General features: G+C 40.3%; 49 protein-coding genes (1 of these 49 running past the window's edge). 30 read left to right on the top strand and 19 right to left on the bottom strand.

Annotation, left to right across the window (positions count from 1 at the left end; translation table 11 throughout):
* On the bottom strand, nucleotides 1-204 hold the start of the coding sequence (locus KCG35_RS12545) for an efflux RND transporter permease subunit (RefSeq protein ID WP_230409170.1). The gene continues 2,895 nt to the left of window position 1, outside the view; the window shows 204 of its 3,099 coding nt (coding positions 1-204); it begins with the start codon at nucleotides 202-204; the stop codon falls past the left edge of the window.
* 8 nt (nucleotides 205-212) lie between these two features.
* Nucleotides 213-1,307 carry an efflux RND transporter periplasmic adaptor subunit gene (locus KCG35_RS12540; protein WP_215820042.1) on the bottom strand — a complete coding sequence of 365 codons (1,095 nt, stop codon included), beginning with the start codon at nucleotides 1,305-1,307 and terminating at the stop codon, nucleotides 213-215.
* 319 nt (nucleotides 1,308-1,626) lie between these two features.
* On the opposite strand from KCG35_RS12540, the gene hslO reads away from it, so the two are divergent.
* The 5 genes from hslO to gshA all read left to right on the top strand — a co-directional run bounded on the left by hslO (nucleotide 1,627) and on the right by gshA (nucleotide 11,100).
* Nucleotides 1,627-2,511, top strand: a complete 885-nt coding sequence (hslO, locus tag KCG35_RS12535; RefSeq protein WP_215820041.1) for an Hsp33 family molecular chaperone HslO — start codon at nucleotides 1,627-1,629, stop codon at nucleotides 2,509-2,511.
* Nucleotides 2,512-3,138: 627 nt separating this feature from the next.
* On the top strand, nucleotides 3,139-4,098 hold the full coding sequence (locus KCG35_RS12530) for a hypothetical protein (protein ID WP_215820040.1): 960 nt from the start codon (nucleotides 3,139-3,141) through the stop codon (nucleotides 4,096-4,098).
* Nucleotides 4,099-4,886: 788 nt separating this feature from the next.
* Complete coding sequence (locus KCG35_RS12525) at nucleotides 4,887-6,446, top strand: phosphoenolpyruvate carboxykinase (RefSeq protein WP_215820039.1); 1,560 nt, start codon at nucleotides 4,887-4,889, stop codon at nucleotides 6,444-6,446.
* Between the two features lie 454 nt (nucleotides 6,447-6,900).
* On the top strand, nucleotides 6,901-9,225 hold the full coding sequence (locus tag KCG35_RS12520; protein WP_215820038.1) for a Tex family protein: 2,325 nt from the start codon (nucleotides 6,901-6,903) through the stop codon (nucleotides 9,223-9,225).
* 306 nt (nucleotides 9,226-9,531) lie between these two features.
* The gene (gene gshA, locus KCG35_RS12515; RefSeq protein WP_215820037.1) at nucleotides 9,532-11,100 is read left to right on the top strand and encodes a glutamate--cysteine ligase; all 1,569 of its coding nucleotides are present in this window, start codon (nucleotides 9,532-9,534) and stop codon (nucleotides 11,098-11,100) included.
* Nucleotides 11,101-11,185: 85 nt separating this feature from the next.
* On the opposite strand, the gene KCG35_RS12510 is transcribed toward gshA, so the two are convergent.
* On the bottom strand, nucleotides 11,186-11,611 hold the full coding sequence (locus KCG35_RS12510; protein ID WP_215820036.1) for a flagellar basal body-associated FliL family protein: 426 nt from the start codon (nucleotides 11,609-11,611) through the stop codon (nucleotides 11,186-11,188).
* 457 nt (nucleotides 11,612-12,068) lie between these two features.
* Between KCG35_RS12510 and KCG35_RS12505 the strand changes: the two genes are divergently transcribed.
* The 5 genes from KCG35_RS12505 to KCG35_RS12485 all read left to right on the top strand — a co-directional run bounded on the left by KCG35_RS12505 (nucleotide 12,069) and on the right by KCG35_RS12485 (nucleotide 16,581).
* Entirely contained in the window at nucleotides 12,069-12,578 is a 510-nt protein-coding gene (locus KCG35_RS12505; RefSeq protein ID WP_215820035.1) for a disulfide bond formation protein B, read from the top strand.
* A 683-nt stretch (nucleotides 12,579-13,261) separates the two neighbouring features.
* Nucleotides 13,262-13,744, top strand: a complete 483-nt coding sequence (gene rsd / locus KCG35_RS12500; protein ID WP_215820034.1) for a sigma D regulator — start codon at nucleotides 13,262-13,264, stop codon at nucleotides 13,742-13,744.
* Nucleotides 13,745-13,919: 175 nt separating this feature from the next.
* On the top strand, nucleotides 13,920-14,342 hold the full coding sequence (locus tag KCG35_RS12495; protein WP_215820033.1) for a heavy metal-responsive transcriptional regulator: 423 nt from the start codon (nucleotides 13,920-13,922) through the stop codon (nucleotides 14,340-14,342).
* Complete coding sequence (locus tag KCG35_RS12490; protein ID WP_215820032.1) at nucleotides 14,339-15,352, top strand: SO_0444 family Cu/Zn efflux transporter; 1,014 nt, start codon at nucleotides 14,339-14,341, stop codon at nucleotides 15,350-15,352. Before KCG35_RS12495 ends, KCG35_RS12490 begins: the two co-directional genes overlap by 4 nt.
* 281 nt (nucleotides 15,353-15,633) lie before the next feature.
* Complete coding sequence (locus tag KCG35_RS12485) at nucleotides 15,634-16,581, top strand: WD40 repeat domain-containing protein (RefSeq protein ID WP_215820031.1); 948 nt, start codon at nucleotides 15,634-15,636, stop codon at nucleotides 16,579-16,581.
* Between the two features lie 141 nt (nucleotides 16,582-16,722).
* On the opposite strand, the gene bamJ is transcribed toward KCG35_RS12485, so the two are convergent.
* Entirely contained in the window at nucleotides 16,723-17,478 is a 756-nt protein-coding gene (gene bamJ / locus KCG35_RS12480) for a BamJ family beta-barrel-assembly machinery protein (protein ID WP_215820030.1), read from the bottom strand.
* Between the two features lie 307 nt (nucleotides 17,479-17,785).
* A complete protein-coding gene (locus KCG35_RS12475; RefSeq protein WP_215820029.1) occupies nucleotides 17,786-18,550 on the bottom strand; it encodes a ParA family protein in 765 nt (254 codons plus the stop codon).
* A 339-nt stretch (nucleotides 18,551-18,889) separates the two neighbouring features.
* Here KCG35_RS12475 and KCG35_RS12470 point away from each other — a divergent pair, with 339 nt between their 5' ends.
* Entirely contained in the window at nucleotides 18,890-20,011 is a 1,122-nt protein-coding gene (locus KCG35_RS12470; protein ID WP_215820028.1) for a coiled-coil domain-containing protein, read from the top strand.
* Nucleotides 20,012-20,084: 73 nt separating this feature from the next.
* On the opposite strand, the gene KCG35_RS12465 is transcribed toward KCG35_RS12470, so the two are convergent.
* The gene (locus KCG35_RS12465; RefSeq protein WP_215820027.1) at nucleotides 20,085-20,588 is read right to left on the bottom strand and encodes a TIGR02444 family protein; all 504 of its coding nucleotides are present in this window, start codon (nucleotides 20,586-20,588) and stop codon (nucleotides 20,085-20,087) included.
* Nucleotides 20,589-20,751: 163 nt separating this feature from the next.
* On the opposite strand from KCG35_RS12465, the gene KCG35_RS12460 reads away from it, so the two are divergent.
* On the top strand, nucleotides 20,752-22,665 hold the full coding sequence (locus KCG35_RS12460) for an ATP-binding cassette domain-containing protein (protein ID WP_215820026.1): 1,914 nt from the start codon (nucleotides 20,752-20,754) through the stop codon (nucleotides 22,663-22,665).
* Nucleotides 22,666-22,809: 144 nt separating this feature from the next.
* Here the strand turns inward: KCG35_RS12460 and KCG35_RS12455 are convergent, their stop codons facing one another.
* Both KCG35_RS12455 and KCG35_RS12450 read right to left on the bottom strand, forming a co-directional pair.
* Nucleotides 22,810-23,445: a TetR/AcrR family transcriptional regulator gene (locus KCG35_RS12455; protein ID WP_215820025.1), complete on the bottom strand. Its 636-nt coding sequence runs from the start codon at nucleotides 23,443-23,445 to the stop codon at nucleotides 22,810-22,812.
* A gap of 333 nt (nucleotides 23,446-23,778) precedes the next feature.
* On the bottom strand, nucleotides 23,779-25,155 hold the full coding sequence (locus KCG35_RS12450) for a phospholipase effector Tle1 domain-containing protein (RefSeq protein ID WP_215820024.1): 1,377 nt from the start codon (nucleotides 25,153-25,155) through the stop codon (nucleotides 23,779-23,781).
* Between the two features lie 390 nt (nucleotides 25,156-25,545).
* Here KCG35_RS12450 and KCG35_RS12445 point away from each other — a divergent pair, with 390 nt between their 5' ends.
* Genes KCG35_RS12445 through KCG35_RS12415 form a run of 7 tightly spaced genes read left to right on the top strand, consistent with a single transcriptional unit; the run spans nucleotide 25,546 to nucleotide 32,729 of the window.
* The gene (locus tag KCG35_RS12445) at nucleotides 25,546-26,025 is read left to right on the top strand and encodes a GspH/FimT family pseudopilin (RefSeq protein ID WP_215820053.1); all 480 of its coding nucleotides are present in this window, start codon (nucleotides 25,546-25,548) and stop codon (nucleotides 26,023-26,025) included.
* Nucleotides 26,022-26,528, top strand: coding sequence for a type IV pilus modification protein PilV (pilV, locus tag KCG35_RS12440; RefSeq protein ID WP_215820023.1), 507 nt, complete (start codon nucleotides 26,022-26,024; stop codon nucleotides 26,526-26,528). The genes KCG35_RS12445 and pilV overlap by 4 nt, the downstream gene beginning before the upstream one ends.
* Nucleotides 26,525-27,523 (top strand): PilW family protein, encoded by a 999-nt coding sequence (locus tag KCG35_RS12435; RefSeq protein WP_215820052.1) that lies wholly within the window; start codon nucleotides 26,525-26,527, stop codon nucleotides 27,521-27,523. Before pilV ends, KCG35_RS12435 begins: the two co-directional genes overlap by 4 nt.
* Before the next feature lie 6 nt (nucleotides 27,524-27,529).
* Nucleotides 27,530-28,162, top strand: coding sequence for a pilus assembly PilX family protein (locus tag KCG35_RS12430; protein WP_215820022.1), 633 nt, complete (start codon nucleotides 27,530-27,532; stop codon nucleotides 28,160-28,162).
* 29 nt (nucleotides 28,163-28,191) lie between these two features.
* Entirely contained in the window at nucleotides 28,192-31,827 is a 3,636-nt protein-coding gene (locus KCG35_RS12425) for a pilus assembly protein (RefSeq protein WP_215820021.1), read from the top strand.
* Nucleotides 31,828-31,838: 11 nt separating this feature from the next.
* Nucleotides 31,839-32,228: a hypothetical protein gene (locus KCG35_RS12420; RefSeq protein WP_215820020.1), complete on the top strand. Its 390-nt coding sequence runs from the start codon at nucleotides 31,839-31,841 to the stop codon at nucleotides 32,226-32,228.
* 45 nt (nucleotides 32,229-32,273) lie between these two features.
* Nucleotides 32,274-32,729: a type IV pilin protein gene (locus tag KCG35_RS12415; protein ID WP_215820019.1), complete on the top strand. Its 456-nt coding sequence runs from the start codon at nucleotides 32,274-32,276 to the stop codon at nucleotides 32,727-32,729.
* A 33-nt stretch (nucleotides 32,730-32,762) separates the two neighbouring features.
* Here KCG35_RS12415 and KCG35_RS12410 read toward each other — a convergent pair whose 3' ends face one another.
* On the bottom strand, nucleotides 32,763-33,626 hold the full coding sequence (locus KCG35_RS12410; RefSeq protein WP_215820018.1) for a fructosamine kinase family protein: 864 nt from the start codon (nucleotides 33,624-33,626) through the stop codon (nucleotides 32,763-32,765).
* Between the two features lie 199 nt (nucleotides 33,627-33,825).
* Between KCG35_RS12410 and KCG35_RS12405 the strand changes: the two genes are divergently transcribed.
* Nucleotides 33,826-34,755, top strand: a complete 930-nt coding sequence (locus KCG35_RS12405) for a radical SAM protein (protein WP_215820017.1) — start codon at nucleotides 33,826-33,828, stop codon at nucleotides 34,753-34,755.
* Between the two features lie 53 nt (nucleotides 34,756-34,808).
* Here KCG35_RS12405 and KCG35_RS12400 read toward each other — a convergent pair whose 3' ends face one another.
* Together KCG35_RS12400 and elbB are read right to left on the bottom strand one after the other, a co-directional pair.
* The gene (locus tag KCG35_RS12400; RefSeq protein ID WP_309227368.1) at nucleotides 34,809-35,288 is read right to left on the bottom strand and encodes a thioesterase family protein; all 480 of its coding nucleotides are present in this window, start codon (nucleotides 35,286-35,288) and stop codon (nucleotides 34,809-34,811) included.
* Nucleotides 35,289-35,453: 165 nt separating this feature from the next.
* Entirely contained in the window at nucleotides 35,454-36,107 is a 654-nt protein-coding gene (gene elbB / locus KCG35_RS12395) for an isoprenoid biosynthesis glyoxalase ElbB (protein ID WP_215820016.1), read from the bottom strand.
* Nucleotides 36,108-37,165: 1,058 nt separating this feature from the next.
* Between elbB and KCG35_RS12390 the strand changes: the two genes are divergently transcribed.
* Nucleotides 37,166-37,921 (top strand): outer membrane protein OmpK, encoded by a 756-nt coding sequence (locus tag KCG35_RS12390; protein WP_230409169.1) that lies wholly within the window; start codon nucleotides 37,166-37,168, stop codon nucleotides 37,919-37,921.
* A 159-nt stretch (nucleotides 37,922-38,080) separates the two neighbouring features.
* On the opposite strand, the gene KCG35_RS12385 is transcribed toward KCG35_RS12390, so the two are convergent.
* Both KCG35_RS12385 and KCG35_RS12380 read right to left on the bottom strand, forming a co-directional pair.
* Complete coding sequence (locus KCG35_RS12385) at nucleotides 38,081-38,992, bottom strand: chemotaxis protein (RefSeq protein WP_215820015.1); 912 nt, start codon at nucleotides 38,990-38,992, stop codon at nucleotides 38,081-38,083.
* A gap of 299 nt (nucleotides 38,993-39,291) precedes the next feature.
* Nucleotides 39,292-40,260, bottom strand: coding sequence for an alpha/beta hydrolase (locus tag KCG35_RS12380; protein WP_215820014.1), 969 nt, complete (start codon nucleotides 40,258-40,260; stop codon nucleotides 39,292-39,294).
* 302 nt (nucleotides 40,261-40,562) lie between these two features.
* Between KCG35_RS12380 and KCG35_RS12375 the strand changes: the two genes are divergently transcribed.
* Complete coding sequence (locus KCG35_RS12375) at nucleotides 40,563-41,615, top strand: alkane 1-monooxygenase (RefSeq protein ID WP_215820013.1); 1,053 nt, start codon at nucleotides 40,563-40,565, stop codon at nucleotides 41,613-41,615.
* 171 nt (nucleotides 41,616-41,786) lie between these two features.
* Here KCG35_RS12375 and KCG35_RS12370 read toward each other — a convergent pair whose 3' ends face one another.
* A complete protein-coding gene (locus KCG35_RS12370) occupies nucleotides 41,787-42,116 on the bottom strand; it encodes a c-type cytochrome (protein WP_215820012.1) in 330 nt (109 codons plus the stop codon).
* 422 nt (nucleotides 42,117-42,538) lie between these two features.
* Here KCG35_RS12370 and hemB point away from each other — a divergent pair, with 422 nt between their 5' ends.
* Together hemB and ppk1 are read left to right on the top strand one after the other, a co-directional pair.
* Nucleotides 42,539-43,552, top strand: coding sequence for a porphobilinogen synthase (gene hemB / locus KCG35_RS12365; RefSeq protein ID WP_215820011.1), 1,014 nt, complete (start codon nucleotides 42,539-42,541; stop codon nucleotides 43,550-43,552).
* 302 nt (nucleotides 43,553-43,854) lie between these two features.
* Nucleotides 43,855-45,984 carry a polyphosphate kinase 1 gene (gene ppk1, locus KCG35_RS12360; RefSeq protein ID WP_215820010.1) on the top strand — a complete coding sequence of 710 codons (2,130 nt, stop codon included), beginning with the start codon at nucleotides 43,855-43,857 and terminating at the stop codon, nucleotides 45,982-45,984.
* 263 nt (nucleotides 45,985-46,247) lie between these two features.
* Here the strand turns inward: ppk1 and KCG35_RS12355 are convergent, their stop codons facing one another.
* Complete coding sequence (locus tag KCG35_RS12355; RefSeq protein WP_215820009.1) at nucleotides 46,248-47,768, bottom strand: Ppx/GppA phosphatase family protein; 1,521 nt, start codon at nucleotides 47,766-47,768, stop codon at nucleotides 46,248-46,250.
* A gap of 217 nt (nucleotides 47,769-47,985) precedes the next feature.
* On the opposite strand from KCG35_RS12355, the gene trxA reads away from it, so the two are divergent.
* From trxA to KCG35_RS12325, 6 genes are all read left to right on the top strand, one after another.
* Nucleotides 47,986-48,312: a thioredoxin TrxA gene (gene trxA / locus KCG35_RS12350; RefSeq protein WP_027707567.1), complete on the top strand. Its 327-nt coding sequence runs from the start codon at nucleotides 47,986-47,988 to the stop codon at nucleotides 48,310-48,312.
* A 662-nt stretch (nucleotides 48,313-48,974) separates the two neighbouring features.
* A complete protein-coding gene (gene rho / locus KCG35_RS12345) occupies nucleotides 48,975-50,234 on the top strand; it encodes a transcription termination factor Rho (protein WP_215820008.1) in 1,260 nt (419 codons plus the stop codon).
* Nucleotides 50,235-50,484: 250 nt separating this feature from the next.
* Entirely contained in the window at nucleotides 50,485-51,951 is a 1,467-nt protein-coding gene (gene ubiD, locus KCG35_RS12340) for a 4-hydroxy-3-polyprenylbenzoate decarboxylase (RefSeq protein WP_215820049.1), read from the top strand.
* A 168-nt stretch (nucleotides 51,952-52,119) separates the two neighbouring features.
* Entirely contained in the window at nucleotides 52,120-52,854 is a 735-nt protein-coding gene (locus KCG35_RS26950; RefSeq protein ID WP_215820007.1) for an NAD(P)H-flavin reductase, read from the top strand.
* A gap of 524 nt (nucleotides 52,855-53,378) precedes the next feature.
* The gene (locus KCG35_RS12330; RefSeq protein WP_215820006.1) at nucleotides 53,379-55,076 is read left to right on the top strand and encodes a family 8 glycosyl hydrolase; all 1,698 of its coding nucleotides are present in this window, start codon (nucleotides 53,379-53,381) and stop codon (nucleotides 55,074-55,076) included.
* Nucleotides 55,076-55,453 (top strand): polysaccharide lyase, encoded by a 378-nt coding sequence (locus KCG35_RS12325; RefSeq protein WP_215820005.1) that lies wholly within the window; start codon nucleotides 55,076-55,078, stop codon nucleotides 55,451-55,453. Before KCG35_RS12330 ends, KCG35_RS12325 begins: the two co-directional genes overlap by 1 nt.
* A 68-nt stretch (nucleotides 55,454-55,521) precedes the next feature.
* On the opposite strand, the gene KCG35_RS12320 is transcribed toward KCG35_RS12325, so the two are convergent.
* The 4 genes from KCG35_RS12320 to KCG35_RS12305 form a co-directional block, all read right to left on the bottom strand.
* Nucleotides 55,522-56,541, bottom strand: coding sequence for a phage late control D family protein (locus KCG35_RS12320; RefSeq protein ID WP_215820004.1), 1,020 nt, complete (start codon nucleotides 56,539-56,541; stop codon nucleotides 55,522-55,524).
* Complete coding sequence (locus tag KCG35_RS12315) at nucleotides 56,532-56,774, bottom strand: tail protein X (protein WP_215820003.1); 243 nt, start codon at nucleotides 56,772-56,774, stop codon at nucleotides 56,532-56,534. Before KCG35_RS12315 ends, KCG35_RS12320 begins: the two co-directional genes overlap by 10 nt.
* Nucleotides 56,771-57,283 carry a phage tail protein gene (locus KCG35_RS12310; RefSeq protein ID WP_215820002.1) on the bottom strand — a complete coding sequence of 171 codons (513 nt, stop codon included), beginning with the start codon at nucleotides 57,281-57,283 and terminating at the stop codon, nucleotides 56,771-56,773. The genes KCG35_RS12315 and KCG35_RS12310 overlap by 4 nt, the downstream gene beginning before the upstream one ends.
* The coding region (locus KCG35_RS12305; protein ID WP_215820001.1) for a hypothetical protein at nucleotides 57,270-57,671 on the bottom strand (402 nt) is incomplete at its 5' end. The genes KCG35_RS12305 and KCG35_RS12310, both read right to left, overlap by 14 nt.

Below are 57,671 nucleotides of genomic sequence, written 5' to 3'. Positions count from 1 at the left end.
CAACTGCTCCATATCAAGCGGAGCTGTTCCAGGGTAAACAGCGATGATTGTGGATATAGGTAAGGTAATTTGTGGATCCTCAGAGCGTGGCATCGTCATCAGCGATACAGCACCTAATATCACCAGCAGCAATAAAACCATTAACGTAAACTGGTAATTAACAACGGCAAACTGCGGTAACTTCATGCCTCCATTTACTTTCATACCACTACCTACTCCCCAGCAAGACGCACATGCATCCCATTTTCTAAATACTTAGCGCCTAAGGTTACAACCTGTTGTACGCCATCCAGCCCTTTTTTTATCGCCAACTCCCCCCCCAACATGGCAGAGATATCCACCCAGTGTTGTTGAACTTGATGTGTTTGCTCATCAAAGGCATAAACCATTGCTTTATTTTTTTTGGCGGTGACCATTGCTGCGACAGGGATAAACGCAAGGGGCTTGGTGGTATGGGGAAAAATATCCATTCGACCAATAAGTCCAGACTTAAGTGCCACGGGTGGTTTATCTAACTCAACCTTGATATTGAATGTCCCAGACTTAGGATCAGCCACTGCAGCAATTTGATTAACACGCCCTTGGAACACTTTTTCTGGATAAGCATCAAAATGAACTGTGGCTTTATCACCAATAGTCACACGAACAACATCTCGATCAGCCAGACCCACTTCCATAACCCACTGATCTTTGCCCAGTGCCACAAAAAAGGCTGGCGTACCCGCACTAATTAATTCGTGTGGTTCCAATAATCGCTGTAAAACCCGCCCAGGTTGGGTCGCTTTGATAACGGAATGGCGTTGATTAAACTGGGCAATACGAAGCTCTGCCTCAGTCAATCGTACTGCTGTTTGAGCGTCCTGCAGCTGTTGTAACGAAATCGCTTTTTTTTGATAGAGGCGGTTTAGACGTTGCAAGTCCCTTTTAGCCTTAATTACATTAGACTCTACTGAACTGACTTGAGCATTGACTTCTTCCTTATCTAACGTAGCCAGCAAGTCTCCTGTATTAAAGTTATCGCCTTCATCAGCATACACCGCCTTAACGAGACCACTGGTTTTAAAAGCCAGTCGCGTTTCTGCGGAGTAACTTAGACGTCCTGCAGTATGAATAGGTAATTGGCGGAGTTCACGCTTCACATCAGCGGTTGCGACAACTCGAACAGGCTGTTGGGTATCATTTGCGCTAACCTCTTGAGAGTTGCTATCGGCATGAGCCTGACTCCAGGCACAGCCTAACAGCCCAATCCATAACACACTGCCCAACTTTGTAATATGTTGTGACAGCTGGAATTTTGAACGTTTCATATCGAAGCCTGTTGAGTTGTCGAGACTAAAAACAAATGTTGCAGTAGGCAGTACTCAAGGTCGTACTGAATAAAACAATGTTGACACTGCTAACATATAACTCAAGAATGTTTTCACTGTCAACATTGATTTTTTTATATGTTGACCTGTACTGACAGTCATCCACAGACTTTCTAAACTTAACGTTGCTAGTCTTTTTAAACATCACATAAAAAATGATACTTAGTTCTTCCTGTAACTTTTCCCACTCACCCCATGACTTCAAGTATCAGGATGCCTATAATTCGCCCCCTCACTAAACGAGTTGAGCAATACTGTTATGAGTGAACATGATCAAATTCAGCGCTTTCTTTTTGAGCAGACAGACATTCGTGGCGAGATAGTTTCTCTTGAAAAGAGTTATCAACAGGCCTTAGCAGCCCATGACTATCCTGAGCCCATCAGACAATTACTTGGTGAGCTAATCTCGGCAGCCATTTTATTGAGTACAACATTAAAATTCGCTGGTGTTATGACCTTGCAAGCCAAAAGCAGTGGTCCTATCCGCTTATTAATGGTCGACTGTAATGAGAAGCATGAATTTAGAGCATTAGCTCGCTGGGAAGGTGATATTCGACAAATGGATCTACGCAGCTTGTTACCTGCGGGTCATTTAGTCATTACGATTGACCCAGAACAAGGTAAGCGTTACCAAGGCATCGTACCTCTTAATGGGGACACATTAGGTGAGTGTTTCAGTAGCTACTTTGTTCAGTCAGAACAGTTACCCACCCAAATGTGGTTGTTTGCTGACCATGAGCATGCAACAGGCTTATTACTTCAGGCACTTCCTGCTTCCCAAGAAACGGATCCTCAACAAAGAGAGCTTAAGTGGGAACACATAACAACCCTGGCTAAAACAGTAAAGCCAGAAGAACTGTTAACACTGGACCCACTTGTGGTACTTCACCGGTTATTTCATGAAGAGACAGTCCGTGTTTTTCCTGCAGAGCCAGTTGCATTCCATTGTAACTGCTCTAGAGAAAAGACATCAGTAGCACTGCACTCAATTGGCCGTGAAGAAGCAGAAAGTGTATTGGAAGAGCAAGGGGAGCTGGTTCTTCACTGTCAATTTTGTAACCATGCTTACCACTACAATGCAATAGATATCGCCCAGCTCTTTGATGACAATGAAAATACGTCATCATCAACTTCTCTTCACTAGTTGTCTCCCCATGATGCAGGCTAATGCCCGCATCATGGGTTTCCCTCCAACTAAGGGGACGGTTGCAAAAGGTCAGGAGTGAAGAAGACACTCTTATTTAAAGTTGCATTTGAACGTTAATCTGTTTATATTTTCGCCACCATTAAGTTTGATCAAATTCTTAGCAACAATTCGCTATTATTTATTAATAACGTTATTGGCGTTTTAGTTGCCTGATTAATGTAACGTTGATCCAACCTATCTTAATCCACTTACCTACAAAATAAAGGAGGCCCACAATGATAAAGACTCATGCGTTCATTCACACAACGGGTTTCCTTGCTAAGTACGCTTTCAGTTAATAACCAGCTTTCATCGCTGGCTTATAGCATTACCAACTTTATTCACACTTTCCTTATTAAGTACCAGCTTACCAGGAAGTTGTGTTTTGCTGCTTGGCATTGAGCCCCCCCTAATGTTTTGCTGTCTCTTGTTATATCCATAGTGATAACAAGAGAAAACAATCAATTTTTGTATTTAAAGAATGCAATTTAGGAGTGCTCATTATGTTTTTTTACATAAGTCAGCCCTATTTAGGAGCCACCTGTCGTATGCATATTTTTACATTGACCGTAATGACGCTAGATTATGAAACAAAAAGATATAAAAGAGATTATTACCTGCTTAGGTGAAGAACGTCGCTTGTTTTATTATCACAAAGATCGCTACTGCTTTGATCTTCTGCGCTATGAAATGGATAAAAACAAACGCCAAACCTGCAAGTTAAATCAACTCAAACAAAGTCAGTTTGGTCATTTTTTTACGAAAAAAACTGTCAAAGAAGCCTTATCGCCTTATGGACAAGGTGAAATCAGTCAGGAACAACTCAATAGTTACTGGCAGGAAAAACCATTCATTTTTGCATTAACCTTAGGATGTTGGGGTAATGGAGAAAGAGGTTGGGACCAAACATCCAGAAACCAGTCTAATTTAGTCTTACAAATCAACTTTACTGGAGAGCATTTAGCTAAATACTATTCACTGATAAAGCCAGGCAGACAAGATGAAGGTCCCTTTGAGTCTGATATACATCCTATCAATACCAAAGGTCGACACACGATGGCCTGGGTCAGGTTAGATTTCGACCTGGATACCAATGAAGCATTAATAGAAGAAGTTCAGAACGACTGGCTACGAGATGCATATAGTGCATATCAACGTTTGAAAGCAAAGCGCAAAAATAACCCTAGCCTTAAACCATGTGATGTATGGTATGACATTGGAGGAGGTTATGAGGATCTCTCCTGCTATGTAGAAACCTGTTTACAACCCTACCAACAAATTTGGGCTGAAGCATCACTGGCTGCTGCAATACAGTTCATTAGAGAGGAAATAGGAATTACTCAAATCTACTACCACACCTACGAGACAGGAAAAAAAATAAAAGACATTGCGCATAATCCTCCTCGATCCGTTTATACAAAACTACCCAAGCAGTTTGGATTTAAGCTTACCACTGAGGTGCCAACGTTTTTATACAACGATAAAGTCGCTCGACGTTATATCAAGGCCATTCCTCAACCTCGCTGGTTTGTCATGCGGCTTTAATAGAAGCAGTATACCCTGCTATACCCTGCAACTGACATGTAACCTCAGTTATACCCAGAGCACAAATAGGTCGTCTTGAGCTATTTGTGCAATAGAGTTAAAAAACTTTATTGTGAAGCACTTATTAACCCAAGGTTAATGGATAAAATAATCAATAAATAGCACACAGAAGGAGCTCAAAACCTAGAGTCATTACGCCATATTAAGGAAATACAAACATCATACAGCCATTAATGTAGTAAAAACCCTTTTTTTTGATATAAAGCTTCTTAATTCATTGCTAATTGCCTTAACGCAAACTATGTTTTTTTGGCATAATGCTAGCGCTTACAGTATGCCCTGAGTGATCGTTTTTTTGAGGTGATATCATGAGACTTGGTTTAACTCATACAAAAACTGAGTTTTATTGCTTATCAGCATATGTATGTACTCAATAATTAATCACAAAGTGTATAACCACATGGTGTAATCGAAGGCATAACAAGGTAAAGCTAAATTGATTTTTTCCTACTCTACACTCACCCTGAAGCATCCCATTTATTATGGAATTAGTTTCACCTATAAAACTACGCCACTTAATACCAAGCTGAAATATGCTCAAAGCAATGGTAAGAAGTCATTTGGTTAATAGGAAAACAAGTTCGCTAATATGATTTGCGTAGAGGGTAACACTAAACCTTTGTCGACTTAGCATGAAACCACTATGCTGAAAACAACATGTCGTCATGTAAGCCACAGGACTTAAGAATTAACTAAAACGGTATTAAAAGCCGGCGAGGTAATTGATAATGACTGATAGCAAAGAGGGTCCTCAGGTTTTTGAAGATCTCCATGCAGCTCAGCTGGTGGAGCAGGCAGTAATACGCAATGAAGGCCGTTTAGCATCAAATGGTGCATTAGTCGTTGAAACCGGAGCAAGAACCGGTCGCTCTCCCAAAGACCGCTATATTGTCGATGAACCGAGCACGTCAGATGCCATTGATTGGGGGTCCATTAATCGGCCATTCCCTGCCGATAAGTTTGACATTCTCTGGGATGAAGTTGAACAAAGTTTAGCTGGACAAACTCGCTTTATACAACATTTACATGTTGGTGCAGACCCAGAGCACTACTTACCTGTACAAATGACGACGGAAACAGCATGGCACAATTTATTTGGCCGAAATTTATTCGTTCGTCCGTCAACATACAACCCCCAAGGCAAAGAAGCATGGCAAATTCTTAATGCCCCTCACTTCACTTGTGAACCGGCTAAACATGGAACCAACTCTGATGGCGTCGTTATCATTAACTTTGCCAAACGCAAAGTACTCTTAGCAGGTATGCGTTATGCCGGAGAAATGAAAAAAGCCATGTTCTCCGTGCAAAATTTCCTCTTACCTGAAAAAGATGTTCTCCCCATGCACTGTTCCGCTAATGTGGACGAAAACGGTGAAACAACGCTTTTCTTTGGCTTATCAGGCACAGGCAAAACAACACTCTCTGCAGATGAGCAATGCTACTTAATTGGTGATGATGAACATGGCTGGGCTAAAGGTAGTGTCTTCAACTTTGAAGGAGGCTGTTATGCTAAATGTATTAACCTCAGCCATGAAACAGAGCCTGTCATTTGGAATGCCATTCGTTTTGGCTCCATTGTGGAAAATGTAGTTATTCATCACCACACCAATGAGCCAGATTATGCCGATATTTCCATGACCGAAAACAGCCGTTGTGCATATCCGCTTGAGCATATCCACAAGCGTGTACACGAAAACCGTGCAGATGAGCCAACTGCTATTATCTTTCTTACCTGTGATATGACAGGTGTCCTGCCACCAGTATCTATATTATCCAAAGAAGCGGCTGCGTATCATTTCTTAAGTGGTTATACCGCGCTGGTAGGTTCTACTGAAATGGGCAGTGAAGCAGGGTTAAAATCCACTTTTTCAACATGCTTTGGTGCCCCCTTTTTCCCAAGACCTGCACGTGTGTATGCCGAACTTCTCATTAAGCGGATTGAAGAGTTTGGCAGTAAAGTCTTTCTAGTGAATACTGGTTGGACAGGTGGGGCTTATGGCAAAGGCGGTAAACGCTTTAGTATTCCAACCACACGTTCAGTTATTCACGCCATTCAAAATGGTGAACTTGCTGAAGCATCCACTAAACACTTACCCACCATAAATGTTGATGTACCAACACAAGTGTCTGGCGTCGATACCAATTTATTGAGTCCTCGTGATACCTGGAAAGATAAGCAGGCTTATGATGATGCAGCCAAAGACTTAGCACAGCAGTTTATTAACAACTTTAAAAAGTTTGATGTATCCGAAGATATCATTCAAGCAGGCCCACATATTGGTAGCTAATAACTGCTTTATGTAACTGTTCTTTAGTCATCAACACCCAAAGCGTATTCCAACTATTGTGCAGTTGGAATACGTGTCGATCTGGAAGGCCATAATTTTATTCTCCAGTACACTCAACTTTTGGCTAAGTGAACTGACGTTATCCCCCTCATCACTTGCTCAAATAGACAAACGCTATCTACTACACTTGCCTTATTGATAATTCTTTTGAGTATTTACCTAATGAACATCGTCCAACCAGGCTTAATACTATACCTTTCATTAAGGGTATTTATGTCTTAACAATAACTGACTTTCTGCTTTATGCAGCTTAGTAGAGCTAAATACCGTAGCTTATCGCATAGCTGAGATTTATATGATAAGCAGTTTGTATAGTGTGTGCGGAGTAAGACACTTTCCGTTTGAGTGTGTCATAATCTGGATTGTTTTTTATTAATTGAGAGAAAGGTAATTCATGGAAACTATCTTTCAGCGTATTGCGGAAGAACTCGATGTTCGTCAAGTGCAAGTTGCTGCAGCGGTAGAGTTACTTGATGGTGGCGCTACTGTTCCTTTTATAGCCCGTTACCGGAAAGAAGTAACAGGTGGTCTTTCAGATACCGACTTACGTACCTTGGAAGAGCGGCTGCGCTACCTCAGGGAGCTGGAAGAACGGCGTGACACAATACTTAACAGTATTAAAGAACAAGAAAAGCTCACCCCCGAGCTGGAACAAGCCATTAACCAAGCAGATACCAAAACACGGCTTGAAGATTTATATCTACCTTATAAACCTAAACGTCGAACCAAAGCACAAATTGCTCGAGAAGCAGGGTTAGAACCACTTGCAGACTTGCTTTTCAACCAACCTGAAACCTTACCAGAACAAGCTGCTGAATCCTTTATTAATGCAGATCAAGGTGTCGCTGATACTAAAGCAGCGCTTGATGGCGCCAAATTTATCCTGATGGAACGTTTTAGCGAAAATGCTGAACTGTTAGGCAAACTCAGAGAGTTTTTATGGCAAGAAGGCGATCTATCTTCAACAGTAGTGGCAGGAAAAGAGGCTGAAGGTGCCAAGTTCCAAGACTACTTTGCCCATCGTGAACCCATTAAAAAAGTACCTTCTCACCGTGCGTTGGCTATTTTTAGAGGCCGGAATGAAGGTATCTTGCAAGCAGTTATTGCTGTAGGAGAAGAACAAGAGCGCGGAGCATCTCACCCCTGTGAGCATATGGTTGCTGAGTTTTGGGGAATCGCTGATGAACAACGCCCTGCTGATAAGTGGTTACAAGAAGTCGTGCGCTGGACCTGGCGTGTTAAGCTCCTCAGCCAGCTTGAAAGTGAACTACTCACTCGCTTACGCGAAGCCTCAGAAGAAGATGCCATTGCCGTTTTTGCTCACAACTTGAAAGACCTATTGCTGGCGGCCCCTGCCGGACAACGCTCTACAATTGGCCTTGACCCTGGCTTACGGACTGGTGTCAAAGTGGCGGTGGTTGATAACACTGGTAAACTCGTTGAGCACACTACCATTTTCCCCCATGCCCCAAAAAATAACTGGGATAAATCAGTTGCAGTACTCGCGGCCCTCTGTCAAAAGTACAATGTTGAACTGATCAGCATTGGTAATGGCACAGCCTCAAGAGAAACAGACAAGCTAGCGGGTGAAGTCATTAAAAAATACCCCTCGCTTAAAGTAACGAAAATTATGGTCAGTGAAGCAGGAGCCTCTGTTTATTCTGCTTCTGAGCTGGCCGCAAAAGAGTTTCCTGATCTCGATGTTTCGTTTCGTGGTGCCGTTTCTATTGCCAGAAGACTGCAAGATCCACTGGCAGAGTTGGTAAAAATAGAGCCAAAATCCATTGGCGTGGGCCAATATCAGCATGATGTGAGTCAAACACGCTTAGCGCGATCACTGGATGCAGTGGTTGAAGACTGTGTAAACGCGGTGGGCGTTGATGTGAATATGGCATCATCTCAGTTATTACAGCGTATATCAGGACTCAATCAAACTATTGCCAACAATATTGTCACCTTTAGAGATGAGTTTGGTGCGTTCAAAAATAGAAAAGACCTGAAAAAAGTACCTCGCCTGGGTGAAAAAACATTTGAGCAGGCCGCTGGATTCTTGCGCATTATGAATGGCAATAACCCATTAGATGCTTCCAGCGTACATCCTGAAGCTTACCCTGTCGTAACATCAATTGCTGAAGTGAACCAGCGTGACATACGCAATATCATTGGTGATAGTACTTTTTTGAAAACGTTGGATCCTGCCAAGTTTACGGATGAGCATTTTGGTATCCCTACCATCACCGACATCATCAAAGAACTTGAAAAGCCAGGACGAGATCCTCGCCCTGAATTTAAAATGGCCACATTTAAAGAAGGTGTCGAAACGCTAGCCGACCTTAAACCCAACATGACATTGGAAGGTGTTGTTACCAATGTCACTAATTTTGGTGCATTCGTTGATATTGGTGTTCACCAGGATGGGCTGGTACATATCTCTGCCTTGTCAGACACATTCGTTAAAGACCCACGCGATGTGGTGAAAGCTGGAGATATAGTTAAAGTCAAAGTACTGGAAGTTGATATTCCACGTAAGCGCATTGGTCTAACAATGCGTATGACAGATACTGCGGAAGACTTTAAAGCCCAAAAAGATCAACCTCGTGCAGAACGAAAATCTGCAGGAAGTGATAAAAAAAGACGAACAGCCAATACCTCCAACAAACCAACGGGTGGGACCTTCGCCGACCTTTTTGCTAATGCAAAAAGCCTTAAAAAGAAATAATCACGCTTCTGGCCTCTGGAAATATCCAGAGGTCACGCTTATACCCTTCGCAATTAGTTCCTTCTTCAGCAACAACGTGATTATAATTCCCTCTACTGCGACAATATCTCATTGTTATGCTTTCTATAAAGAGTATCCATATTATTTATATGGATTTAACCTTAACCAACAAGATAAAAATGCTGATAACGTTCGCACATAACACTATATAGATGGTATACCTTAGTATAAGGCGACTTGTAGTGATGATGACTCATCCCCATATAGTGTTCTCCACTCATCTGATTAGCTTAAGGAAGCGTTGTTTTGGCTAATTTAGCAGACCGGCTTAAGTTGTTAAGCCAGCCGGTGAACCGCCAACTGCTTAAAGCAACACGGCGCGGCATTGAAAAAGAAAGTTTACGAATCACCTCTAATGGTTTCTTGGCTCAGACACCCCACCCACAGCAGTTGGGCTCCAAGCTAACACATCCCTATATCACAACCGACTATTCAGAAGCGCTACTGGAATTTATTACACCGGCCTTTACGGACATTGATACTACACTTGGGTTTCAACATGATTTGCATCGCTTTACCCTGCAGCATTTAGAAAATGAGTTTCTCTGGGTAAACAGTATGCCGTGCATTTTAACGGGAGATGAAAATATACCCATTGCTTATTATGGAGAATCCAACATAGGCAAAATGAAGTATATCTATCGTGAAGGATTAGCCCACCGCTATGGTAAAGCAATGCAAACCATCGCAGGCATCCATTATAATTTTTCCTTGGCCCCTGAAATCTGGTCTCTGTTAGGTGATTATGAGCAAACAAGCTCAGACATAACCAATCAAAACGATTTACAGTCTAACTGCTATTTAAATCTCATTCGTAACTTCCGTCGCTTAAGCTGGTTATTAATGTATTTATTTGGCGCATCACCTGCTGTATGCCGCTCTTTTTTCAGTCATACTAATCATCAACTACAAGACTTTGATGATTACACCGTCTATTTACCCTATGCAACCTCACTCCGCATGAGTGACTTGGGTTATCAAAATAATGCCCAGTCTGGCTTGAATATTTGTTACAACACACTACCAACGTATATTGAGTCCCTTGAACACGCAATGCAAACCCCTTTTCCAGCCTATGAGAAAATTGGACTCACTAAAAATGGTCGTTATTTGCAGCTCAATACCAACATCCTGCAAATTGAAAATGAATACTACAATGCTATTCGCCCCAAGCGTACTACCCAATCAGGTGAGCGCCCTGCCAGAGCATTACATGCAAGAGGCATTGAGTACATTGAAGTGCGCTGTCTGGATTTAAATCCATTTGACCCCATTGGGATAAGTGCTTCTCAGGCTGCATTTATGGATGTGTTTTTAACCTATTGCGCTTTAGCTGAAAGCCCTGCTATTACGACCCCGGAATGTGAGGCAATCAATCACAACTTTACACGTGTCGTATTAGAGGGGCGAAAGCCAGAACTTCAGTTACAGAAGCAAGGAAAATCAACCACATTAACTGACTGGGCCAAAGAAATTATTGCTTCATTGATGCCAATTGCCGTGTTACTGGATGATGCTCATGACTCAAACCGCCATCAGGAAAGCTTGAAGCTAGAGCTGCAAAAAATAGAAAACCCAGAACAGACACCCTCTGGACAATTGCTCCGCTCACTATCAGAGCATCAATGCAGTTTCAGTGAGTACACATTGATTCAATCAAAACAGCATGCTGAGACTTTTAAACATGCCCCATTAACACCTGAGACTCAAAAAGAGTTACAAGTACTTGTCAATAAATCACTTCAACAGCAAGCAGAAATTGAAGCGGCCCCTCAGGAAGCATTTGAAACCTTCTTAGCTAAATATTACGCATAATAAGACACTTCATTCATTGCAAGTATATATCTCTAGGGCGATATATACTTGCAACCCAAACATTTATGATCAGCTTATGGCCAAGTTAGCGCTGAACCACAATATTTTTAAATAGTAAATCCTCAACCAAAGGCTCACCTTCTTCTTTTTTGAAAAAAGCTTGTACATGTTGCAAGGCAACATTACGTAATTTTTCTTTTCCGGCAACCGTATCAACATCATCTATTTTTTGTGCACTGAGCAATAACACTAACAAATCACGTACTGCATCAATGTGTTTATTGACTTTAGTCTTAGCCACTTCTCCGGTAATTTTGAAGGCAATATCTGCTTTTAGATACTGCATGCGTTTTGTTTTACTTGAGAGATTAACGATGATGGGAGGACTGACATCAAGGTAGCTCACCTGAGGTACTTCCTCCTCTGCATACAAAAGCGTATTAAAACATTGACTAATAATAAAAATTATAAAAGCCAAGTACCTAAATCGATAAGCAATTCCATGTCTCATGCGCTTTCCTCTTCATCGATCATTTGATCTCCCTGCGCTACCCATTACGATATTACGTAGTAAGTGGTAAAATATCTTTAAATAGACCAACTTATACTCAAAATACAAATTGAAAAGAATAAACATTACTAATAACAAAGGCATTTTTGAGAATAACTTCTGATTGTCTGCTTCAAAAAATGCTAGGAAGCTACAAGTTGCAATATGTGTATAAGCCTTTTTGAATAAAGAATAAAGTTCCACTATTGAACAATTTTAGCAGCTAATAGACTAAAAAAAGAATGATCATACAAATGTGTTCTTGGTGTTATTTTTCATGCATAAATCCATTATGACCTTAGTCAACCGTTTGTAGTATATCGATCGTTACAGGTATATTTGTTAGAACAACTGACTTACTGTATTCAATATTATATGTAAACGATTATTGACTAACTTTCTCGGCAGGAGACTATTCATGGGCTTACCACAATCTCGCCCTTTATTCTTTTTAGCGTTTCTGACCTGTGCAGGCCTTATTGGGGGAGCGTTGTTTTTTCAACATGGCTTGGGACTTGAGCCTTGTCCTCTGTGTATCGTGCAACGTGTTATTGTCATCACTCTTGGCATTATCTGTTTATTAGCCAGCATTCATAACCCTGGTAATACTGGCTACCGAATTTATGCTGGACTTTCTGCCTTAATTGCTGGTACAGGAATTGGCATCGCTAGCCGGCAAGTATGGCTGCAGAGCTTACCACCCGATCAAGTACCAGAATGTGCCCCGCCACTGGATGTTTTAATTGATATGTTGCCTTGGCAAGAACTGTTAACTGTTTTGTTTACAGGGACTGGAGACTGCGCAGAAGTTCAGTGGACATTTCTTGGCCTGAGTATTCCTGGCTGGTCACTGATTGCATTTATAGGTTTCTTTTGCTTTGCCCTGTTTGAACTATTCCGTCAACGTTCTAAACGTATGTTTACCTAAGTACACAAAATGTACTGTGTACTCATCGATGTATAGCAATTAATGTCCATTTACAAGCTTAAGGGCATCACTAAAAAATCGTCATTTTTTCAAAAGCGAAAGGCTATTCATGACGGCACATCACAGCAACATGAAGAAAAGAAAAACAATGTTATTTGCTAATATAACTGCTGTGAAAAAGGATATTTTTAGATGTTCCCTTAAGTACCTTACAACTCACTATGCTTTACAGTCGAGGAATACTAGCTCTTTACAGCCAACAAAAGACGTATTTTTTCCTAAATAATCATAGCCCTTAACCAGACACAACCTACTTAATAGCGCACAAAAACCTATATACTCAGCGTAATCCAAACCTTGTCCTTGATTCTTTTCCTCTACTCCACCCATTATCACTTACAATACTGTCTTATTATTAGTAATGCTCAATCATAAAGCTACAAAATGGAATAAGTAGATAAAACCTTATCTTCTTCTGATACAAGCAAGCGCATGACTATTGTTTTAAATAATTATTGCACTTGCTGCTTTCCTGCCTCTGGCCTAATCTACCGATAAAAAACAAACTTCATCACATCTGTAAATAAGTATGTAGTAACATAGCATCATCGCACACGCTAAATAGCATTCGCGAAGGGTGTACAACTTAAAAAAAGTGAATGGTATGTATAAGGGGAAAATGAATGCTTGAAGGTTGTCATAACGCAAAAGAGCGCTGGGGTGGAGTGTCTGAAATCATTGACCGATGGTTAAATGAGCGACAGGAACTCATCGTTTTATATTGTGATATCAATGGTCTTAACGGTAATAAAGATAAGAAGATCCATGTTAAATACGATAAACTCCAATCCCTTTGCCAGCTCATGATGGATTATGTCTCTGCTGGACACTTTGAAGTCTATGAGCAGCTGCTAAGAGAAGGAAAAGAGTTTGATGATGGTGGTATTGAAGTCGCTAAGCAACTCTATCCACTTATCCAAAAAACAACAGAGGTATGTCTGCACTTTAATGATAAGTATGACAGCCAGACCAGCTGTAAATCCATGCAAGACAAACTACGTGAAGATCTTTCTCAGCTTGGTCAAGCCATGGAAGAACGATTTACGTATGAGGATCAGTTGATCGAGGTTCTTCATAATGCGCATAAAGAGCTACTCTCTGAATAACCCTCATCGCTTGTCATGCTTATGCTTCGGATAACGGGGTTTTAAATTTTGAAGCTCCGTATTCCCTTTCCCCAAGGGCCATTCGTGCCCTTCTAGTTATGCTCACACTGAAATACTCTTAGTCTTGACTCTGAAGCATACTTCAGGCTCTATGCTTATGGCGTGGAGGCATTTTATGGAAACAAGTCTTAGTATTGGCACACTGGCTAAAGAATGCGGGCTGAGCGTAGAGGCTATACGGTATTACGAAAAACAGGGACTAATGCCAAAGCCTCAGCGAACGGGTTCAGGCTACCGCTTTTACAAAACCACAGACATTGACCGTTTAAGCTTTATTTTACGATTAAAGCGTTTGGGTTTTTCTCTCAAAGAAATTAGAGAACTCCTCTTGCTCAAGTCAGCACCCGAAAAAAATCACCAACAAATTCACCAGTTAGCAGAAGAAAAACTGGTAGATATCGAACACCGAATCAAAGATATGCTCCGTGTCCGCCATGACTTATTAACACTACTAAAGAGCTGCTCAAAAACACACCAGGAGTCAGTATGCCCAATACTCAACACACCTAACTCATTACCCAAGGATTTACAGTCATGACAGCATTTATAGAAAATATTATCACTCTCACCAATGCTGCATCACCCTGGCTGCTCCTTGGCCTGGTACTTGCCGGATTAATGAAAACCTGGCTACCTCAGCAGCATTTACAGCGCTGGCTTGGAAAGCCTGGTCTAACGGCTATTACACGTGCAGCTATCATTGGCGCACCCTTACCTTTGTGCTCTTGCGGTGTTGTACCTGTTGCGATGGAACTACGCCGAAAAGGAGCCTCCAAAGGCGCTACTTTATCATTTTTAGTTTCTACTCCTGAGAATGGTGTTGATTCTATTGCCTTAAGTTATGGGATGTTAGGCCCTTTTATGGCCATCATTCGTCCAGTCTACGGTATTTTTTTAGCACTATTGACAGGCATATTAGGTGAAAAACTCACTGAAAAAGAGACCCAACCAGTAACTCATTCTCCCTCTGGTGGTTGTTGTGGAGGACACAGCAAAGCTCAGACAAAAACAACCACGTGGGAGGGTATACGCTATGCAATTACTCAACTATACGATGATATGCTCGGCTGGCTGCTTATAGGCTTAGTTGTTGCGGGCTTAGTTATGACATTCTTACCGTCATCTGCTCTCAGTAACTGGGGACATGGGGTGTTTGCCATGCTCTTTATGCTAATTGCGGGCATACCTATGTACATTTGTGCTACCGCTTCAACACCTCTCGCCGCGGCACTACTGCTTGCTGGAATTTCCCCTGGAACCGTGCTTGTGTTTTTATTAGCAGGACCAGCGACCAATCTAGGTACCCTTGGAATTATTCGCAAGGAGCTAGGGCATCGTGCTTTTTTGGGATACATCATTGCAATCGGTCTCGGCTGTATTAGTTTTGGATTAATGACCGACATGATCGTTAATCAATTTCAAATAGACATCACTGCCCAAATACAGCCAGAACATGCTTTATTTCCCGTTTGGTTTAATGCTATGTGCAGTATTACTTTAGTGCTACTTGCCATCAAACCGTTAAGAAGACAGCTGTTACCTGCCTAGCGTTTGTCAACAAACATACGTTATCAGCAGTCTTCCCCCTTATGACTGAAGCTATCTCAATCAACTCATAAGATAGTTTCAGTCATCGCTAATCACCTAAGTAAAAACTGCTAACCTATATTTATATCCGTTGTTAAAGAAAGACAGATAGTGACTATTTATACCCTTCGCTATGGGTATATTATTTAGTCAGAAAGCGGAATACACAGTAAAACACAAATTTTCATGGCTTAGCTAACTTCTGTTTGATCACTATGTACACCTTTCCCAAACCTCTCATTATGACGCTTCTTATCTTCTTAGTGGCAGGCTGTACAAAAAAAGAAGAAAAATTTTGGGAGTTAGCGGTAGTGGGTAATTACACCAGTGCACTGTCACATAATGGCAAACTGGCCATGATTGGTTCAATCAACCACGGTGGTAGCCTTTGGCAATTTCCTGCCTATGAGCGCCGGTTTAATTGGAACCATCAAAAGGGCGTTTTCAGCTTTATCGTTGCTGCAGCATTTTCGGGAAATAATGAGTTAGCCGTTACCGCAGATAACTTACAATCTCTTGTTCTCTGGTCAACGGTAACAGGTGAGTCTCAAGCATTCTGGCGTGCACCAGGTGATATTTCCAGTATTGCATTATCAAATGGTGGAAATATCGCATTATTAGGTTTACTAGATAATCGCGCTATTTTATTTAATATTAAAAATGGGGGGGTTGAACGCACTTACCTTCACGCAGATAGAGTTAATGCTGTTGCAATATCAGCTGACAACATGATGGTTTTATCAGGATCTGATGACTACACCGCTAAATTATGGGACACCACAACAGGTAAACTTCTTCATAGCTGGGATATGGGGAATAAAGTTGTTTCAGTGTCTTTATCAGCAAATCATCGTTTTGCATTTATTGCTGCAGCAAATAGCATTGCCCAAGTACGAGATACTAAAACAGGTGGGTTAGTGTATGATGTTAATCCCCATGCAGAGTGGATGGGACGCGGCCCTACTCTCACCAGCGCAATATTTTCTGATAACGAACAACTTTTGTTAACAGGAACGACCAACCGTGAAATAAAACTGCATGATTTAAAACAACAAAAAGTGATTAAACACTGGCAAGTTAGTCGAAGACAAGCGTGGAAACCTACAGGTGTTGCCATTCAAGCATTAGCATTTGGTCAAGATCAGTTTTATGCTATTGGCTCTAATGGTCGGATGTATACCTTACGCTAATCTCAAAGAAATCCATTTAATTATACGGTAAATGTAAGGATTTAGTAGCGGCGATGATGACATTCACACACCGCCAACTACTAGCATGAACCTAACATCAAAAGGAGGTATCACGTTCAATTGCACGTGATTTATCACCCATTAACCTTTTTTAGGTTCTTCTTTCTTTTCAACCTTTTCAGCTTTCTTTTCAACTTTCTCAGGCTTTTTGATTTCTTTCAGCTCAACTTTAAAGATCAGCGTAGAGTTTGGGCTGATCTTATTAGGGATACCACCTGGTCCATAAGCTAGTTCAGAAGGAATATAAAGCTCCCAGACAGAACCCTGAGGCATTAGCTGTAGTGCTTCAGTCCAACCAGGAATAACTTGATTCACGCCAAATGTCGCGGGTTCACCACGCTTATATGAACTATCAAAAATATTTCCATCTAACGTACGGCCTTCATAGTGAACAACAACCGTACTATCAGCCTTTGGTTTTTTACCCTCACCTTTAGTGATTACCTTATACTGTAGTCCAGAGTCAGTCTTAATAACCCCGTCAGCCTTAGCATTTTTGTCTAAAAATGCTTTTTCTTTCGCTAAGTTTTCTTTTGCTTCTTTTTCCATACGCTTTTGAGCACGTTCATAGCTCTCACGTTGAGCTTTTTGAATGATTTTGATCATTTCTTGCTCATCTAGCGCAGTGTCTTCATCTTTCAACACATTTGCCATTGCTGCAGACATGACATTTAAGTCCAGGTCATCATATTTAAAGTCTGCTTTCAGCCGCTGTGAAAACATAACACCCAGACTATAGCTGAGCTTCTGCTTATCGTTGGTTAATTTAACAGGTTCTGCAAATACCTGTGAAGCTGTTGCCAACACCAAACCGGCTGTTAATACTTTTAATTTCATGATCTTCTCATATAAGTTGGTTGAATTATGTCCTTAGCACTACGCACCCAAAAGGATACTGCAGTTTTGAGCCCCCTAGCCTTAGAAAGTTCGCCTATGGCTGTTTGAGCCGATAAGTGCAACCTTCCACTCCTATTGCCAGGCAACCAATTTAAGGGTTGACCGCATCATACCCCATCAGCCAAAAAGAAGGTATAGAGCGTTAATGAGTTGTCCACTTAATGCACAGTTATTAGGTCATGCAGGTTAATACACGTTAAAAGTGAAAAGTAATTCCTTAGTATTTTAGTTCCATAAATATCAACAATTATAAAGCAGCATAAAGCCCACAAAACTCAATAGTCACTTTATGTTTAGGTTCAAAGTGTATTAACGGTATTGCTTGCTCATGCGACTCTCTGATTTTTATTGAAGAGGAAATATAGGGTGATAATATTGGCATATCTTCATCTAACAACTGATTAACCATCTCCTGTGGCAATTTTGCACGAGGCTGAAACTGATTAACCACAATACCTTCAATGCTTAGTTCAGAATTATGATCAACACGCGTTTCATTGATATTAGCAATTAAGTCATAGAGCGCTCGACGAGAAAAATCGTCACAATCAAAGGGTACCAAGCAATTATCTGCAGCGATCAAAGCTGATAAACTATAAAAATTAAACGCGGGTGGCGTATCAATATAGACTTCATCAAATAAGTGTTCAACACGGTCAAGTGCTTCACGCAACTTATATATCTTATGGCGAGTTTCCAGTTTATGCTGTAACTCATTCAATTGCGGTGATGAGGGCAATAATGAAAGTTCTGCATATTGGGTTGTAGCAATATAAGTGCGAAGATTGGCTCCTGTTAAACGAAATGTCAGACTTTCCTGAAAGAAATCAGCTATAGTAGGAAGAGATGTACTATAGTTTTTCCCAAGCAGATAAAGAGAGGAGTTTCGTTGTCCATCAAGGTCAATAAGTAGCGTTCGCTTACCCTGGCTGGCAGCGATAGCAGCGAGATTGCAAGCTATTGTGGACTTTCCAACACCTCCTTTCTGATTAAAAACTACTCGACGTTTCATAATTTAGCCCCTTTGCATGAATGGATAATATTACATCAATTTGCCATTAATATTTTTCCCCTTGATGAATACTTCAATCAGTTACGGCACCGTGGAAAAATTACACTGATTCACATTTTGTCTTATTAAGAGTTTTCCTGGAAATATTGCAACTATTACTTAAAGTATAATGCTATTAGCATCAATATTATGCACAAAATATTTGCAAGTGTTTCCTATTTTTGCCACCATAAGGTAAATATTTTTAATTTTTCATCCTTAAGATATGGATAATTATTTTTCTCTTCGTATAATTCTTTTAAATTGATCTCTACTTCTACTGTTAGATGAGGAATTAAAATGGCAGCCAAGAAAAAAGCAACGGCTCGACGAGCTGTAGCTGTTTCCGTTTCAGATATAAAACAGCAAATTCAAAAACTCGAGCAGCAATTAGCTCAAGCTCAAGAGAAAGAGCTAACTCAACTTGAGAAGCAAATAACTTCACTTCAAACCAAAGTGGAAAAAGCAAAACTTAAACAGGAGAAAGTAAAACTTCGACAAACAACACTTTCAGCAAAACTTAAACTCAAAAAAACTGCCGCTACAGTGCGCCAGTTAGAGAAAGTAAATGTTGACTTAGCTGTCGCTAAAGAAGAAGTTTCGCTACTCAGAGACGAACTAAGTACTGCTAAAGAAGGCCTTAAAGAGCTTAAAGAAGATATCAAGTACGCCACTAAGCGTGATAAAGTACTTGCAAAATTCGAAGCAGAAATTGCCAAAACTCAAGCAGTCAAAGAACTAAAAGCGGCAAAAACTACAGCCAAAAAACCAGGCAAACGCGGTCGTCCTGCAAAAGCTAAAACTGCGACAACAACTGCGAAAAAGCGTGGTCCAGGTCGTCCACCTAAAGCGACAACCACTAAAGCAAAAGCAGCTGCACCGAAGAAACGTGGCCCAGGTCGTCCTCCGAAAAAAGCCACAACTGCCGCAGCTACTACAGCCGCAGCACCTAAACGCCGTGGTCGTCCACCTAAAAAAGCAACGACTGCTGCAGCGACAACAGCAGCACCTAAAGCAGCCGCTCCTAAGAAGCGTGGTCGTCCACCTAAAAAAGCAACGACTGCTGCAGCGACAACAGCAGCCCCTAAAGCAGCTGCTCCTAAGAAGCGTGGTCGTCCACCTAAAAAGGCAACGACTGCTACAGCGACAAAAGCCAAAACAACCACAGGTCGTCGTGGCCGTCCGCCCAAAAAAGCTACAAAAGCTAAAGCAGCGCCTGTAGAAGCGACAACACAAGACTTATTGACAGAAGCTTCTGTCACCGACACAACGGTTGAATCTACTAGTCAGCAAGAATTGTTACCTGTAGAGACAACTGCTCCAGATACTGTATCTGAAGCGCCAGTGGCTACACCTGAAGTGTCTGATGATAAAGACTCTGATGCACCAAGAAGCATCTTTGATCCTGCAACAGACATGTAATAGAGGTTTTCTAAAGAAGGGCCTAAGTCCTTCTTTAATTTAAACTTTCATTGCATCCTCATACTCAATGGAGTTAATGCGCTAACATAAGCCATTGCTCCAATTGTTTTTTTAACTTCCTATTAATTGAGGTTAACTCAGTATAATGGTTGATGTAACAATCGGTATTAAGTCTAACTAACTGTTTGTCATCAGCAGTATTCAGGTAAAAATCTGCACTACAATATAACCAATACATATAGCGATTTTCTGCCCATAGTTCTAAATGCTTTATCTGCTGTCTAAATTTATAGCCTTGGGTAATTGCGCGTTTTTCTACAGGTTCTTTCAAACGCTGTCTCAAGTATCTTATTGGCTCTATTACTTGCTTATTCCAACCTTTAATGTATTGATAGACAGGGTTATTCTCAGGAAGGGGGAGTACTTTATTTTTTTGGGATAACCAAACACAAAACAGCAGCCAGCAACAATCTAGCCCATGATCATCTTGGAGTACCAGCAAAATTTCCTCTTTTTCTGGTGTATAGTAGGCCACTGCAAACGACCAAAATGAATTGTTAATCAGTGCGTCAGACATATAAACGTACACCGCTCGTATAAATACGCTCAAAATAAGCTATTACCGATATAATTCCCTTAGTCATCAGTGGAATGTCTTTGATTGTCATTAACTGCCTATAATTCTTTTTGATGACAGGTATACTGGACAATATACTCAATCATCACATAGCTAAGTTTTTATGATTCGATTACATGACATCAGTTTACAACGTGGAAGTAAAATACTACTAACGAATTCAAGTACGACCATTCATGATGGCCAAAAAGTCGCTATTACAGGTGCCAATGGTTGTGGAAAATCGTCATTATTCGCTGTTTTTAATCAGCAATTAACCATAGATAGCGGTGAATTTACAATCACACCCAATCTGCGTATCGCTCACATGGCACAAGAAGTAACAGCGCTTGAGAAAGCAGCCATAGAGTATGTGATTGATGGAGACCAGCACCTACGCTCAATCCAACATCAACTGGTCGTAGCAGAAGAACAACACAATAATAATCTTATTGCTCACTTACACAGCGAACTTGAAAAAATTGATGGTTACACGACACATCATCGTGCGGCACAGTTACTTCATGGCTTAGGCTTCAGCACTGAGCAAGAACAATTACCTGTTACTCATTTCTCAGGGGGCTGGCGAATACGTCTCAACCTGGCCCAAGCCCTCATGAAGCCTTCTGATTTATTGTTACTGGATGAACCAACCAACCACCTTGATCTTGACGCTATTCTTTGGCTTGAACAGTGGCTAAAAAGCTATCGGGGTACACTGATTATAATTTCCCATGATCGTGACTTTCTAGATAATGTGGTAAATCAAATTATTCATATTGAACATCAAAGGCTCAACACATACCGAGGTAACTACAGCCAATTTGAAGTATTACGTAGCGAGCAACTTGCACACCAACAATCAATGTTAGAAAAACAGCAAGCTCAGCGAGCTCATATAGAAAGCTTTATCGCACGCTTTCGAGCCAAAGCCTCAAAGGCCAAGCAAGTTCAGAGCCGAATTAAAGCTTTAGAACGCCTTGAAAATATAGCGCCAGCTCACGTTGATTCACCCTTTACTTTTACCTTTCCATCTTCAGAAAAAATATCAGATCCCCTGCTACAGCTTCAAGACTGCACCTTAGGGTACTCAGACCATACTATTCTGCAAGATGTAAAGCTTAATATTCACCCAGGTGACGCCATTGGACTACTAGGACCAAACGGTGCAGGAAAATCAACATTACTCAAAAACCTGGCAGGAATCCTAAGTGCACCTAAAGGTGAAAGAATTTGTGGCGAACATTTAAAAATTGGTTATTTTGCGCAACACCAATTAGAGTATTTAGATAATAATGCCAGCCCAGCACTGCACCTACAACGATTGTCGCCCGATGCATCAGAGCAAAGCATACGAAATTTTTTGGGCTCCTTTGACTTTCGTGGTGATTTAGCCTTTGACCCAATTACCCACTTCTCTGGTGGAGAGAAAGCCCGTTTGGCTTTAGCGATTATTGCCTGGCAAAAACCTAATTTATTACTACTTGATGAGCCGACTAACCATCTAGATTTGGAAATGCGCCAGGCCTTAACCATTGCATTACAAGCATTTACTGGCGCGTTAGTGGTTGTTTCTCATGATCGACATTTATTACGTAATTGTGTTGATCAACTGCTACTCGTTGCAAATAATCAAGTTAAAGAGTATGAAGGCGATCTGGATGATTATGCTCAATGGTTAAATCAAGATAAGCAGCCCTCCCCTGATAAAACCTCAGTAAATCAAACCGCGCAAGCCTCTCAGTCCAAAAAAGACCAACGGCGCAAAAAAGCCGAAATTCGCCAACAGCTACGTCCTCTGACGTCAAAAATCAAACAACAAGAATTAGCGCTAGAGCAGCTATTAATTAAGCTGGACACAATAGCAAACCAATTAAATGACAATGAAATCTACAGTGATGATAAAAAGGAACAGTTAAAACAACTACTGACTGAACAACACACAATAAAAAAACAGCAGGAAGAAACCGAAGAACAGTTACTGATAAACATGGCAGAGCTTGAGACGCTAGAAGAAGCCCTCAACGACGCAGGCTAATTGAAATAAACACGAAAATCTAGGAGGGAATGATATACCCCTTCACTGTGGGTATAGTAGTGTTAGTATGATGTTTTACAAATGATTTTGGGAGGAAAACCATCCCTGGTCAGTGGTGTATATAATTAATACCTCATTAACAACTCAAATTGACATTATTCCTTGACTATCATTATGAATAGTTGGTTTAGCGGCGGATTGTGTTAATACCGATAGCATATGATCCGCCATTTTTTGCAACTGCCACTCAGGTTGGCGGGTACTCCCCATAATGCGTAGTCCCCATGACCCTGTCATCAAGAATTTCGCCAACTCATCTGCTGGTTGATGCTCGGCTACCTCACCACATGTTTGAGATTGCTTAATTTTATCTGCAAAACGGCCTTCCATATCATTAAAATAATCCATCACACGTTGATGTATTTCATTATCGTGTGGAGCTACTTCCAACATTGTATTAATCAGAAAGCATCCTTTACTTTCTTCATCTTCAACAATCTTAAGTATTAACTGCGAAAAATAATACCGAATTGTATTTAATGGTGACTGGTCAGCAGCAAGACAGCGTTGTAATTCAGAAATACAGCGATCTGCATACCGATCTAGCGTTGCGATAAATAAACCTCGCTTGCTTTTAAAAGCTGCATATAAACTACCTGGTTTTAGCTTCGTTGCTTCCACTAAGTTAGCAACAGACGTGGCACTGTACCCTGTATTCCAGAATAACTGCAAAGCCTGCTCTAACACTTCATTGCGGTCAAATTCGATGGGTCTGCCCATTTCTCCCCCTTCTCTTCATCAAAGGATCACATTAAACAAAATGTATTAGCGAATTCTCGCTATAAAGGACCAACGTATGCTCCAAACAAGCAGCTACGTCCTTGATAGCAATGGAGGGACACATGTTGATTTGCCACATCACACAACAACTGACGATACGCTGAGGAATGATAACGACGTTGAATCATATTACTGATTCACGATTAATCCCCATCAACCACACAGCTATTGATGAAATTTCGTTTACTAGACACAATTTTTTTCTGGCAAAAATTTTTTCTACATCAATAAGGTAATTATGTTTACCCTCTCAGTAGTCATGCAGTAAAGTCACTAAGCTGCATACTTAATACCGACATAGTCATCTTTTGCCCATACCACCTGTCCAGTAATTGTTTTCCATTTTTGGTTGAGATGAATTAACTGCCCCATACGTAATGGTTGTTTGCAGCTAACACCAGCACCACCTGTGCTTTGATTGACAATTAAGCATTGCGTTTTTTCCTGCCCCACATCCAATTCAGCAGGCTCATAGCAAGAAATACGGGGAGACTGGCGACGTTCATGAGATAAATACTCTAAGTCCCCCACATCAAGTGCTTTTAGCAAATTATCTGGACGATAGTTTTCATTTATTCGCATCACTTCTGCAACACTTGGGTGTACAGATTCGTTAACGGCTGGCAAAAAATCATTAGTTACTCGCTGGCGCTCACCAATAGCACGTCCTCCTCGACGAGGACTAATGGCGTCAATCATTTTATAGGGAAATGAATAGTTATTTGGAATAATAATCTGCTCAATATCACTTTCTTGTTCTATTTGAAGTGTATTCGCTAGAATTTGAGCAACATATTCAGCATTAAATTGTAAACCACAATCCCCTGCTTCCCCCATCATCCATAATAAAGTTTGGTCTGATAAATAAGTTTGTGCATAACCACCACCGATACTAGAGTGCACTCCAGAAAACCACACTTGCTGGATATCTTGATACTGTGCAAGTTCGGCGCTGGTGTTTACCCATAAATCCGGTGTAAATGCTCCTCGACGCTCATCAATTGCCAATGCTTGTCGAGCTGTTTGAATATAGTGACCTAACTTTACATCAAAAAAACCTACCCAACGTTGTGATAGTTTTTGTAAAAGTGGTGTTGGTGCCCCCATAGCGCCTACGCTATCCCATACGCCTAGAAAACGAATACAAAAATTATCCGTGCTTTTTTCTTTCAGTGATAAATAAAACTCATGCTCTGGTGATAAATAGCGTTTCTCAGGTGACATTCGGTAATAACGATAAGCACGAGGTAATAAATCAAGGTCTTTAGGCGAAATGAGGCCAACAAGCCCCATAAAACCACATAATGCTCTAACCGTATAAGCACCCCGGCTAAAACCAAAGCAATATATCTCATCCCCCAACTGATAGTTATTTGCTAAAAAACGATAAGCCTGCAAAATATTGGCTGAAATGCCATAGCCTGTCGCTCCCCCCAAATATTTTTCCAATATGCCTTCTGTGCCAATACCAGGATCGTAATATGAAATTTGTGGTGTTTGGAGACAAAAGTCTGGTCCAGAGTATGCGATGGGTTGTACAGCTCGCATCAACTTAACAACGTTCGTGGTACAAATTCGTTTAGTTCTCTCATCAACTTGATCAGGACTATTCCATGTACCATCGCAAAAAATTATCAAACGCTTTTTCATGAATTTGCCCTTAACAGGAAATGATGAAGACCCTGTTCATACGGTAAAATCATCAATCCTTATTACAATGAAAGCAAAATAAACAACTGTTCCAAGATACAGCCATCACTGCATTAATCTGTCTTATTTATTACATATAGTTTAAGGATTATTCTTTTGCTGCTTTTTAATAAAAATTTACACTTCGTTCAATTTAAACCTGGCAGGATATTAAGATGCAAAACAAACGCCAAGAAGTAGAACAATAGATTATTGAATGAGCATTTTTTAATTGCTTTATTTATAACGTTTCCCACTTATCAAACCATTATTTGACTTTGTCAGAATTGCCCATAGCACAATCTATATGGTCTAACTTTAAAATAAATAATAAATACAGGGCAAAGGTCCATGCAAAATAAGGGATTTACTATCATAGAAGTAATGATGGGATTAGCTATTGCCGCTATTTTAACAACCATTGCCTACCCAAGCTTTATATCACTGATTGTTGAAAACCAACTTGCCGCAGGTTCAAACAGCTTTGTTGGCAGTATTGCTATTGCACGCAGTGAAGCCATAAAACGAGGCCAAGCTGTCCGGTTGGAAGCATTAGATGACTCAGATAATAGTAATGAATGGGGACCTGGCTGGCGAATTGTTGTAGTAGCCGATAGTGAGTTAGTTCGAGAATACGAAGCCTTAGATAACAACGCTACGCTCAACAGTGTAGGGAATAATGGCAGTTATACATTTAACTCCAGAGGTTTTATAACAACTACCAGTGACACACTAAATTTATGCCATAGCTCTGGGAATGGTAGTCGCCAAATTCAACTATTACGTTCAGGGAGTACAAGTTTATTAAAAGGAGCTGGATGCACACCATGAATATATTAATTAAGTCGACCCCACAACGTGGCGTAGGGATGATTGAGTTATTAGTTGCTGTCTTTATTTTATCCATTGGTTTGCTGGGAATGGCGGGATTACAAGCTGTCAGTTTAAAAAATAATAATGATTCATTAAATCGCAGTTACGCAACGTTTTTAAGCTCCAGTATCATCGATCGCATAAGAGCTAACCCTACAGGTAGCTATGCTACCGACTTTAGTGATGCGCCACCAGTAACAGCAGATAGTTGTGAAGGTAGTTCAAGTAATTGTAACAATGCTCAACTAGCTCAATATGACTTAGCGACCTGGAAATGTTCCTTAGGTGGACATAACGACGACAGTAACTGTACTGGAGAACCTGCAGGCTTATTAAACAGTGGTCAAGGCAATATCACTGTTAGTGGCACTGAATATACCATCACTATCCGTTGGACTGAACGTCTCGACGCAGAAGGTTCTCCTGTAATTACTAGCTTTGTAACGAGGACACAATTATGAAAAAACAGCAAGGCTTTACTGTCATTGAGCTAATGATCGCCATGCTGTTAGGGTTATTTTTAATGGGCGGCATTATCAGTATTTTTAACAGTAATCAACAAACATTTCGTATGCTAAATGGACTTTCAACCCTTCAAGATAATGCACGTTTTGCGTTTGATACCATTTCAGAAGATGTTCGTATGGCAGGCTATATGGGCTGTCTTTCCAGCATCAATGATGTCAATTATTTAAATACTCTTAATCCTTCAACTTCTGGTTATATCTTTGACTTAAGTACGGGGCTGACAGGCTATGAAGCATCAGGCTCAACCTGGAAGCCAACCCCAGAAAGCTACGTAACAGATTTAAACCCACAGACAGGATCCGATATTCTTGTTATTCGGCGTGTTGAAGATAATGGCGCCAGCCTCACTCAAGCGATGCCCTTTCCTTCTGCTGACTTAAAGTCAGAAGCCACAACCCCTATAGCAGATGGAGAAGTCATTTTAGTGAGTGACTGCAGTAAGGCAACGATTTTTCAAGTTACCAATATCACCACGATTGTAGATGATACCGAATATAATGTTGTGCATAACTCAGGCACATCTGAATCACCAGGCAATGCACAACAAGAATTAACGAATGATGGATCAACATACGATGAAGATGCCTCTGTCTATAAATTCAGAACAGCTGTTTACTATATTGCCCCCTCTGCATTTCCCAATAATCAGGGCAATACCGTGCTCTCTCTCTGGCGAAGAGAAAGTCTGGATGCGCCTGAAGAACTAATTCGCGGTGTGGAAAACCTATCTATCTTATATGGAGAAGATCTGGATAATTCAGGTGTACCCAACCGTTATGTTGCAGCAAGCAAAGTGGGGGATATGAATCGTGTTGTCGCGGTAAATATCAGCTTAAGTGTTAATACTGTTGATGAGGTCAGTCAAGACAACAATCTTATTGCCCGGACATTTAATACCACCATTAAAATTAGAAATCGTGGAGTCTAATACGCCATGGACACACTTAAAAAGGCTTTTCATACTCCCTTAAAAAAACGTCATCAAACTATAATGCAACCACAATATAACCTAAATAAAAAAAGTATTTCTCACACGCACAAAGCTTATAGCAAACAGCAAGGCATTGTTTTAGTCATCAGTCTGGTCATTTTATTACTGCTTTCCATTGTTGGCATTAATGCCATGATGACCACTTCATTAGATGAAAAAATGAGTGCTAATTTAAAAGACCATAATACTGCATTTCAAGCTGCTGAAGCGGCTTTAAGAGAAGGCGAGGAAACAGTTGATGCATTGGTAACGCTAAGTGTCTTTAATAATGACGGTGATGAAGGTATGTATTCTCTAGCGGCTGCTAAAGACTCACCCTGGAAAACCATTGATTGGAGTACATCTACCAAACTTCGCGCACTTTCCACCACAATTGCCGGGTTAGCTGATCAACCTAAATACATTATTGAACACTTTACCTCTGTGACTTCCGAAGAAGAAGAACTCAATTTAATGAATGTTGGTGAATCTACCGGTTCAGGCGCAACTGAAGTATTCCGAATCACTGCACATGGTGTTGGTACCTCAGCAGGATCACAAGTCATTCTGCAAACCACTTTTGCTAAACGGATCTAAAAACGCTCTTGGTTATAGGCAGGGTCGCAATGAGTAGCAAACACACTTTGAAGATGAAATGGTTAAGTCTATGTATAGCTTCTGTCGTATCAAACCATGCGTCAGCAGGTGTACTTGATATTGCAGAGCATGCATTGGAAATTTCAATTGGCGCAGAACCCAATATTGTCATTTTATTAGATGACTCTGGCAGTATGGACTGGGAGGTAATGACCACCGACCAAACCAATGGAGGTCTATTCACGGGCCAGCAGCGTGATGGTACTAATACTGGGGTGGGTCCTGTCAAGCACCGCGATGCCAATGATGATGGCACTGCTGATTGTAACTTTAACAGTGATACTTTTTTTGGATATACCTATGCGGTGGAATTCGGCTCCAATACCTATACTGATAGCTCAAACGACTGTAATACCGCTGACGACCAGTCCTGGCGTTTTAGAAACAGCGATTTTAATGCCCTGTATTTCGATCCTACCCGTGAATACAAACCCTGGCCAGGTGTAGATAGTAGTGGCACCCCTTTCACGAACATTGATATAACCAATGCCCCCGATAATCCTTATAACCCAGCAGAGCGAATAGATTTAACACAGCACAATTCTAACTGGGCGGGAGGCACTGACCGTGATACCTCTGACCGTAATGGGGACAGTCAACCTGATGGGTTTCGTTATTACACTTGGACAGACAGCAATAGTAATGGACTTTTTGATAATGGTGAACAAACCGAGTTCTATATAAAAGATGCTGACGCAGCGACCAAGCAAAACTTTGCCAATTGGTTTAGTTATTACCGCTCCAGAGACTTAGTTGCTAAAGGGGCATTAGGCTTTGTCATTAATGAGCTGAGCAATGCTCGAGTGGGTTTTGCCACCATTAATAACGACAGTAATAGTATTGAAGTAGCTTCTATGAATGCATCTTCAAGTTCTGGAAATAAAAAAGCACTGTTGGATAAAATTTATGGCTCCCCTGTCCCCGCTCTAGGTACACCTATTCGCCAAAACCTAGAGCTCGTAGGTAAATATTTTGAATGTTTAAGTGGCAATATTTTTGATGCAGATGGTTCTTTTACATGTCCCCTACAAGCGGCACCTATAGGTACTTGTCAACAAAACTATGCATTATTAATGACTGATGGATTTTATAATGGTGGCTCGCCATCGGTTGGCAATGCCGATGCAAATACGACTAACGCATTTGATGGTGGCGCTTTTGCTGACACAGCATCAAACACCCTCGCGGATGTTGCCATGCATTATTATAAGCGTGACCTTTCTACAACCCTAGATAACAATGTACCCGCCACCAAGAATGATGCTGATCGCTCTACTGTAGCTGAAGGTGATAATATGCACCAACGGATGAACCTTTATACAGTAGGGTTTGGTGTAACAGGGTCTGTTACCAGCATGCCATCAGACTTTACAACACCATTTGCCTGGCCTGCTACAGATACCAATGAAGGCATAGTTGATGATTTGCTGCATGCAGCTTACAACGGTCGCGGAGAATACTTTAGTGCAGGTAACCCAGAAAAACTCGCCACAGGTTTAAGCGAAGTTTTCAAAAAGATTCAAGCAGAATCAGGCGCAGCCAGTGCAGTCGCTTTTAACACGCAAAACATAGAGTCAAATACACTTTTATTTAGAGCATTTTATAATCCACGCTTTGATAATGGTGATGTGGTTGCACAAAAAATTAATACTGATGGAACAATCAGTGATCTTATTACCTGGTCTGCAGCATCAAAACTCGATGAAAAAATTGCGGTAGATGAGCGTGTCATCATTACTTATGATAAAGCCAATGCAACAGGTGTTGCCTTTAATTATGACAGTGGCCTAACCACTGCCCAGAAAACAGCTCTAGAATCTCCTGCTCCAACTTCTTTACCCAGTGGTTATGGTGATGGCGATAGTGTGATTGGTGATGAAAGAGTCAGTTACATACGTGGAAGTCAAGCACTTGAAGGTGGAGACTTCGATACTGGTCAATTCCGGGAGCGGCTTTCATCATCAGGACGACTTGGCGATATCATTCATTCAACACCAACCTTTGTAGGCCCCCCTAGTTTTATCCGCCGAGACTCTGATCCGTATCCAACAACGACGGGTAATTTATATTCTGAATTTGCTGAAGGTAAAACCACACGCACTGAGATGGTTTATGTAGGTGCTAATGACGGTATGCTCCACGGCCTGAATGCAAATACCGGCGAAGAAGTTTTTGCCTACATTCCAGATATTCTATTTGATAAATTAGGTGAATTAACCAACCCTAATTATGTTCATCAAATGTACGTTGATGAAAAGGTCAGTGTTAATGACACTTATACTGCTGTCACCGATGGAGGAACACCAGCCTGGGCATCTGTACTGGTCGGTGCGCTGGGCGCAGGTGGTAAAGGTTACTTTGCCTTAAATATTACCGACCCAAGTAACTTCGGCACAGAAACATCTGCTGTAAGTCAAGTGATGTGGGAATTTACCAATGCAGATGACAGTGACCTCGGCTTATCATTCAGCCGCCCCATCATCGCTATGACCAATACGGAATATGGCAGTGGAGAAAAACGCTGGGCAGCTATTTTTGGGAACGGCTATAACAGTACCAGTACAGAGGGTGACGCGGCACTCTATGTTGTCTTTCTCGATGGCGGGTTGGATGGCGTATGGACTGCTGGAACAGACTATATCAAGATATCCACAGGCAAAGGTAAAGTAGAAAGTAGTGATGGTACTACATCCAATGGTTTAGGCATTCCTCGTGCCATTGATCTCGATTCCAATGGAACGGTTGATTACATCTATGTGGGTGATATTCAGGGCAATCTTTACCGTTTTGACTTAACATCAACAGCAACAACAGATTGGAGCGATAGCGCGAGTCAACAGATTCTTTTTACGGCAACCTACAGTGACAGCACCATTCAACCCTTAATCGGTCAACCCATCGCTGTTCGTAATCCTAATGGCACAGGTTTAATTGTGATTGTAGGGACAGGTAGCTGGTTTCTAAATTCTGATGTTTCTTCTACAACAATACAAAGCCTTTATGGTATTTGGGATACCCTTGACTCTAGCTCCACCTACCCTGTTCCTCGTAGTGACTTAGTAGAGCAAACATTTACCAATATTGCAGGCACGGTCGAAGGGACAGTAGTTCGCACGCTCACAGATAATCTCGTGACTTATAAGGAAACCGGAAAACGCGTCATGGGCTGGTATATTGACTTTGATGTGTTAACCGCAGGCAGCACTACAGATATCGAATTTCCTGGAGAACGTCCAGTTCGTCAATTACTGATCAGAGATGGAATATTATTTACCAACACAGTTATTCCAAGCACTAATTTATATTGCACCTCGGGACCTGGTGGCTTTCAGATAGCCATAAGTCCAGTCAGTGGTGGCGTCGGACGCCTCACGCCTATTTTTGATATTAATAGTGATGGTTCATTTGACTCAGAAGATAATGTGCCAGTTACCGACACCGTGGTATCAGGTACACGGTTTGAAGGTGCGACACCATCAGACTCTTCCTTCATTGGTGATTTCTTAGTAACTCAATTAAGCGATAAATCCATAGAAATCATTAAAACGGATACCAGCGACTCTGCCACCGGTCGTTTATCGTGGCGACAAATCTTTCTAGAGTAAAGGTGATTGATATGCCAAGGATTCTAAAATACCGAAACTATTTTTTTTCAAGCCTGTTTTTTTTAATAAGCTATATAGCCCTATGTAGTGTATCAGCATGGAGTGAAGAACCTGCGTCAACGCAGCCTGCTGTTGACTTACCAAACTATTATCCTGCTGAATTTCAATATAGAGCCGTTGTTGACCAGTATCTTCCTAAAAAAGGAAAACTTGTCCTAAATGCTCAGCATTTTCCCATTTGGCAAAATGCTAAACTACATTTACTCGCTCAAGAATATGCAACCCTTCATGCATTAAAACCCGGCATGACCATTGGCTACAGTATGAAAAGCATTAACAGTCAAATGATGATTAATGAACTCTGGGAGCTACCCAAAGAAATGGCTCCCCCTCCTCACTAGCTTTTTGACTGGTTGGACTGCGTAATTTAATAAAGGAAAGCATGTATGAATAAAAAAAATGGTTTCTCACTGATAGAACTTCTTATTGTTATTGCCATTATTGGCATTATTGCAGCCATAGCTTACCCTTCCTATCAGAGCCATGTTATAAAAACTCGTCGTGCAGATGCCCAAGCAGCGTTACTGCAAATGTCTCAGGCGATGGAGCGAGCTTATACAGAGGCATCACCTAATACCTATCCGACAGCATTAGGAACTGGAACAAGTAAGTTAAACTTTCCTTCTGAAGCCCCCTTAGATGGTGATACTAAGTATTACAATTTAAAAATTGCTACAGCCAGTGGGTCTAGTTATGCTTTAACCGCAAAACCTAAAAAGGTCCAAGAAAAAGATGGAACATTACGATATGAATCAACTGGCCGAAAATGCCGCTTCCCTACCAAAAAAGATACTGATGATGACTGCTCTAAACCTGGAGCTGTAAGCTGGGATGCACGTTAAGTAATTAATAAATCAAAGCTAAGTGCTAAGTTGTTATATCAACTGCTTTATACATTGCTTAACCTGATGTAAATAATGCCCACCAAATAAATTATAATGATTCAATAAATGATAAAGATTATAAATGGGACGTCGCAATACATAATCTTCTGACAAAGGGAAAGTTTGATTATAACCAGTATAAAAATCTTGTGGGAAACCACCGAATAACTCAGTCATGGCAATATCTGTTTCTCTGTCTCCATAATAACAAGCAGGATCGTAGAAAAAAGGCTCACCCTTTGCCGTAAAGCCTGCATTACCACTCCAAAGATCACCATGTAATAATACAGCTTCTGGTTGATGGTCCACTAACAACTGTTTAATAGCATCGATTATTTCTTCACTGAGAGCTGCTCCCTGTTGATTAGCCATTTCCAATTGAACACCAATTCTTTGCTCAGCAAAAAAATCAGACCAGTTTGTTTGCCAATGATTTACCTGCAAAGTGTGTCCAATAAAGTTATTTTGTGACCAACCAAAATGTGCCCTGTTTGTTGTTTTATGCAGCTGTGCAAGCTGACATCCAAACTCACTCCACTTACCAATACCAGGGGCAACATACTCTAATAATAAATAGTTACAGCCACTCTCATGATCTGTGGCTATAACTGCAGGCACTTTCAAGCAGTCAGCTTCTTTTAATACTTGTAAATTCAGTGCTTCTGCTAAAAAATTAGTATTTTCATCATCATGATTTATTTTTACAAAAAAGCTTACATCTCCTTGTCGTAAAGCAAAGGCCTGATTAATATCACCACCTACTAATGTCTCAATATATTCTATATCAAAGGCACAGCCCAAATAATTAGAAATATGTTCATTCAATATAGTTTGCAACTTTGGAGATATGATCATGATGTACTTAAACGATCTGTAAAAGTTTAAACAAAATTACTTTATTACTGTTTTATTTACAAAGCCTATACTAAAAATGATAATACATCATTAATAATAAGTAATTACGAGCAAAAACTATCAAACTAAAAGAAAAGTGAAGTATCTTAATGAAATAGTTATTAATTTACTAAAAGTACAATAACAACCACCCAATCCTATGCAGCTTATCCCTGTAAAACAAACACATTCAGTAAACTGGCTTATAACACCGGATGGTCAGCCTCGTGGTTATATCGCCCCCCATACCTTACAAGAACTTTGGTTTCATACAGGTACAGCCTGTAATCTTCGTTGCCCCTTTTGTTTAGAGGGATCTAAACCCGGTGATAATCGCTTAGAGCTAATGAAACTTGAGGACATCCAACCCTGGATACATGAAGCGTTGTGCTTAGGTGTTCAACAATTTTCATTTACGGGAGGAGAACCCTTTATTGCAAAAGATATGGTAAAAATTTTAGAGTACGCCAGCCAGTATCGTCCTTGTTTGGTATTAACGAATGGTACAGCACCTCTTCTACAACGTTTACCACAGCTTAAGCCATTAATTTCATCTCCTTATTCTATTCGCTTTCGTATTAGTATCGACTATCCAGACGCTGTTCAACATGATAAAGACCGAGGAGCAGGCTCTTTTTTAATGGCACTTAAGGCGCTTTATGAACTCCATCAAATAGGGTTTCCAGTCTCTGTTGCTCGTCAACAGCCAAGAGAAGAGAATTCAGAGGATGTGACAAATCAGTATCGAATGTTACTGGATAACATTGGCCTACCACATTCAACCCCTATCATTCCCTTTCCTGACTTTGCGCCTCCATTTACTCACAGCAAAACACCTCAAATTACCGAATACTGCATGCGAACATATCACTCCCCCACTAGCCGACAACAATTTATGTGTGCATTCAGTAAAATGGTGGTTAAGATACGAGGGAGGTTACGGGTATATGCCTGCACCTTAGTTGATGATGATCCTGATTATGATTTAGGTGCTAACTTGCATGAAAGTATGCATCAGCAAATTCGTCTTGGGCATCATCGCTGTTATAGCTGCTTTGCCTTTGGCGCCTCCTGTAGTGAAGGCACATAAAGCTATGTCTTTACTCCTTAATTAATGAAAGAGGCTTTAATTTCAAAATTGTGTCAGCCACACAAGTAAGTGCCCGTTCCAACAGCACAAAGCTCATGCTGATCGTTATAAAACTCTGAGCGCGTTACTGCGACTTTATTACCTGAGCGCAATAAGGTAGCAACCACATAAAAGGCATTACCTCGACCTGGGCGCAAGTAGTCTACCCGTAAATCAATGGTGCTAATTTTAGATAAACGCTTAATGCGTTCTTCTAAGCTCAAATGCTCTAATTTACGGAAAGCCCCCACCAAAGCCATAGCCCCTCCAGTAACATCCAGCATTGCCGAAATAACGCCACCATGCAATATCCCCATAAAGTAATTGCCTATAAGCTCTTCTTTCATTGGCAAGTGCATTTCAACGCAATTAGCTTCGACGCGAGTAATCTTCATCCCTAAAAATTTATTGAATGGAACCTTGTCAAAAAATGACATCACTGCAGCTTTTATTTCAGGTAAAAACTCTTCAACATCTTTTGTACTATGTTTCACTGCTTCCCACCCTTGAAAGCGTTAAAAGTAGTAGACGTGGATATCTACTTAGATTAAGGGCATATCGGTATCTTAAATACGACACACCCTAAAAATGATTCGTGAAGGGTATACCACGCTACACTCAATAATATACCCATAGCGTTGATTATATGATAATACCCGCTAACATAACGCCAAAACAGCATGCACCAGCTTTTCTATCCCTACTGATGCTTCATTTATTCGCTGTGCCAGCATGTAAGCTGGCGTTGTGACTAGTTTATGCTGCTCATCAATGACAACATCATCTACATTACAAGGCACATGCTGTGCTCCCATTGCATTAATAGCTTCAGCTGTTGCCGTATCGTGACCAATCGTACACTTTACTTTGTCACCATAAATTTTGGCCGCTATTACTGGAGCAATGCAGATCAAACCAATAGGTTTTGCAGCTTTAGCAAACCTTTGACAGACTTCAAGTACTTCAGGCTGAAGTTGCATAGCCTGTCCCTCAGTTGCAAATGAACATAAGTTCTTTGCAGCACCAAACCCTCCAGGAAAAATTAAAGCATCAAAGTCTCCCTCTCTAAGCTCTGACAAGGCTTTTATCTCACCTCGAGCAATTCGGGCAGCTTCAACCAGCACCTGTCTTGTTTCACCCTCAACCACGTCCCCAGATAAATGGTTAATCACATGTCGTTGAGGCATATCAGGAGCAAAACACTGATAATGAACATTAGCTTTATCAAGGTGTAACAAGGTTAATACCGACTCATAAATTTCAGCCCCATCAAAAACACCACATCCAGACAAAATAACCGCAATACGCTTCATTTTCTCTCCTTGTTTTGCTGTTGGAAGTATCTTAAGCCGAAGTATCAATTAAACAACCACCATACAACAGCTAGTTTTTAGTCAAAATAGCTTTTGCGCCCACAAAATTAGAAAAACCTAATAAAATACGCTTTATGAATTTTGTTAACTAGATCGAATTTCTCAACGTACATTCAACCTGAAATATACAATCATCCAATTCAATGCATGTAAAAATTTTTTTATTACAATATTATGCCTAGTTTACCTGTACAAGCACCCTATGCACTAGATGCGTCATAAACCATAACGATATCGCACTAAAGTGCTCAAACCATTGTGCTATGTAAGTTTACCAAAAAAAATATAATTTTATTCAAAAAATAAAGCAAAATTAATTAATATTACCTTCACAAGAACCTAACCATTCTCATTTAAAAAAATCGATGACGTCGTACAAAAACAGTCATTTCCGACTTTATTTAAAGTAAATTTCATCACTTACAGATCTTCTCAGTATGAATTTTTGACTTCACGCAAATAAAATAAAATAAAATGAATTAGTTGTTTTATTGTCATCTTTTTTTCATGTTAGAATCGATCCTGCAGAAGAGAGGTTAACTACTTATTACTCATTACTTGTTTGGTTTTTACCAAACAACGTATTCCCTCAGTGAGAATATATAACCATAGTGAAGGGTAAAAAATTCATCACAAAGGGTTTACGTAGTAAGACCCTATAACAGGTTTTAAAATAAACTCAATTAAAAAGGATAATGGTTGAGTACAAATAGAGCATGTTATAGGTAACGTGGAACGTTAGAAATAAGCAGTAAATGATACCCAAAGTAACGTAAACAAAGCAGTACCTCCTGTTACTTTGTCATTAACAATGGCAAAGTAACAGACTTTAAACGCTAACGATAATAAATCAGTTGCTCTGGGTTCAAGTATTAGGTGCAAACATTATAAAAAAACCTACATGTTAAGAAAGCATACATCCCCTGTGCGACAGTCAGCCAAGGGATAAGCCAATGGCATATGCGTTCTTGTAGTCACACATGCCAAGAGTAGTAGTTATGCAAAAAATTATACTTCCTACAACGTTAGTGATGGCTTCACTCATTACACTTTCTGCTCATGCAGAAATGACTTATAGCTTTGGCAATGTCAGTGTCAACTACCTTGAGTGGGATGCTGATACTGAAGTCAAAACAGGCAGAACAAAAGAAGACTTCTCCTACCTTGAAATAGAAGGCGGTGCCGGCTTCAACTGGGGTGAGGTTTATGGCTTTTATGACTTCGAGGAGTGGGATAAAGACTCAGATAAATACCGCTTCTTTGGTAAAGGCAATGTGCGTTACTTCCTCGGTGATCAGGGCTGGCATTTATTTGGTCAGGTTTCTGATTTCAGAACAAAAGGTTTCGATGAAACCAATACATTTTTAGGTATTGGCAAAAGCTTTAATTTTTCCAATGGCTTATGGCTAAAAGCCCATGCAGCTATCCATCATACTTTCCAAGGTGATGAGTTTGGCTCATTTAATGGTCATAATGGTTATCAGCTAGGTGTTGTTTGGGGTAAAGACTTCTCTGCACTAGGTCAAAACTTTACCGTAGCACAATGGCACGAGTACGACTTTATGCGGGAAGATGACTATATGGGTAGTCATGATGGTTCACCCAATACCTCTGGTTATAATGGCGCAATTTCTGGTTGGTGGCATGTCAATAATCATTTTGATGTCGGTGTTCAATACCGCTATGCAGATGATTACTTAGGATCTCCTACTTATCAAAACGGTACAATACTATCATTGAAGTATAATTTCTAAAAAACCAAATCTCCCTCGTCTAGTTAGTGACAAGTAAGGACGCTGACTACTAACTCATTACAATAATAATGATGCGTTTCTCCTTATTAAAAGCCAATTTCAAATTGGCTTTTTTGTTGGCTCTATATTTTTCCCTAAAAATTATCTTATTCTCAACAGTTAAGGTGATTCCAATGCTTTCAACACAATGGAAGACAACTCTTCGCTGACAAACTTGGTTAGTGCAGCATTTGCCCCACTGGCATCAGCCGCAGCAGAAGTAATATTACTGGATAATGATGTATGCAATAAAATATACGTTGAAGATAAATCCTGGTCTTTCCGTATTTCTCGCGTTAACGTATACCCATCCATTTCAGGCATTTCAATGTCTGAAATTATCATATCCACATGTTTACCCTGTTGATGTAAGTCGCGTAACAGGTCCAGAGCTTCTTTACCATCATTTGAGACAACATACTTAACCGGAAGGTTATCCAAAGTTTGACAAACTTGCTTTCTAGCCATACTCGAATCATCAACAACCATTATTAACTTGTCTTGTAACACAGCAACCTGCTCTGGTAATAGTTGCAAATTTAGTGTTGAGTTTCCTATATGCTCTGGTACAACCTCATTAAGCACTTTTTCAACATCGATAATTTCAACCATATCCTTATCAAGAGAAGTTACTCCTGTAACATAGCTGCCTCTTCCCGTAGCCTTTGGAGGAGGTAAAATATCTTGCCACCCTAAACTAACAATACGTTCAACCTCACCCACTAAAAATCCCTGCATGGTTCGATTAAATTCAGCAATAATTATATTTATTTTTCCTTTAGCATCACGCAGTGGTGCCAACCCAATAGCTTGGGCCAAGTCAATTACACTGAGTGGGGAACCTCTTAATTTTGCGATACCAACAATCGCAGGATGCGCATGAGGAAGCTGGGTTAATTTTTGTGTAGGTATAATTTCTTTTATTTTTAAGACATTTATTCCATACCGCTGTTTACCACATAACCGAAATAGCAACAAATCCTGTCCTAAGTGGCGTTGATTACTGTTATTCGTTTGACTTATTCCTGTCATATTTATTCTCTAATGGGTAATCCATTCGTTCAATCTGTCACTAGTCCTTAGCGGCAAACAAAATAATATTAGTCAAATTTAAGTTTAGTGTAACCTCAACAGAAATCGACTTAACTGTACATCCATTATCTCTTGTTAGCTTATATCTATATCGAAAGGTTTACCGTAAAGTAGGGCGGAGCATAGCTAACTAGACTGAAGAACGCAGACAAAGGCAGAATAATGCATGTCGAACCGTTTGCCGCAAGCCGGCGGCAAACAAGCCTCCAGGAAAGGATGCACAGTGTGTTCGAAGGACATTATGCAGGCTTTGGACAAAGGTGTTCCCGCAAAAACTTAAAATATCGTTGCCGAATTGCTTCACTTTCATTCACTAAGTGATGCTTTGCTGATGGAAGTATGAGCTTTTTTGGCTGGGTAAAAATTTTATCCAGTACTTTTAGGTTATGTTGCCAATCTACCGTAGTATCCTGTTCTCCTTGGATAATGACAGGTGAAAGTGAACTTTTATCACTTCCTTCGATTTCCTTAATCCAGTGATGAAGTGCTCCTACCCAGTCGACAGACAGGTTTATAGGCTGTAAAGGATCTTCATTACGAATAAACTCTACAAATGATAGATCTGTTGAGTTAGCCGTAAAACGTCTTTTTAGCTGTCGAATAAAAGGCTTAAGTAAGAAATAAGCACACAAAGACTGCCGCCAAGCTCTTGGTCTAACAAGCGGCGCCAATAAAACGATATATTGAAAAGGACTGGTCATTACATCAAATTGATTACGCTGAAGGTAATCAATAATCACAGCACCACCAGTACTTTGCCCAATGATATGCCATGGTTTCGGTAGTTTATTTTCAGCAAACTGCAAACACGTCGAAAGCGCACCTTCATACTCTGAAAACATTTGAATCGATGCTCTTGATCCTGTAGATAAGCCATGTCCAGGCAAATCAAACGCAAAAACATTAAAACCGAGCTGAAGCAAAAACTTAATTACGTGTTTATATAAACCTATATGGTCATAATAACCATGTAGCAAGTAAAAACAGCCTTTTGCGTCGGGTTGTTTATATATATGACAAGCAATAGCGTAAGGTGTTGACTCCAACCAACCAAAAAAATGCTCTACATCAGATAATTCCTGAGCGAAATCAATTCCATAATAGCTAAAGTAAGCCTGTTCGTTTGCTGTTGGTTGTATAGGAGCGTCCAGCAATAAAGGCCTAATGCCCTGCTGTAACTGTTCTAGCGAAAAGGGAAACGTTTTCATTAATAGCCTATTTTTTACACTTTTCCACAAATGAGCGCATTTACACCAACTGCTTATATCATTTTCACTAACCAGAGCAAATGCCAAAGACCGATTTTTTGAGTTCCATAGTGAAATATATCAGCCATGAATTCAAAAACGTCTTATCTATAATTAACTGCTAAACTCAATTTTGTCTGACAATTTTATGATGTGAGACTGAATCAAGACTTTTACATCTAAAGATTCAGTCATTTAAAAAGGAATTATTAATAAAAATAAATAACTTTGTTCATAACACCATTATAATAAGGACAGTTTAAATGTTATCCCCCTATTGTTTTCTTTTAGCCTATCTGGTTTCAACTATTCCTTTAATTGGTTGGTATCTTGGTGGCACGTGGAATTTATTGTTTTTATTTTTCTATCTATTATTTCCCGCCGCTGACCTTGTTCTTGGTCGTAGCAAACAAAATCCTACATCTCAACAAGAACGTCAGCTGCTAAATGACTATCGCTATAAATTTATTATTTGCGGATACAGCTGTATTCAGCTGTGCTACTTAGCTTTAGGATTTTACAGTGCAAAATTCGATGTTTGGACTTCAACATTAGCGCTGTCATTCAGTACAGGATTTCTGGTCTTTGCTGGTGCTATCAATATTTCTCATGAGCTTGTACACCGTAATACCAAGCATGAACGATTACTGGGCGGATTTATGTTAATGTTAATCGGTTATGCAACTTTTAAAGTAGAACATGTTAGAGGGCATCATGTTAATGTTGCAACGCCTCAAGATGCCTCTACCGCAAAACTTGGTCAGTCGATCTACTTATTCCTACCTCAAGCAATTATCAGGAATATTATTCAAGGGTTTAAATTAGAAGCTATTCGTTTAAACAAAAAGAAACTGCCTTTCTGGCATTGGCAAAATGAATTACTTTGGTGGAGCACTGGCACAATGATGCTGTGGACAAGCTTTACTGTGTGGGCAGGATTACAAGGTTTGTTGTTTATTTCGGTAAGTTCAATTTGTGCCATCCTTTCGCTAGAAATAGTCAATTACGTTGAACATTATGGTTTAGTCCGCAAGCAGTTGCCTGATGGCCGTTATGAACGTGTTAGCCCAATACACTCATGGAATGCCAGTGAAATATTCTCAAATGCAGGGCTTTTCAATTTACAACGTCACTCAGACCACCATGCACATCCAGCCAGACGTTATCAAATATTGCGACATTTTGATGAAAGCCCACAACTGCCTTCAAGTTATGGTGCAATGATGTTACTTGCATTAATACCCCCACTCTGGCGCATGGTAATGGACTCAAGAGTCATTCAATATCGACAGGATCAAAAGCACAGTTTAAATTAAGTCTAACAACTATACCCAATACGAAGGGTTTTTAGTGGGGCAAGCCTGGTCTGTTAAGACTAGCGATAGCTACAACAGTTGCTTAAAAGTGCTAGCTGGGCCGTCAAGCGATGAAGCCCCAGTTTTTAAGCGTTTCTGAGGCTTTACATCAACTTATTTAATCATCATTTATTATTTTAAACTATTATAAAATGCAGCCAAATCAGCAATATCCTGGTCACTCAAATTTGCAGCTTGAGCGTGCATAACAACAGCTTGTCCTCCTTGCCGTTGTTTAGCGCGGTATGCCTTTAGCGCACTTTCCAAATACGCAGCGTTTTGACCTGCTAAATGAGGATAAATAGGAATTTTAGCGTGGCCATCTTCTCCATGACAGGCGGTACATATTTTTGCTTTATTTTTACCCGCGTCAATATCTCCTGCAGCACTGGCATACATTGAACTCAAACTGAAAAGTGGTAAAAAAAACACCAAGAAAAACTTCCTCAGTAATACAGACATAAAATTCCTCATATGCTAATACACAGTGTAATAATAATTAATTTGCATACAGATCATAACCCATTTTCACCCAGCTACACTAGACTCGCAAAAAAGTGACATTTTTATTTAATTTCAAAGACACCTAAAATAAATCGATATTCTATAGTAGCCTATTAAAAACCTATACAACTTTGACAGAGAATATACAGTGATTGAGCTATATTTAGGCACAAGATCAAGAGCACAAAATGAAGTTTTGATCAAACACACCTGTTATTCAGCATAATTTATTGGCATATTTTTCTATGCATTACTCATGCGTATTCTTTATGCAACCCGCCAAGTAAATCGTCTAACAAAAACCTGCCTCTGTGGTCCGCTGTAAAATAGGTATATACTTAGCCGCTAGTTTCATACACCGTGAAAGGGAGAGCTTGCATATGCCCAAGCAGTTTGTTGTTCGCCAGTTTCCTGTTACACGCATGCGTAGAATGCGCTATGATTCTTTTTCCCGTCGCTTAATGCGTGAGCATAGCTTATCCACAAATGATTTGGTGTATCCCATTTTTGTAACCGAAGGTACACAACTACGTGAACCTATCCCCTCTATGCCGGACATTGAGCGTCTGAGCATTGATCAACTCGTCATCGAGTGTAAAACACTTGTTGATTTAGGGATTCCTGCTATCGCCCTATTTCCAGCACCGGATGCTGCGGTAAAATCGGAAGATGCAAAAGCAGCCTATGATCCTGATGGATTGATGCAACGAGCGATTAATACTGTCAAAAGTGTACTTCCAGAATTAGGCATCATAACAGATGTAGCACTTGATCCTTATACAACACATGGGCAAGACGGTATTATTGATGAGTCAGGTTATGTGTTAAACGACATCACAATTGACGTTTTAGTAAAACAAGCACTTGCACAAGCTAGAGCGGGTGCAGATATGGTTGCACCTTCAGATATGATGGATGGACGTATTGGTATTATACGACAAGCACTGGAAGCCGAAGGTCTTATTAATACACGCATAATGGCTTACTCTGCAAAATATGCATCAGCCTACTACGGTCCCTTTCGGGATGCGGTTGGTTCCAATGCAACATTAGGTAAAGGTAATAAATTCACCTACCAAATGGATCCAGCTAATAGTGATGAAGCTCTTCAAGAGGTAGCACTGGACTTACAAGAAGGCGCAGATGTTGTAATGGTCAAGCCTGGCATGCCTTATTTAGATATTGTTTATCGGGTTAAAAAGGAACTTCAAGTACCTGTTTTTGTCTATCAGGTGAGTGGGGAGTACGCCATGCACAAAGCCGCGGTGGCTAATGGCTGGTTAGATAATAATGGTGTCATGCTAGAAAGTTTGATTGCGATAAAACGAGCAGGCGCAGATGCTATTTTCACCTACTTTGCCAAAGAAGCCGCTGAACTCATTCATTCAGCCTAAGCAAAGCCCATTTATCTTTTTTATTTAGCTATACCCTAAGCCAATTTTTATGAAGCACTATTATAAGTACAACCAATAAACAGCATAAAGAAATAACCTGCTATCAAGTACTTCACGCTAAGAGTATAGTAGCAAGCATCATGAGACGCTCACACAACAACCACCAATAAATATTGCTTTCGTAGGGATGCCCAGCACATTGGAGGTTGTTGAATCACGTAACAACACAAGTTTACAGACGCTATAATGAATATTAATCAGGCCATTCACTATCTGGTCCGTACTGCTTAGCAAGGAGTATTATGAACTTGTCTGCCAGTCAAGAAATAAAAGAGGCTGCCAACGAATCTGTTGAAGAGCCGAGCAAAATCACGGACTTATCAAACCCCGACTATTATATTAACAGAGAACTTAGCCATCTCGAATTTAATGCTCGGGTTCTAGAGCAGTCCTTAAATGAATCTTACCCATTCCTTGAGCGATTAAGATTTCTGCTGATTTTTGGCAGTAATATCGACGAATTTTTCGAAATTCGTGTTGCCGGTTTAAAACAACAAATCAATTTCGCTCGAGAAAAATCAGGGCTAGACGGAAAACAACCCCAACAAGTATTAACTGAAATTGCTCAAAAAACCCATGAGTTAGTTAATAAGCAATACCAAATTTTAAATGATGTATTACTGCCTAAGTTAGAAGAGCAAAATATCTGCTTGTTGAGAAGAACCCAATTCACACCTAAGCAGTCGGAATGGATAAAAGATTACTTTTATCAACAAATTTTACCCGTTATAAGTCCGATTGGACTGGACCCAGCACACCCTTTCCCTCGGTTAGCTAATAAAATACTGAACTTTATCGTTTCTTTAGAAGGTAAGGATGCCTTTGGTCGTGAAACAGGCATGGCAATTATTCCTGCACCACGATCACTGCCAAGACTCATCAAACTGCCAGAAGAGCTGAGCAATGGAAAAGAATGTTACGCCTTTCTTTCCTCAATGATTCACAGTCATGTTGAAGACCTTTTCCCTGGCATGACGGTAAAAGGCTGCTATCAATTCCGCTTAACGCGTAACAGTGACCTCACTCTTGACTCAGAAGAAGTCGAAGACCTTGCAAGAGCACTACAAGGAGAGCTATGGTCCCGACGTTATGGTGATGCAGTCCGGTTAGAGGTTGTAGCCAACTGTCCACAACCTTTAATCAATTTTCTATTGAAACAATTTAACCTGACAGAACAGGAGCTTTACCAAGTTGATGGGCCTGTCAACTTAGGGCGTCTAATGAGTGTTTGTAATAGTGAAGATCACTCAAGCTTACAGTACGATCCTTTTAGTCCAGGCTTTCCAAAAGCCTTGGTTAAAAATGAAGATTTACTGGGTGCTATCAAAAAAAATGACATTCTACTATTACATCCCTTTGAATCCTTCACCCCGGTTGTTGATGTTTTACGCCAAGCGGCAAAAGATCCTAGTGTATTAGCGATAAAACAAACGTTATATCGCACAGGGGCTAACTCAGAAATTGTCAGCGCCATGGTTGATGCGGCAAGAAATGGTAAAGAAGTTGTAGCAGTCATAGAAATTCGTGCACGGTTTGATGAAGAAGATAACTTACAGCTAGCCAGTCGGCTTCAAGAAGCAGGTGCAGTCATAGTCTATGGTGTAGTCGGTTATAAAACCCATGCAAAAATGGCGTTGATTATTCGCCGTGAAGGTAAAACAATGCAACGTTATGTGCATTTGGGTACAGGTAACTACCATGCTGTCAATGCTCGAATTTATACTGACTACAGTTTTCTGACATGTAACAAAGTATTAACTGAAGATGTACACCAACTATTCCAGCAGCTCACAGGTATGGGCAAAGCAGTACAAGTCAAAAAACTACTGCATGCACCTTTTACTCTTAAAAAAACCATACTCGAACTGATTTATAATGAAGCCCATAATGCCAAAGAAGATAAACCCGCCAAAATTATCATTAAAGTCAACTCCATGACGGAAGCAAAAGTTATTAAAGCACTTTATCGTGCTGCACAAGCAGGCGTGGAAATTGATTTAATTGTGCGTGGTACTTGTTGCTTGCGTCCAGGTATTAAAGGGCTATCTGAAAATATTCGCGTTCGTTCAATTATTGGCCGCTTTCTAGAACATACCCGCGTCTATTACTTTTGTAATGACAACAACCCACGCGTATTTTGCTCCAGTGCTGACTGCATGGAACGTAATTTAGATCGCAGGGTAGAAACAGCTTTTCCAGTTGAGAACCCCAAACTTGCCCTTCGTATCAAAAAAGAACTGGATATTTACTTAAGCGATAATTGCATGAGCTGGGAACTTCAAACAGATGGAAGTTACATCCAAAATCACCCGTCCGAAGGAGAAACTGACAGAAATGCTCAGCAAATATTATTAGAAAAATTAGCACGATAGCTCTTGAGCTAATTATTGAGCAACCAATACATTCATTACACTTTATCCAGAGTGTATGTCATCTAAAGTGCACGTCAAAATTAGCTATTTTTCAGACGTGCACTTTGTGCTAAACATTATTAGAAAAAATATCTAACGTTATAAAACCTCTAATATCAATGACAGAACCATTATTTCTGAACGTTGCAAATAATCTATTGGGCACCTCTAAAAGTAGTAATTTTTTTGTCAGAGCAAGGAAACACAGCACAGAGGAGCCCAGTTTATTGCACAGAAAAACTAAAACCTGTCTTTGCCAAATACGCTTGTTCTTGTTCAAAGTCCGCCTGCGTTAGAGGATGCTCAGACAACCACCCTGCTCTTAGCGATAAACTTAATGCCGTACCAGAAGTGGTGGCATCCAGACGATACTCTGGCAATAGCTCATCATCCCGAACATGATTGAGTAAAATGGCAATCCTTAACAAAATAGCAAGCTTAAACATACGGGTTGCTATTCCCGGTACAAAATCAACAAATGCGTCTTCAGGCAGTGCTCGTCGATGACAGCGAACTAACATTGCTAAACGTAATTGATCATCTTGAGAAAACCCCAACAGGTCAGCATGCTTTAGGATATAAGCACCATGCTTATGAAATTGCGCATGAGAAATATCCAAGCCAATTTCATGCAGCTGGGCTGCCCATTCAAGCAACTGTCTATCTTCCTGTTCTAAAAGCCACACTTTATCTACTTGATCAAAGCACTTGAGCGCATGCTTACTCACACGCTTAGCATGTTTGGTGTCCACATGATAGCGCCGCATTAACGCCTGGACCGTTCGGTTACGTACATCAACATGATGAAAGCGACCCAACATGTCATACAAAAGCCCCTCTCTTAAGGCGCCATCGGAGTATGCCATTTTGGGTATTTGAAATGCTTCAAAAACAGCCATCAATATAGCAAGCCCTGCTGGAAAAATCCCAACACGATCAGGCTTAAGTCCTGATAAGTTGAGTTTATCTACACTCCCTACAGCTATTACCTGTCGTCGAAGGTGTTCTAGCCCTTCTAACGTAATACCTGAGCGAGTCATGCCTAATCCTTGCAAAACAAAGGCAATCGACTTTACCGTACCTGATGAACCTATTGCTACCGACCAGCCTGACTGCTGACAACCTTCTATTATATTAAGTAGCTCCAATCGGGCCGCATAGTAAGCAGCCTGAAAATTTTGGGCGCTAATGACACCTTGAGGAAAAAAACGTTTAGTGTATACCACACACCCCATGTGAAGACTTTCTAAGAGTGTTGTATTAAACCCTTTTCCAATAGCAAACTCTGTACTTCCTCCACCAACGTCAATCACTAAGCGTGCTTCATCTTGGCCAGCCATAGTATGTGCAACACCTTGAAAAATTAACCGAGCCTCTTCCCGCCCCGCAATAACATCAACGGCATGGCCTAACACTTTCTCAGCAGCCGAGAGAAATTCCTCAGCATTAGTCGCCATACGTAGTGCATTTGTGCCTACCACTCTTATTCGGTGCGCGGGTAAACCTCTGACATACTGTGCAAACCGGCTTAAACACGCTAAGCCTCGATCCATAGCATCAGAACTGAGTACACCATGATCATCTAACCCTGCTGCTAACTGAACTTTTTCACCCAAACGCTCAATGGGTCTTATTTCATCGCCTTCCTGCCTCGCAACGATCATGTGAAAACTGTTTGAACCTAGATCAATTGCTGCGATCAGGGACTGGTCATTATGTTCGGAGCGGGATATGCTATCGGTCATCAGCAGTCCAAATTGGCTAATTTTTGTTATTATCTGGGTGAGTGTCTAAAATTCACCAAGTCAATAACAAGTACGACAAATTAATAACAAATAACAACAAGTCAGTATCATATTACTGCAATTTAATGGGTCATCTTAGCGAATTGTTTGCTTAAGGAACAGAGTGCTATCATAGGCCCCATTTTCTTTTTGGAATATATCTTGGAGAAACTGCGACATGAGCGAACATATCAAGCATGTAACTGATGACTCATTTGATCAGGACGTCCTCAACGCAGAAGGACCTGTGCTGGTTGACTATTGGGCTGAGTGGTGTGGTCCCTGTAAAATGATTGCTCCTGTATTAGATGCAATTGCAGAAGAGTATGCAGGCAAACTGACTATTTGTAAGATGGATATTGACAAGAACGAAAAAACACCACCTAAGTACGGCGTACGCGGTATACCCACGTTGATGCTTTTCAAAAATGGTAATGTTGAAGCAACAAAAGTAGGGGCTTTATCAAAATCTCAACTAACTGCTTTTCTTGATAGCAACATCTAATTGTGTGATGCTTCTTGTCAGTTCAGTGCAGCATAGCCTGCACTGTTTCCCTAAACAGACTCACACACACTCGACTAATAGTGACTCATACAACGTTTATAGCATATTCCTATTTTTTTCTGGACTTAGGAGTAGACTGAATCTATTATCAGTGATAGATTATGCAGACTAGCCTAATTGAGTGCAGGAAGCTATTCTTATTACAGTAATTCAGCTGTTGGTTCCTTGTAGGACTACCCTTTAAGGTGTTGGTACGTCAGCTGTATCGAAGTAAACAGTCTCATAACAAGAAATACCAACCTCATGTGTTACTTGTAGTTGAGATTTTCTCGTAATACGCTATCTATTGTTATACTGTAATCTGTAATTAAGTTATGCTGTAATTTAGTTACGTTAGTTAACTGCAGAAGCTAATGTTTTGTTGTAAAACAAAGAACTACTGAAAAAATAGAACTTCAAAAACACAAATTACTTTACAAAAACTAATTTACAAGCAATAGTGCGATCAGAAAACGAACTGTACGAGATAGTTGTACAAGCGAAATATAGAATACTCGATTCAAACAACACTTACCGAATTAGTAATTACCAAATACATACCTTGGTTTCTGCTATCACTACAGCAACTTAGTATACCTTTCATTGTTATTTCATAACCCGCTATGAATCTTACCGAATTAAAGCAAAAACCCGTCCCAGAATTGCTGGAAATTGCAAGTCAAATGGGACTCGACAACTTAGCCAGATCCCGGAAACAGGATGTAATTTTTTCAATACTGAAGCGTCACGCCCGTAGTGGTGAAGATATTTATGGCGATGGTGTACTTGAAATATTGCAAGATGGCTTTGGCTTTCTCCGCTCTGCTGATAGTTCTTATTTAGCAGGCCCTGACGATATCTACGTATCACCTAGCCAAATTCGCCGTTTCAATCTTCGTACAGGCGATACGATTGCAGGCAAGATACGTCCCCCCAAAGATGGCGAGCGCTATTTTGCCCTGCTGAAAGTTAATGAAATTAACTTTGGCAAACCAGAAAATGCAAAAAATAAAATATTATTTGAAAATTTAACGCCACTATTTCCACAAGAACGCCTGTTAATGGAAGCTGGTAATGGCTCCACTGAAGATTTAACAGCGCGTATCATTGATTTAGTTGCACCCGTTGGGAAAGGACAACGTGGCTTAATTGTTTCTCCGCCTAAAGCCGGTAAAACATTAATGCTACAAAATATTGCATCCAACGTTTCACGTAATAACCCAGAATGCCACCTTATTGTACTCCTCATTGACGAACGTCCAGAGGAAGTCACAGAAATGGCGCGTTCTGTACGAGGCGAAGTTGTTGCAAGTACATTCGATGAACCCCCTTCTCGTCACGTACAAGTGGCAGAAATGGTTATTGAAAAAGCCAAACGACTTGTGGAGCATAAAAAAGATGTTGTCATTCTTTTAGACTCCATCACCCGTCTTGCTCGAGCCTACAACACTGTGATTCCTTCATCAGGTAAAGTACTTACAGGTGGTGTTGATGCCCATGCACTGGAAAGACCAAAGCGGTTCTTTGGTGCTGCACGTAATATTGAAGAAGGCGGCAGTTTAACTATTATTGCGACGGCCCTGGTAGATACGGGTTCTAAAATGGACGAAGTCATTTACGAGGAGTTTAAAGGTACTGGTAATATGGAACTGCATCTTGACCGGCGCATTGCTGAAAAACGTGTTTTCCCTGCTATTAACATTACTCGCTCAGGCACCCGTCGTGAAGACTTACTCACCACGGAAGAAGAGTTACAGCGTATGTGGATTCTGCGGAAAATACTTCACCCTATGGATGAAATTGCCGCGATTGAATTCCTCGCTGACAGAATGAAAGATTCACGAACAAACGAAGAGTTTTTCCAATCTATGAAGCGGAAATAAATACTCCTCATTTAGTGTATTTAGTTACTCATCCATCAATGATAACCACCTGCTGCTTTAGTAGGTGGTTTTGGGCTAAAAATAAAGTCACTGGCGCTTTGTGTTTAGCTAAAATCCATTATTAGCCCAATAATTATGCTATAAATTTAGAGTAATAAGTATACATAAATAATTCCCTTACAAACCGTCCCTTTTGTCATAATTCATGGCTAGCTATAATGCTGGTCTGAATGAGGCATTTTGGACTCCAATGAAATACAAAGATTTACGCGACTTTATAAAACAGTTGGAAAAAAAGGGTGAGCTCAAGCGCATTAAGCACCCTATTGATCCCTATTTAGAAATCACCGAAATTGCTGATCGAACCCTACGCCAACAAGGCCCAGCTCTTTTGTTTGAATCACCGAAGGGTTCTTCAATTCCGTTATTAGCAAATCTTTTTGGCACACCTGAGCGAGTTGCTTATGGTATGGGCGCAGAGTCTGTTTCCCACTTACGAGAAATAGGCCAACTGCTGGCTTACTTGAAGGAACCAGAACCACCCAAAGGAATGAAAGATGCTTGGGAAAAATTACCTATTTTCAAGCAAGTTATGAATATGAGTCCTAAGCAGATTCGAAATGCCCCTTGCCAACAGGAAATTTTTGAAGCATCGGATGTTGATCTAACTTCATTACCCATTCAAACATGCTGGCCAGGAGATGTTGCCCCTTTAGTTACCTGGCCGCTGGTGATCACCCAAGGCCCACATAAGCCTCGCTATAATTTAGGCATATATCGGATGCAACTGCTGAGTCGTAATAAACTCATCATGCGCTGGTTATCGCACCGAGGTGGCGCTATTGACTATCAAGAGTGGCAAAGTGTTAAACCAGGAAAACCCTTTCCTGTCGCAGTTGCACTAGGTGCTGACCCAGCAACCATTTTAGGTGCTGTCACCCCAGTCCCTGATACCCTAAGTGAGTATGCATTTGCAGGTTTGCTTCGAGGCTGTAAAACGGAGCTTGTGAAATGCCATACCTCTGACTTACAAGTACCAGCCAGTGCCGAAATTGTTCTTGAGGGCTATATTTACCCTGACGAGTTTGCTCCCGAAGGGCCCTACGGAGATCATACAGGCTACTATAATGAAGTCGATAACTTTCCTGTTTTTACCGTAGAATGCATAACCCATCGTAAAAACCCTATTTACCATAGCACCTATACTGGTCGGCCTCCTGATGAACCCGCGATATTGGGCGTTGCACTTAACGAAGTTTTTGTACCAATATTACAAAAACAGTTTCCAGAAATTGTTGACTTTTATTTACCTCCTGAAGGCTGCTCATACCGCCTTGCTGTTGTAACGATAAAAAAACAATATCCAGGTCATGCCAAAAGAATCATGCTGGGTGTCTGGTCATTCCTACGACAATTTATGTATACCAAGTTTGTCATTGTCACTGATGATGATATCGATGCCCGAAACTGGCAAGATGTTATATGGGCAATGACAACACGTATGGACCCACAGCGAGACATGACATTTGTTGATCATACCCCCATCGATTACCTTGACTTTGCATCGCCAATTTCTGGTTTAGGTTCTAAAGTAGGGATGGATGCCACCAACAAATGGCCTGGCGAAACAAACCGAGAATGGGGAAAACCAATTGTGATGACTGAATCAGTCAAACAGCGTGTTGATGAGCTATGGGATCAATTAAATATAATGTAACAACAATAAATATACCCACAGCGAAGGATTTTTAGGGGCGACCGTCAAGTGATGAAGCCTCAGGAGCTTATATTAATAAGTGGCTGAGGTGAAGAACGCAGACAACAAACCATAAAATTGATTTGCGAAGGGTATAGCTTGTGAAATTATAATTGTGGAGCGCCAGCAGTGACTACAAAAACCTTAGAAGTGAACATCTACAGTATCGATCGTCTCCCTAACAATATTTTTCGCGTTCGTCTCCAACAAGCTACTGAGCAATTGCCTCTTTTTTATGCTGGCCAGTATTTAATGGTTCAGCTACCGAATCAGCAACAATGTCCTTTGTCTATTGCCAGTGCACCCGAACAATACCAAAACAGTAATTATCAGCTTGAGCTTCATATTCAATATTTACCTGAAAGTGAGCTTTCAAAACAGGTAATTGAATATATTCAACAACAAAAAACGCTAACCATTACTTTACCTTTGGGCAACTGCCACTTAGCAACAAGACCCAATAAACCTTTAGTGTTTATTGCTGCTGGCACTGGTTTTGCGCAAATGAAAAGCATGTTGGAACACTGTTTTATCCAACAACACGCCTATCCATTGCACTTATACTGGGGAGCGAGATTATCAGAACAGTTTTATTTACAAGCACTCCCTCAACAATGGGCGAAAGAAAATAAAATAATATTCCATCCTGTTGTGAGCGACTCAGCCATTGAAGATGAAGTGTACCGATCAGGCTTACTAATAGAAGCCGTTCATGAAGACTTAGCAAGTATAAAAGACGCTTTCTTTTATATTAGCGGTTCACCCACCATGGTTTACGCTACATTTGACGGACTCATTAGTGAAGGCATAACCGCTGATCATGTAGCAGCAGATGTTTTTGATTATGCGCCCAGAAAAAAATAACTAGAATATATATTCAGGATTTCACCACTAGGCTGAAATCCTTTTCTATAATGCCCCTTTCAAAATAATTTTTAAATCACGCTATCATTAACGATTTCAATAATTGATTCAGCAGTTTAATTTATTATTAACTTTTTTCTGGCGCTAAAAAACCCTATAAACAAATAGCTAAATATAAAACTACTTTCCTGTCAATATTCCAAAATATATGTAAAAAAACCAACTTTATTTACATATTTCCTCATAAAAACATTAACACTCATCGTTTTTTTAAATCATATTTTATTATCATTTTTACTGTGAGGCATATTTTATTATTAACTATTTCCCACAGTCTGTGAACCAATCTGCTCGCTTGATTAGGTTTCACGCAACGTTCTTATACCTTAGGTACTTTAGGATAACACTCAAAACCTATGTATGCCCTATATGAGGGCTAAATATACCTATAGCGAAGGGTATATATAAAAATTCATTAAGTGAAGTTAGCAGAATCGCGTCCTTTGGCAACAACAGGTAAATGTATGAATGACATTAAAAAACACAAGTTTCCTAGCCACCCACTACTTAGTGTAGTCGTTGCCTCAACTGTTAGCTTGATGCCTCTAACAGTATTTTCTAGTACAACATCTCAATCAGATGTAACGCACTATGCACCAAGTGACGTAGGTCCAGATGATGCCGTTATTATTATTGATGATTGGGAACCACCTGCAGATCCCAAACCAGATCAAGTTAAACATCCTTATCCACAACAGCACAATTTTCAAAAGCTAACCAAGCCTAGTCAGCACCAACAAGATGTACTTAACCAACAGGTTAAAAGCTACTTTGAACAGTGGCAAAAAAGCTATATTAAAGCATCAAATGGTAATACACCTGGTGGTGGTTATTACGTAGCTATGAAGGGCACAGGAGGTGATGGTAATGAAATAACCACTTCTGAAGCACACGGTTATGGCATGTTAATTTTAGTCTTGATGGCTGATGCTACAAACTCAACTCAAGATAAGTTTGATGGCATGTATAACATGTACGATAAGCATCGTAGTAAAGGTAATTCACATCTTATGTCTTGGGTTATTGATGAATCAGAATCACCCAATAAAGACTCCAACTCAGCAACCGATGGTGATCTTGATATCGCTTATGCTTTGCTACTGGCGGATAAGCAGTGGGGGTCTACAGGAAAAGTTAACTACCTGAAAGAAGCAAAGCGCATCATTCAACAAGGTATCCTGAAAAGTAACCTCAACTCACAATCCAAACGACTCATGCTGGGAGACTGGGATACCAATCAATGGTCTACCCGCTCATCAGACTGGATGATTGGTCATTTAAGAGCTTTTTATCAAGCAACAAAAGATGATAGCTGGAATCAAGCCGTCGATACAATTTTTAAAGTTTCAACACAAATACAACAGAACCACTCTCAATCAACGGGACTCATGCCCGACTTTATAGTGGGTGAGTCAGCAAAACCAGCGCCACCTGATTTTCTCGAAGGGGAAACGGATGATGACTTTTCATGGAATGCCTGCCGCTTTCCATTACGTGTTGCTGTTGATGCAGTGCATCATAATCAAGATGCATCCCGAGATTTATTAAAACCAATTATCCAGTGGATAACCAATGCAACAGACTCAAACCCATCCAGTATTATGGCTGGTTACACCTTGGATGGTACGCCATTGGTAGGTTATAGTTCCATGGCCTTTACAGCGCCTATGATTGCAGCCGCTGCAGCAATCGGAGATACTCAATATCAGTCTTTTGTTAACAAAGGCTGGGACATAATGCGTAAAACAAAGGATAGTTACTACAGCGATACAATCAATTTACTGGCGATGCTATTTATTTCTGGTAACTGGTGGACACCTGCAGAAGCAAGCCAACAACAACCAGAGCAACCTGTATTTACTGAAGATTTTGAAAGCACCTCATCAAAACCACTCAATCTTAAACTGTCAGAAACGGTCAAAGTTAAAGATGACTGTGGCAATAACCATGGAAAATGTTTACGTATCAGCTATCATCCCAATGAACAAGGATCACCTCGGATTACCAGTCGCTATAGTCTCCCACCTGCTAGAGCATACACACTAAATTACGACGTTTTGTTTGAACCTGGCTTCGAATTTGTTAAAGGTGGAAAGCTTCCTGGTTTAGGTCCAGTACAGGCTGTAAGACAGGCCATACTGAAGGCTGGAGTGCACGTTTGATGTGGGCAAGAGAGGGGCAATTAAGAAGCTACTATTACCCACAGGATCGTCAACAACGCTGTGGTGAATCAACCATGGCCGAATCATTTCAGTTTACCCCAGGTAAATGGTATAGCATTTCTCTTTATGTCAATGTAGGAGAAAGTAACAATAACCAGCAAGGTAAAATTGAGGTGTATATTAATGGTAAAAAACTTATTGAAAATAGCCCTGTTATATTAAGAGACAGTCAATCCTCAAATAGCGAAATAAATCAGTTGCTATTTAATACCTTTTTTGGTGGCAGTGATAAAAACTGGGCACCCAGTAAAACTGTTTTCTCTCGTTTTGATAATTTTTCCATCTACCAAGGGAAATATATCCCTCCCGCTAAATAATATAAGCAAAACAATTATTTGCCGCACACCTTGCGGCAAATAACATTAAAAATTACCCAGGGAAAAAACTACCCTGGTACAGATGACGCAGTGACTTCAGTCACATACCCACTATTATTCAGTTGATGTTTAACTGTATCTATTTGCCATATTCCATTAACACCAAGACGAAAGCCAGACAGCTTCAGTTGATGCTCCGCACAAATGTACATTCTTCCGGGTAAAGATAGAGTAAGTTGCATTTCTCCCATGGCAGAGCGTTCTAACTCCGCTTTTGCAAACGCTTTCGCGGCCTCAGCAGAAACAGCATCTGTTTTTGTCTTTTTTATAATATTTTTACTTTTTTTGTTAGTACCACTTTTATTATTAGTCTTTTTAGAAGCAGTCACTTTTACTTTTTTAGCTGACGTCTTATCGTAGTAACTAGTTTCAACTGTATCGTAAGATGTTCGCTGAGTGATAGTAACACGCCACTGACTCACTTCCTGAGGTTGTAAATTAATAATTCCTTGTTCCGTCACTTGTGGCTTTAAACAAATTGTATCATTGGTAATTTTTAGTACACCACCCACACTATCCGCTAAACGTGTTAGAAAATTAATGTCACTTTCATTGCGTTGATTTAAAATAGAAAACGCTTTATTTTTATACTTATCGTCTATATCGATGGTAAGTTTACTGTCCTTCGCAATCTTTTCAAAAATAGTCTTCAACATTACAGATTGTTGTTTACTACTACTGCCTTTTCCTTCCCATGTGACTGTCTTAGACGATTTAAGTGATGAAGACATATTAGCGGCTTTTGCTGAAATTTTCATAGTACTGGGAGCACTTGATAATTCGATTTCATCAACAACAAATGTGCCCATAAAAACCATTTCTGTGGAACTATAACCTAAAAATATTTTTAATTTAGCTCCAGTATCAGGTAATACAATAGTATGAGCAGTATCATCTAATAATAGTTCAAGCGTATCTGACTCCCAACCAGCATTATCCGTAATCGTTAAATCAAGCAACCTATTATTGATTACATCCGTTATATTTTTTTCATCAGCCAGTAGCATATAAATGGGTTTTATTGCCATAATACAACCTGACCTGAAGCCTTATCAACGTTTGAGATATTAGGAATAATGACAGGTATATTTTCAGGTAGATAGACACCAAGATTAACCAAGCCATAATTTTCTTCAAATATCAACTCAGTTATTCCTTCTGTCTGCCCACAGACCTTCCAGGCAATACGATCTACCGTGTCTTCCCCTTGCGTCCAGTAGATGACTTTCCCTTGTTGTTTCGCTTGTTCCGCCAAGATCATTTGCTGCTTTTTCCATTTTTTGGCTGAGCCAATTGCTCTCTTTTTTTCTGAATCTGCGTTGTTGATTGTTGGCATACTTCCCCTCCAAACTGTTTTAAATTAATTGTGAAGCTAATCTTTCTAGGTAACCCATCAGAAAAAAATACATTTTGCTGATCAGTAATGGATTCAACTAAATACAATCCATGCAACTTACCAATACCCGAAGTTAATACGAAAGGTTTACCTTTACTTGCTAAATTTCTTAATCTATCCAGTAAGAAATAGCTATCTTTATTAAGCTCAGTATAAATTACACCTTTTAGTGAAATTGTGGTTAAGCCAGGACCTAAATACTGTGTTGCGGGTAAATAGCTAATTCTATCCTGTGTTACCCACCGATAGTTATCTGAAATCGTTAAATCATCATAGGCAGCGGTTGATATTGAAAAATGGAAATAACTCTCATGTGTACCCGGCAATGATAACGTCATCATTATCATACTTTGTTGTTCTTTAGCCGATATCATAGAGTGCTCCTCTCTTTTTAAACTGCGCTTGCTGTTCACGTTGTGCTAACTCTTTTCTTACTAACATGGCAATTTCTTGAGGGTTTTGATTGGCTGTAGCATTTATAGTAATGGGAGCATTCACTGCAACATTTTGTTGTGCTGTATGCGTTTTAATAGGGCTAACATTCTGTTTTGTTAAAGTCCCACTCCCCATACCTAAATTGCTATTATTACCCTTAACAACATCAGACTGATAAGCAGTCTGTACTTTAGCTGCTCGATATTGGTTCAAATCGATAACATTAGAGGAATCAAATGGTTTATGATTAACTTGCCAACGAGGCATGTTTGCAGATGCCTGTGCAGATACACTTTGACTAACCAAAGCGGATCCTTTAATACCTTT

The sequence above is a fragment of the Zooshikella harenae genome (assembly GCF_018837975.1).
Classification (GTDB): Bacteria; Pseudomonadota; Gammaproteobacteria; order Pseudomonadales; family Zooshikellaceae; genus Zooshikella; species Zooshikella harenae.
Note: the sequence above shows the minus strand (reverse complement) of the source record. Positions and strands in the feature narration are given on the sequence as shown.

Coding starts and splice junctions, on each gene's coding strand:
- KCG35_RS12540 (WP_215820042.1), bottom strand. CDS start 1,307: ATGAAACGTTCAAAATTCCAGCTGTCACAACATATTACAAAGTTGGGC.
- hslO (WP_215820041.1), top strand. CDS start 1,627: ATGAGTGAACATGATCAAATTCAGCGCTTTCTTTTTGAGCAGACAGAC.
- KCG35_RS12530 (WP_215820040.1), top strand. CDS start 3,139: ATGAAACAAAAAGATATAAAAGAGATTATTACCTGCTTAGGTGAAGAA.
- KCG35_RS12525 (WP_215820039.1), top strand. CDS start 4,887: ATGACTGATAGCAAAGAGGGTCCTCAGGTTTTTGAAGATCTCCATGCA.
- KCG35_RS12520 (WP_215820038.1), top strand. CDS start 6,901: ATGGAAACTATCTTTCAGCGTATTGCGGAAGAACTCGATGTTCGTCAA.
- KCG35_RS12510 (WP_215820036.1), bottom strand. CDS start 11,611: ATGAGACATGGAATTGCTTATCGATTTAGGTACTTGGCTTTTATAATT.
- KCG35_RS12505 (WP_215820035.1), top strand. CDS start 12,069: ATGGGCTTACCACAATCTCGCCCTTTATTCTTTTTAGCGTTTCTGACC.
- rsd (WP_215820034.1), top strand. CDS start 13,262: ATGCTTGAAGGTTGTCATAACGCAAAAGAGCGCTGGGGTGGAGTGTCT.
- KCG35_RS12495 (WP_215820033.1), top strand. CDS start 13,920: ATGGAAACAAGTCTTAGTATTGGCACACTGGCTAAAGAATGCGGGCTG.
- KCG35_RS12490 (WP_215820032.1), top strand. CDS start 14,339: ATGACAGCATTTATAGAAAATATTATCACTCTCACCAATGCTGCATCA.
- KCG35_RS12485 (WP_215820031.1), top strand. CDS start 15,634: ATGACGCTTCTTATCTTCTTAGTGGCAGGCTGTACAAAAAAAGAAGAA.
- bamJ (WP_215820030.1), bottom strand. CDS start 17,478: ATGAAATTAAAAGTATTAACAGCCGGTTTGGTGTTGGCAACAGCTTCA.
- KCG35_RS12475 (WP_215820029.1), bottom strand. CDS start 18,550: ATGAAACGTCGAGTAGTTTTTAATCAGAAAGGAGGTGTTGGAAAGTCC.
- KCG35_RS12470 (WP_215820028.1), top strand. CDS start 18,890: ATGGCAGCCAAGAAAAAAGCAACGGCTCGACGAGCTGTAGCTGTTTCC.
- KCG35_RS12465 (WP_215820027.1), bottom strand. CDS start 20,588: ATGTCTGACGCACTGATTAACAATTCATTTTGGTCGTTTGCAGTGGCC.
- KCG35_RS12460 (WP_215820026.1), top strand. CDS start 20,752: ATGATTCGATTACATGACATCAGTTTACAACGTGGAAGTAAAATACTA.
- KCG35_RS12455 (WP_215820025.1), bottom strand. CDS start 23,445: ATGGGCAGACCCATCGAATTTGACCGCAATGAAGTGTTAGAGCAGGCT.
- KCG35_RS12450 (WP_215820024.1), bottom strand. CDS start 25,155: ATGAAAAAGCGTTTGATAATTTTTTGCGATGGTACATGGAATAGTCCT.
- KCG35_RS12445 (WP_215820053.1), top strand. CDS start 25,546: ATGCAAAATAAGGGATTTACTATCATAGAAGTAATGATGGGATTAGCT.
- pilV (WP_215820023.1), top strand. CDS start 26,022: ATGAATATATTAATTAAGTCGACCCCACAACGTGGCGTAGGGATGATT.
- KCG35_RS12435 (WP_215820052.1), top strand. CDS start 26,525: ATGAAAAAACAGCAAGGCTTTACTGTCATTGAGCTAATGATCGCCATG.
- KCG35_RS12430 (WP_215820022.1), top strand. CDS start 27,530: ATGGACACACTTAAAAAGGCTTTTCATACTCCCTTAAAAAAACGTCAT.
- KCG35_RS12425 (WP_215820021.1), top strand. CDS start 28,192: ATGAGTAGCAAACACACTTTGAAGATGAAATGGTTAAGTCTATGTATA.
- KCG35_RS12420 (WP_215820020.1), top strand. CDS start 31,839: ATGCCAAGGATTCTAAAATACCGAAACTATTTTTTTTCAAGCCTGTTT.
- KCG35_RS12415 (WP_215820019.1), top strand. CDS start 32,274: ATGAATAAAAAAAATGGTTTCTCACTGATAGAACTTCTTATTGTTATT.
- KCG35_RS12410 (WP_215820018.1), bottom strand. CDS start 33,626: ATGATCATATCTCCAAAGTTGCAAACTATATTGAATGAACATATTTCT.
- KCG35_RS12405 (WP_215820017.1), top strand. CDS start 33,826: ATGCAGCTTATCCCTGTAAAACAAACACATTCAGTAAACTGGCTTATA.
- elbB (WP_215820016.1), bottom strand. CDS start 36,107: ATGAAGCGTATTGCGGTTATTTTGTCTGGATGTGGTGTTTTTGATGGG.
- KCG35_RS12390 (WP_230409169.1), top strand. CDS start 37,166: ATGCAAAAAATTATACTTCCTACAACGTTAGTGATGGCTTCACTCATT.
- KCG35_RS12385 (WP_215820015.1), bottom strand. CDS start 38,992: ATGACAGGAATAAGTCAAACGAATAACAGTAATCAACGCCACTTAGGA.
- KCG35_RS12380 (WP_215820014.1), bottom strand. CDS start 40,260: ATGAAAACGTTTCCCTTTTCGCTAGAACAGTTACAGCAGGGCATTAGG.
- KCG35_RS12375 (WP_215820013.1), top strand. CDS start 40,563: ATGTTATCCCCCTATTGTTTTCTTTTAGCCTATCTGGTTTCAACTATT.
- KCG35_RS12370 (WP_215820012.1), bottom strand. CDS start 42,116: ATGTCTGTATTACTGAGGAAGTTTTTCTTGGTGTTTTTTTTACCACTT.
- hemB (WP_215820011.1), top strand. CDS start 42,539: ATGCCCAAGCAGTTTGTTGTTCGCCAGTTTCCTGTTACACGCATGCGT.
- ppk1 (WP_215820010.1), top strand. CDS start 43,855: ATGAACTTGTCTGCCAGTCAAGAAATAAAAGAGGCTGCCAACGAATCT.
- KCG35_RS12355 (WP_215820009.1), bottom strand. CDS start 47,768: ATGACCGATAGCATATCCCGCTCCGAACATAATGACCAGTCCCTGATC.
- trxA (WP_027707567.1), top strand. CDS start 47,986: ATGAGCGAACATATCAAGCATGTAACTGATGACTCATTTGATCAGGAC.
- rho (WP_215820008.1), top strand. CDS start 48,975: ATGAATCTTACCGAATTAAAGCAAAAACCCGTCCCAGAATTGCTGGAA.
- ubiD (WP_215820049.1), top strand. CDS start 50,485: ATGAAATACAAAGATTTACGCGACTTTATAAAACAGTTGGAAAAAAAG.
- KCG35_RS12330 (WP_215820006.1), top strand. CDS start 53,379: ATGAATGACATTAAAAAACACAAGTTTCCTAGCCACCCACTACTTAGT.
- KCG35_RS12325 (WP_215820005.1), top strand. CDS start 55,076: ATGTGGGCAAGAGAGGGGCAATTAAGAAGCTACTATTACCCACAGGAT.
- KCG35_RS12320 (WP_215820004.1), bottom strand. CDS start 56,541: ATGGCAATAAAACCCATTTATATGCTACTGGCTGATGAAAAAAATATA.
- KCG35_RS12315 (WP_215820003.1), bottom strand. CDS start 56,774: ATGATCTTGGCGGAACAAGCGAAACAACAAGGGAAAGTCATCTACTGG.
- KCG35_RS12310 (WP_215820002.1), bottom strand. CDS start 57,283: ATGATATCGGCTAAAGAACAACAAAGTATGATAATGATGACGTTATCA.